Source organism: Chryseobacterium limigenitum, assembly GCF_900114875.1.
Classification (GTDB): Bacteria; Bacteroidota; Bacteroidia; order Flavobacteriales; family Weeksellaceae; genus Chryseobacterium; species Chryseobacterium limigenitum.
The window spans coordinates 57,672-101,570 of the sequence record NZ_FPKW01000016.1 but is presented as its reverse complement, the minus strand read 5'-3'; the positions used below and the strand labels follow the sequence as shown (position 1 = coordinate 101,570).

The 43,899-nt window shown below is 34.9% G+C and carries 41 protein-coding genes (1 of these 41 cut by a window edge); 23 read left to right on the top strand and 18 right to left on the bottom strand.

Features of this window, described 5'->3' with window-relative positions; translation table 11 throughout:
• Positions 1–423: 423 nt before the first annotated feature.
• A complete protein-coding gene (locus BT156_RS16805; RefSeq protein ID WP_072411806.1) occupies positions 424–2,052 on the bottom strand; it encodes an acyl-CoA carboxylase subunit beta in 1,629 nt (542 codons plus the stop codon).
• Positions 2,053–2,464: 412 nt separating this feature from the next.
• Here BT156_RS16805 and BT156_RS16800 point away from each other — a divergent pair, with 412 nt between their 5' ends.
• The 3 genes from BT156_RS16800 to BT156_RS16790 are packed head-to-tail and all read left to right on the top strand — an operon-like array spanning position 2,465 to position 5,191.
• A complete protein-coding gene (locus BT156_RS16800) occupies positions 2,465–3,340 on the top strand; it encodes a DMT family transporter (protein ID WP_072411804.1) in 876 nt (291 codons plus the stop codon).
• Between the two features lie 17 nt (positions 3,341–3,357).
• A complete protein-coding gene (locus BT156_RS16795) occupies positions 3,358–4,440 on the top strand; it encodes a putative type IX sorting system protein PorV2 (RefSeq protein WP_072411802.1) in 1,083 nt (360 codons plus the stop codon).
• 10 nt (positions 4,441–4,450) lie between these two features.
• On the top strand, positions 4,451–5,191 hold the full coding sequence (locus BT156_RS16790) for a hypothetical protein (RefSeq protein ID WP_072411820.1): 741 nt from the start codon (positions 4,451–4,453) through the stop codon (positions 5,189–5,191).
• 88 nt (positions 5,192–5,279) lie between these two features.
• On the opposite strand, the gene BT156_RS16785 is transcribed toward BT156_RS16790, so the two are convergent.
• Positions 5,280–5,849: a fasciclin domain-containing protein gene (locus BT156_RS16785; RefSeq protein WP_072411800.1), complete on the bottom strand. Its 570-nt coding sequence runs from the start codon at positions 5,847–5,849 to the stop codon at positions 5,280–5,282.
• 204 nt (positions 5,850–6,053) lie between these two features.
• Between BT156_RS16785 and BT156_RS16780 the strand changes: the two genes are divergently transcribed.
• Complete coding sequence (locus BT156_RS16780; protein WP_228430173.1) at positions 6,054–6,623, top strand: RNA polymerase sigma factor; 570 nt, start codon at positions 6,054–6,056, stop codon at positions 6,621–6,623.
• A 1-nt stretch (position 6,624) separates the two neighbouring features.
• Complete coding sequence (locus tag BT156_RS16775) at positions 6,625–7,443, top strand: anti-sigma factor (protein ID WP_072411798.1); 819 nt, start codon at positions 6,625–6,627, stop codon at positions 7,441–7,443.
• A 57-nt stretch (positions 7,444–7,500) separates the two neighbouring features.
• On the opposite strand, the gene uvrC is transcribed toward BT156_RS16775, so the two are convergent.
• Both uvrC and BT156_RS16765 read right to left on the bottom strand, forming a co-directional pair.
• On the bottom strand, positions 7,501–9,291 hold the full coding sequence (uvrC, locus tag BT156_RS16770; RefSeq protein WP_072411796.1) for an excinuclease ABC subunit UvrC: 1,791 nt from the start codon (positions 9,289–9,291) through the stop codon (positions 7,501–7,503).
• Positions 9,292–9,350: 59 nt separating this feature from the next.
• Entirely contained in the window at positions 9,351–10,214 is an 864-nt protein-coding gene (locus BT156_RS16765) for a hypothetical protein (protein ID WP_072411794.1), read from the bottom strand.
• Positions 10,215–10,368: 154 nt separating this feature from the next.
• On the opposite strand from BT156_RS16765, the gene BT156_RS16760 reads away from it, so the two are divergent.
• Together BT156_RS16760 and BT156_RS16755 are read left to right on the top strand one after the other, a co-directional pair.
• Positions 10,369–12,039 (top strand): T9SS type A sorting domain-containing protein, encoded by a 1,671-nt coding sequence (locus BT156_RS16760; protein ID WP_072411792.1) that lies wholly within the window; start codon positions 10,369–10,371, stop codon positions 12,037–12,039.
• 243 nt (positions 12,040–12,282) lie between these two features.
• On the top strand, positions 12,283–13,731 hold the full coding sequence (locus BT156_RS16755; protein WP_072411790.1) for an IS1182 family transposase: 1,449 nt from the start codon (positions 12,283–12,285) through the stop codon (positions 13,729–13,731).
• Between the two features lie 227 nt (positions 13,732–13,958).
• Here the strand turns inward: BT156_RS16755 and BT156_RS16750 are convergent, their stop codons facing one another.
• Complete coding sequence (locus tag BT156_RS16750; RefSeq protein ID WP_072411788.1) at positions 13,959–14,723, bottom strand: hypothetical protein; 765 nt, start codon at positions 14,721–14,723, stop codon at positions 13,959–13,961.
• Positions 14,724–14,851: 128 nt separating this feature from the next.
• Between BT156_RS16750 and hutH the strand changes: the two genes are divergently transcribed.
• The 4 genes from hutH (at position 14,852) to BT156_RS16730 (ending at position 19,117) form a co-directional block, all read left to right on the top strand.
• Entirely contained in the window at positions 14,852–16,339 is a 1,488-nt protein-coding gene (hutH, locus tag BT156_RS16745; protein ID WP_072411786.1) for a histidine ammonia-lyase, read from the top strand.
• A 13-nt stretch (positions 16,340–16,352) separates the two neighbouring features.
• The gene (locus BT156_RS16740) at positions 16,353–16,811 is read left to right on the top strand and encodes a DUF2059 domain-containing protein (protein ID WP_072411784.1); all 459 of its coding nucleotides are present in this window, start codon (positions 16,353–16,355) and stop codon (positions 16,809–16,811) included.
• A 229-nt stretch (positions 16,812–17,040) separates the two neighbouring features.
• A complete protein-coding gene (locus tag BT156_RS16735) occupies positions 17,041–17,487 on the top strand; it encodes a GNAT family N-acetyltransferase (protein WP_072411782.1) in 447 nt (148 codons plus the stop codon).
• A gap of 124 nt (positions 17,488–17,611) precedes the next feature.
• Positions 17,612–19,117 carry a S8 family peptidase gene (locus BT156_RS16730; protein WP_072411780.1) on the top strand — a complete coding sequence of 502 codons (1,506 nt, stop codon included), beginning with the start codon at positions 17,612–17,614 and terminating at the stop codon, positions 19,115–19,117.
• 178 nt (positions 19,118–19,295) lie between these two features.
• Here BT156_RS16730 and BT156_RS16725 read toward each other — a convergent pair whose 3' ends face one another.
• The 3 genes from BT156_RS16725 to BT156_RS16715 form a co-directional block, all read right to left on the bottom strand.
• A complete protein-coding gene (locus BT156_RS16725; protein ID WP_072411778.1) occupies positions 19,296–20,465 on the bottom strand; it encodes a carboxypeptidase-like regulatory domain-containing protein in 1,170 nt (389 codons plus the stop codon).
• A 72-nt stretch (positions 20,466–20,537) separates the two neighbouring features.
• Positions 20,538–21,365 carry a 4,5-DOPA-extradiol-dioxygenase gene (gene ygiD, locus BT156_RS16720; RefSeq protein ID WP_072411776.1) on the bottom strand — a complete coding sequence of 276 codons (828 nt, stop codon included), beginning with the start codon at positions 21,363–21,365 and terminating at the stop codon, positions 20,538–20,540.
• Positions 21,366–21,486: 121 nt separating this feature from the next.
• A complete protein-coding gene (locus tag BT156_RS16715; RefSeq protein ID WP_072411774.1) occupies positions 21,487–21,999 on the bottom strand; it encodes a YceI family protein in 513 nt (170 codons plus the stop codon).
• A gap of 611 nt (positions 22,000–22,610) precedes the next feature.
• Between BT156_RS16715 and BT156_RS16710 the strand changes: the two genes are divergently transcribed.
• The 5 genes from BT156_RS16710 to BT156_RS16690 all read left to right on the top strand — a co-directional run bounded on the left by BT156_RS16710 (position 22,611) and on the right by BT156_RS16690 (position 27,768).
• Complete coding sequence (locus BT156_RS16710) at positions 22,611–24,752, top strand: S9 family peptidase (protein WP_072411772.1); 2,142 nt, start codon at positions 22,611–22,613, stop codon at positions 24,750–24,752.
• Positions 24,753–24,916: 164 nt separating this feature from the next.
• Entirely contained in the window at positions 24,917–25,939 is a 1,023-nt protein-coding gene (locus BT156_RS16705; RefSeq protein WP_072411770.1) for an LLM class flavin-dependent oxidoreductase, read from the top strand.
• 112 nt (positions 25,940–26,051) lie between these two features.
• Positions 26,052–26,882 (top strand): hypothetical protein, encoded by an 831-nt coding sequence (locus BT156_RS16700; RefSeq protein WP_072411768.1) that lies wholly within the window; start codon positions 26,052–26,054, stop codon positions 26,880–26,882.
• Between the two features lie 21 nt (positions 26,883–26,903).
• Complete coding sequence (locus BT156_RS16695) at positions 26,904–27,155, top strand: VF530 family protein (protein ID WP_072411766.1); 252 nt, start codon at positions 26,904–26,906, stop codon at positions 27,153–27,155.
• Between the two features lie 112 nt (positions 27,156–27,267).
• Positions 27,268–27,768, top strand: a complete 501-nt coding sequence (locus BT156_RS16690; RefSeq protein ID WP_072411764.1) for an FKBP-type peptidyl-prolyl cis-trans isomerase — start codon at positions 27,268–27,270, stop codon at positions 27,766–27,768.
• A 38-nt stretch (positions 27,769–27,806) separates the two neighbouring features.
• Here BT156_RS16690 and BT156_RS16685 read toward each other — a convergent pair whose 3' ends face one another.
• On the bottom strand, positions 27,807–28,184 hold the full coding sequence (locus BT156_RS16685) for a YchJ family protein (protein WP_072411763.1): 378 nt from the start codon (positions 28,182–28,184) through the stop codon (positions 27,807–27,809).
• A 283-nt stretch (positions 28,185–28,467) separates the two neighbouring features.
• Entirely contained in the window at positions 28,468–30,609 is a 2,142-nt protein-coding gene (locus BT156_RS16680; RefSeq protein WP_072411761.1) for a M3 family metallopeptidase, read from the bottom strand.
• Positions 30,610–30,667: 58 nt separating this feature from the next.
• Between BT156_RS16680 and BT156_RS16675 the strand changes: the two genes are divergently transcribed.
• Positions 30,668–31,483 carry a head GIN domain-containing protein gene (locus BT156_RS16675; RefSeq protein WP_072411816.1) on the top strand — a complete coding sequence of 272 codons (816 nt, stop codon included), beginning with the start codon at positions 30,668–30,670 and terminating at the stop codon, positions 31,481–31,483.
• Positions 31,484–31,486: 3 nt separating this feature from the next.
• Here BT156_RS16675 and BT156_RS16670 read toward each other — a convergent pair whose 3' ends face one another.
• From BT156_RS16670 to BT156_RS16650, 5 genes are all read right to left on the bottom strand, one after another.
• Positions 31,487–33,370: a monovalent cation:proton antiporter-2 (CPA2) family protein gene (locus tag BT156_RS16670; protein ID WP_072411760.1), complete on the bottom strand. Its 1,884-nt coding sequence runs from the start codon at positions 33,368–33,370 to the stop codon at positions 31,487–31,489.
• A gap of 3 nt (positions 33,371–33,373) precedes the next feature.
• On the bottom strand, positions 33,374–33,895 hold the full coding sequence (locus BT156_RS16665) for an NAD(P)H-dependent oxidoreductase (protein ID WP_072411758.1): 522 nt from the start codon (positions 33,893–33,895) through the stop codon (positions 33,374–33,376).
• Between the two features lie 421 nt (positions 33,896–34,316).
• Entirely contained in the window at positions 34,317–35,123 is an 807-nt protein-coding gene (locus tag BT156_RS16660) for a TPM domain-containing protein (RefSeq protein ID WP_072411756.1), read from the bottom strand.
• Positions 35,104–35,532, bottom strand: coding sequence for a TPM domain-containing protein (locus BT156_RS16655; RefSeq protein WP_170857335.1), 429 nt, complete (start codon positions 35,530–35,532; stop codon positions 35,104–35,106). The genes BT156_RS16660 and BT156_RS16655 overlap by 20 nt, the downstream gene beginning before the upstream one ends.
• Positions 35,532–36,140, bottom strand: coding sequence for a LemA family protein (locus BT156_RS16650; RefSeq protein WP_066752292.1), 609 nt, complete (start codon positions 36,138–36,140; stop codon positions 35,532–35,534). The genes BT156_RS16655 and BT156_RS16650 overlap by 1 nt, the downstream gene beginning before the upstream one ends.
• A 76-nt stretch (positions 36,141–36,216) precedes the next feature.
• On the opposite strand from BT156_RS16650, the gene BT156_RS16645 reads away from it, so the two are divergent.
• Both BT156_RS16645 and BT156_RS16640 read left to right on the top strand, forming a co-directional pair.
• Positions 36,217–36,711: a dihydrofolate reductase gene (locus tag BT156_RS16645; RefSeq protein WP_072411752.1), complete on the top strand. Its 495-nt coding sequence runs from the start codon at positions 36,217–36,219 to the stop codon at positions 36,709–36,711.
• Positions 36,712–36,786: 75 nt separating this feature from the next.
• A complete protein-coding gene (locus BT156_RS16640) occupies positions 36,787–37,350 on the top strand; it encodes a hypothetical protein (RefSeq protein WP_072411750.1) in 564 nt (187 codons plus the stop codon).
• A gap of 201 nt (positions 37,351–37,551) precedes the next feature.
• Here BT156_RS16640 and BT156_RS16635 read toward each other — a convergent pair whose 3' ends face one another.
• The 3 genes from BT156_RS16635 to BT156_RS16625 form a co-directional block, all read right to left on the bottom strand.
• Positions 37,552–38,184: a trimeric intracellular cation channel family protein gene (locus tag BT156_RS16635; RefSeq protein ID WP_072411748.1), complete on the bottom strand. Its 633-nt coding sequence runs from the start codon at positions 38,182–38,184 to the stop codon at positions 37,552–37,554.
• 90 nt (positions 38,185–38,274) lie between these two features.
• The gene (coaD, locus tag BT156_RS16630) at positions 38,275–38,748 is read right to left on the bottom strand and encodes a pantetheine-phosphate adenylyltransferase (protein ID WP_072411746.1); all 474 of its coding nucleotides are present in this window, start codon (positions 38,746–38,748) and stop codon (positions 38,275–38,277) included.
• A 73-nt stretch (positions 38,749–38,821) separates the two neighbouring features.
• Positions 38,822–39,814 (bottom strand): D-alanine--D-alanine ligase, encoded by a 993-nt coding sequence (locus tag BT156_RS16625; RefSeq protein ID WP_072411814.1) that lies wholly within the window; start codon positions 39,812–39,814, stop codon positions 38,822–38,824.
• Between the two features lie 156 nt (positions 39,815–39,970).
• Between BT156_RS16625 and BT156_RS16620 the strand changes: the two genes are divergently transcribed.
• The 4 genes from BT156_RS16620 to hemW form a co-directional block, all read left to right on the top strand.
• Positions 39,971–41,050, top strand: coding sequence for a PASTA domain-containing protein (locus tag BT156_RS16620; protein ID WP_072411744.1), 1,080 nt, complete (start codon positions 39,971–39,973; stop codon positions 41,048–41,050).
• Positions 41,051–41,123: 73 nt separating this feature from the next.
• A complete protein-coding gene (locus BT156_RS16615; RefSeq protein WP_139255506.1) occupies positions 41,124–42,197 on the top strand; it encodes an RluA family pseudouridine synthase in 1,074 nt (357 codons plus the stop codon).
• Positions 42,198–42,248: 51 nt separating this feature from the next.
• Positions 42,249–43,199, top strand: a complete 951-nt coding sequence (locus BT156_RS16610) for a PorP/SprF family type IX secretion system membrane protein (protein ID WP_072411741.1) — start codon at positions 42,249–42,251, stop codon at positions 43,197–43,199.
• A 50-nt stretch (positions 43,200–43,249) separates the two neighbouring features.
• Positions 43,250–43,899: the 5' portion of a radical SAM family heme chaperone HemW gene (gene hemW / locus BT156_RS16605; protein ID WP_072411739.1), read on the top strand. The gene runs 475 nt beyond the window's last position; only the first 650 of its 1,125 coding nucleotides appear in the window; the start codon lies at positions 43,250–43,252; its stop codon lies off the right edge, out of view.

The window sequence follows — 43,899 nt, the reverse complement described above, 5'->3', positions numbered from 1 at the left end:
CTATTGGGAGGAGTGAAACGAGCATGTGCTGAGCATGGCGAAGCAATCTCGAATTAAAACTTTTATTTTTTACAAAATCATTCCGCTCTCTTTGTCTTCCTTGTATCTATATCTTACTAACAAGCATTTTTTTAGAATTTATTTAGAAGTCTGCTAGGTAAGCGAGAGATCATTATTCTAAAGCTTAATCTTGTATATAAAAGGGAATTGATCAATAGCAGGACTTCTTAGCCCGGATAGTAGCGGTTACCCCGCAACAAGCATTGGCTATTAGCTTTGGAGTGAGGAGTATGAGCGGATAGCCGGAAACAGCTTCTAAAAAAAATGCTAAAAGTTATTTATTAATATTTAAGCTATCTGCTAATGAAATAAAAAAGCCTCACTTTGAAAGTAAGGCTATATATTTTAATCGAAATCGATTTATCAGACTTGAATAACTCCCAAATTAAATTTTTCTGTAATAGGGGCATTGTTTGCAGCTTCAATACCCATAGAAATCCATTTTCTGGTATCTGTAGGGTTAATGATAGCATCTGTCCAGAGCCTTGCAGCGGCGTAGGTAGACTCAGTTTGTTTTTGATATCTTTTAGAAATCGTATTCAGGATTTCATTGTGTTCTTCTTCGGTAATCTCTTTACCTTGTTTTTTTAATGTAGATTCTTGAATCTGTGCTAACACTTTAGCAGCCTGAGATCCACCCATTACAGCTAGATCAGCCCAAGGCCATGCAACGATTAATCTTGGATCGTAAGCTTTTCCACACATTGCATAATTTCCGGCACCGTAAGAGTTTCCTGTAATAATGGTGAATTTCGGAACTACAGAATTAGCGACAGCATTTACCATTTTTGCTCCGTCTTTAATGATTCCGCCGTGCTCAGATTTTGAACCGACCATGAAACCTGTAACGTCTTGCAAGAATATTAAAGGAATTTTTCTTTGATTGCAGTTTGCTATAAATCTTGTCGCTTTATCAGCCGAATCAGAGTAAATAACTCCACCAAACTGCATTTCTCCTTTTCCACTTTTTACCAATTTTCTCTGATTAGCCACAATTCCTACGGACCAACCATCAACTCTGGCAGTTGCACAGATGATAGTTTTACCATAATCGGGTTTATATTCTTCGTATTCAGAATTATCGACCATACATTTGATAATTTCCAACGTATCATATTGATCTGCTCTGGAAACTGGGACAATTCCGAAAATATTGTCCGGATTTTCTTTTGGCGGGAAACTTTCAATTCTATCGAAGCCTGCTTTTTCGGTACTTCCGATAGATTTCATGATCGTTTTAATTCTATTTAAAGCGTCTTTATCGTCTTTAGCTTTATAGTCTGTAACTCCGGAAATTGAACAGTGTGTAGTTGCTCCTCCAAGTGTTTCGTTATCAATGGTTTCACCAATCGCAGCCTTTACTAAATAGCTTCCTGCCAGGAATATTGAACCTGTTTTATCAACAATCATTGCTTCATCACTCATGATCGGCAAATAAGCTCCACCGGCAACACAACTTCCCATTACTGCTGAAATCTGGATGATTCCCATAGAGCTCATCTTAGCATTATTTCTAAAAATTCTACCAAAATGCTCTTTATCAGGGAAAATTTCGTCCTGCATCGGAAGATAAACGCCTGCAGAATCTACCAAATAAATAATTGGAAGTTTATTTTCCATCGCAATTTCCTGAGCTCTTAAATTTTTCTTTCCGGTAATTGGAAACCAAGCTCCAGCCTTTACTGAAGCATCATTGGCAACAACCAAACACTGTCTTCCGGAAACATAGCCCATCATAACAATAACACCACCGGCAGGGCATCCACCATGTTCAGGATACATTTCGTAACCAGCAAATGCACCAATTTCTATGGAATCTGAATCTTTATCAAGAAGATATTCCACCCTTTCTCTTGCCGTCATTTTTCCTTCATCACGAAGTTTTTGAAGTCGTTTTTCGCCTCCTCCCTTTTTAATTTCAGCAAGTAGTCTATTTATTTCGGATAGTTTTAATCTGTTCTGATCTTCTCTTTTGTTGAATTCAATGTCCATAAAATTTCAAATTTTTCCGTCTAAAGATACTCTTTTTATAAGAATTCTGAATTTAAATAAAACAAGCGTTTAATAGGTTGGTTTTCAGATTTTTGTGAAATATTTAACAAAAAAATGTTTTAAATGTTTGATATTTTTTCTAACTTTACATAAGAGTTATAGGGATAATATTCTCTATGAAATACTCTAAGTTCCTAGTTTATTTTTTTAATAGTTTATTATTTGAAGGCCCTGAAAGTTTAACAGACTTTCAGGGTTTTTTGTTGAGATGAATCTTATTTTTAAAGAAAATTGAAACTGATATTAATATGTAGATAATTTATTAAATTTAATTGAAGTAAATACGTATTTTTTATAAGATTTGTAAAAGCTATTTGTAAATTTGCATGTCAAAATTAAAAGAAGATAGGATATGCATAAATTAGCGCTTTTCAGATTACACTTAATTGTCTTTTTGTGGGGATTCACTGCAATTCTGGGAAAGCTGATTCAGGCTAATGCACAGATTCTTGTATTTTACAGAATGCTTTTTGCTGCGATCTTTTTATATGCTTTTATCAGAGTTTATAAAAAAGAGAGTATAAAAGTTTCTAAGAAAATCTTCTTTCAGTTGGCTGCAATTGGAGTTGCTATGGCTTTACACTGGTATTGCTTCTTTTATTCGATCAAAGTTTCAAACGTTTCAATAGCGTTGAGCTGTTTATCATTATCAACATTATTTGCATCCATTCTGGAGCCGATTATTTTTAAAAGAAAAATAGATGCTTCAGAAGTTATCATGGGAGTGGTGATTGTTTCCTGTATTTTATTAATTTTTAAAACAGAGTTTCAATATAAAGAAGGAATTATTTACGGAGTCTTTTGTGCCATTTTTGGGACGATATTTTCTGTTTTTAATGGAAAAATGTTTGGGAAAACAAGCTCCGGGAACATTATTTTTTATGAAATCTTCTGTGGATGGTTTGTTTTATTGATATTTTATTTATTTAGTGGTCAAATTTTTCAAATGAATGAAATAAGTTATAGCGATATTGCGTTAATATGCTTATTGGCAAGTGTTTTTACTGCTTTCCCGATGTTGGAATCGGTGAATCTGATGAAATATATTTCGCCTTTCACACTAATTTTAACAGTTAATTTAGAACCAGTCTACGGAATTATACTAGCTTTTTTTATCTTTGGAGAATCGGAACATATGAGCCCAATATTTTATATAGCATCAGGTGTTATGATACTGGCAATCATTGCAAACGGATTAATAAAAGCCAGAAAAACAAAAAAACTTTAACTAAGCATCAAACTTATATGATGAAAAAATATTTTTTACTTGCTTCTTTCGTATTATTTGGGACTTCTCAGGCTCAGATTATAAGGAAATATTCCAACGAATTCTTGAATATCGGAGCAGGAGCCAGAGGCCTTGCTATGGGAGGAGCTGTGATTTCCAATCAGGATGATGTATATTCTCCCATGTGGAACCCGGCAGGTTTGATGTCGATTGAAAGAGACTGGCAAGGAGCAGCGATGCACGCAGAATATTTCGAATCGATTGCGAAATATGATTATCTGGCTTACGCAAAAGTTTTGGAAACCGGTGTTTTCGGAGTTTCTGTGGTAAGATTGGGGATTGATAATATCTTGAATACAACTCAGTTGATTGACCCCGAGGGAAATATCGACTATGATAAAATCACTAAATTTTCACAATCCGATTATGCTGCAATCATTTCTTATGCATTTAATCCTGCAGGAAATACGAAACTAGATGTCGGAGTAAATGCTAAAATTGTCTACAGAAATGTGGGTAAATTTGCAAGCGGTTATGGTTTTGGTTTTGATGTAGGTGCAATTTATAAGGCAGACAACGGATGGAAATTTGGAGGAATGCTTCGAGATGCAACAACAACTGTCAATTTTTGGAGTATTAACCAAAAAGAGCTTTCAACGATTGTAAATGGGGAAGAATTTAACCCTGCGCCAACCGATAAAATGGAACTTACAATGCCTAAATTAAATGTAGGCGCAAGTAAAGTTTTTAATATCAACAGCAGTATTTATGTTTTACCTGAAGCTGGTATTAATGTAGATTTTGCTAAAACAGCAGCTCTTGTTTCTACAGATTTTGCAAGTATCACGCCTTACGCCGGAGCTGAAGTGGGCTATCAAAAAATGATCTTTGTGAGATTGGGAGTCAACAGATTTCAAAATATTACAGATATCGAAGATCTTAAAAGAAAGGTGTCTTTCCAGCCAAGTGCGGGTATCGGTATCAAATACAGAGGGCTTACTTTAGATTATGCGATTACAAACTCAGGAATTGGAGGTTCAAATTTCTATTCGAATTTCTTCTCTCTTAAATTGGATATGGGAACGTTTAGAAATGATTAAAATTTTGAAAATGAAAAAACTATCAATATTAACACTTATAATTTGTTCAGTAATTGCTTTCGGACAAAAGGTTTCTGATTATAAATACGTTTTTATCCCTGAGAAGTTTCAGACCTTTAAAAATAGTTTTGACTTAGAAACAGTTTTAGCAAATGCTTTAAAAGGAAAAAAATATGTAATCCTCCAAGGTGATAAATTAAAGTGGCCATCGGAAGCGATGGGGAACTCTTGTAGCATCATTAATGCAGATGTTATTAATGATAAGACGATGTTGAGAAATAGAGTAATTTTAGAATTTAAAGACTGTAATGGTAAAACGGTACTTGAATCGAAAGGCAATTCAACAATCAAAGAGTTTGAAGAAGGTTTTCAAGATGCTTTAAAACAGGCATTAGTTACAGTTCCGGTTTCTAATCCGGTTGCAATTGTGGCTCAAAAAGAAGTTGAAACACCTGTAAATAATACTGTTTCCAGCACTGTTGCAGTATCTACAGAAAGCACAGCGAGTAAATACAGTAACGGGAAATTAGATCTACAGAAAGTACAAATTGATAATAATCAGTTTATTTTGGTCAAACCTAATAGTTCTCTACCATTTGCAACTTTTAAAGCAACAACAAAAAAAGATGTTTTCAGAGTTAAACTGGAAAATGGAGATTCTACCATCGGATATTTTGAAAATGGGAATGTTGTGATAGAAATTCCTCAAACGAATGGAGAATATGCTAAAGAAGTTTTTACGGTAAAATAAAGATTACAGCTTCAAGAAATAAAAAAAGCCCTTACCTGAATTTCAGGTAAGGGCTTTTAATAACAGCTAACTATAAAAACTAAAATTATTAAGGCATTAAAACAGTGTCGATCACATGAATCACACCATTAGACTGATTTACATCAGCTATTGTAATTTTTGCGCTATTTCCTTTAGCGTCAGTTACGTATAAATTTTTTCCTTTTGTCCAGAAAGTAACATCTTCACCTTCTACAGTTTTCATCATACTTTTTCCATTTCCGGCTTTTACCGCAGCCCAAATTTCTTTGGCATTATATTTTCCTGCAAGAACATGGTAAGTAAGGATTTTTGTAAGCATTTCTTTGTTCTCAGGCTTTACCAAAGTTTCCACTGTTCCTTTTGGAAGTTTTGCGAATGCAGCATCCGTAGGAGCCAATACCGTGAAAGGACCTTTTCCCTGTAAAGTTTCAACTAAACCTGCTGCTTTTACAGCTGCTACAAGGGTTTTGTGATCTTTAGAGTTTACAGCATTCTCAATGATGTTTTTTGAAGGATACATTGCTGCTCCACCTACCATTACTGTTTTTTCTTTCATTGCCTGTGCAGTTACATTTCCACTGAAAACAAATGATAAAGCTACCATTCCTAAAACTGCGATTTTTGATCTTGTATTCATTTTTTGATTTTTTAAATTAAATAATATTTGATTTCTTATTCTTACCTAGCATTTACGAGGTGGATTCTGTTTTAGATTTAAAAATTATTCTTTTTGTATAAATTATTTTTTCTGAGTTAATAAAAGGTTGAATTAATTCCAGAATCATTTACGATATAAATTATTTTTTGGTTTTTCTTTATTATACAGTTTATTTTATTACATTTGGATTGTAAAATATTCGTTATTAAAACAAACTATTCGGAGGAAGAACTTATCGTTTTATTGAAAGAGAAAAACGAAGCTGGTTTTCATTATTTGTATGACCATTACTCCGGTGCGCTTTATGGTGTGATATTTCGAATTGTACAATCAAAAGAATATACGGAAGAAGTCATTCAGGATGTTTTTGTTAAAATCTGGAACTCTATTCTTCAGTATGACTCTGCCAAAGGACGATTTTACACCTGGATGATCAATATTGCCAGAAATACGGCAATTGACTACTTAAAATCAAAAGGTTTCCAAAACGAACTTAAAAACCAACCACTCCCTGATTTCGTATATAACAGTGCGGAACTTTCGACAACTAATAAAACATCCGACTTTATCGGGTTTAAAGATGTTCTTGGAGGTTTGGAGACTGATAAGCAGGAGCTTATAGATCTGGCGTATTATCAGGGATATACACAAAATGAGATATCCGAAAAACTGAAGATACCGCTGGGTACTGTTAAAACGAAAATGCGGAACGCATTGATAAAATTAAAGGATTTGTTAAAAGATTATCAATAAATTGAACACTAAGGAATACATATCATCCGGAATTTTAGAATCTTATATTCTAGGTTTTGCTTCTCCCGAGGAAGCAGGGATTTTGGAGTGTGTGATGAAGAACAATGCTGAAGTTAAAGCGGCTTTTGAAGAAGCTCAAAAAACTTTGGAAGATTTGGCAACGGCTCAGGCCGTGACTCCTCCAAATGATTTAAAATCTAAGATTTGGAATAAAATTCAACAGGAACAGATTGTTGAAGAAGCGAAACCTGTAATTTCAGAAGTAAAGCAAGATCTGAAAGTTCACGGAGAAATAAAAGAGATTAATACTCAGAAAAATAACAGCTGGAAAACCTATGCGGTTGCAGCTTCTGTCCTGTTTTTAGTAAGTGTTGCCGGAAATTTATTCTGGATGAATACACAGTCTAAAAACAAAGAAGTTATTACAAAACTTGAAACTGAAAAACAGTCTAAGGATTTGGCGCTTCAAAAAATGCAGCAGAAATGGCAGATGTTGTCAGGAGCAGATATGCAGATGGTTGTTTTAAAAGGGGTAGAAAAACATGCTGATTCCAAAGCAATGGTTTTCTGGGATAAAAAATCTAAAGAAGTCTACTTAAACGCCGACAGCTTGCCAAAAGCTCCGGAGGGAATGCAGTATCAGCTTTGGGCAATTGCAGACGGAAAACCTGTAAGTGCAGGAATGTATACAGAAGATAAAGACAGTAAAATAGCTCTCGCCAACATAAAAAATGCTCAGGCATTTGCCATAACTCTTGAGAAAAAGGGTGGAAGTGCAACTCCGACTATGGAAAATATGTTTGTGATGGGGACAGTTTAATATCCTTATTAAAAGATAATATAAAAAAAGCTCTTGATTCAAGAGCTTTTTTGTTTTTTATGAATTGAAAAATTCCCAAATTACTTTCGCCTTACTTTTTCCAAGAATTTCTTCCAGAGTTTCTAAATTGGACTCTTTTATACGTTTTACCGACTTTAATTTAGATAAAAGTAACTCAATTGTCTTTTCTCCGACTCCCGGAATTTCTTCCAGTTCAGATTTTATGGTAGAATTTGTTCTTCTGGTTCTGTGATGTTTTACCCCAAAACGGTGTGCTTCATCTCGAACTCTCTGAAGGATTTTAAGCGTTTCAGATTTTTTATCAAGATATAAAGGAATCGGGTCTTCGGGGAAGAAGATTTCCTCCAATCTTTTGGCAATTCCGACAATGGTGATTTTTCCGTAAAGTCCTAATAATCTTAAACTTTTTACTGCAGAAGAGAGCTGTCCTTTTCCTCCATCGATTAAAATTAATTGTGGTAAAGCATCGCCTTCGTCCAACAATCTTTTGTATCGACGGTAAATTACTTCTTCCATCGTCGCAAAGTCATTGGCTCCTTCCACTGTTTTTGGATGGAAAATTCTATAGTCTGCTTTGTTTGGTTTTCCGTCTTTAAAAACAACACAGGCAGAAACCGGATTGGTTCCCTGAATATTCGAGTTGTCAAAACCTTCAATATGTCTTGGCTCAACGGGCATTCTCAGCAGTTTTTGCATTTCTGCCATGATTCGGTTGGCATGTCTTTCCGGATCTATAATCTGAACCTGCTTTAGTTTTTCTAAACGATATTCTTTGGCATTTTTCTCGGAAAGTTCAACGATTCGTTTTTTATCGCCCATCTTAGGTACGATCAGCTTCACGTTCGGAATCTCAACAGATAAATGGAAAGGTAGCAGAACTTCTTTTGAATCTGAATCGAATTTCTGACGAATTTCAATCAAAGCTTCTTCCATAATATCCTCGTCCGATTCTTCAAGAATTTTCTTAATTTCTGTCGTGAAACTTTGGATGATATTTCCGTTTCTAATCTTAAAGAAATTCACATAAGCAGCCGTTTCATCACTCGTCATTCCAAACACATCAACATCGTCAATATTGGGGTTGACAACTGTATTTCTTGACTGATAATCTTCAAGAATATCTATTTTTTCTTTAATAAGTTGAGCTTGTTCAAATTGTAGGTTTTCAGCATATTTTACCATCTGATTAACCAGATATTCTTTTGCTTTTCGGAAATCTCCTTTTACAATTCCGCGGATGGCATCTATTTTTTCATCATAATCTTCCTTGCTTTCCAGATCTTCACAAGGTCCTTCGCAATTTTTGATGTGATATTCAAGGCAGACTTTGTATTTTCCTTCTGCAATTTTAGATGGAGCTAAATTTAAATTACAGGTTCTGAGTTTGTAAATATGTTTAATGGTTTCCAGTAAAATCTTTGCAGGACGAACTTTTGCATAGGGTCCGTAATATTCTGAATCGTCTTTGATCTTTGTTCTCGTTAAAAATATTCTGGGGAAATTTTCATTTTTAATGCAGATCCAAGGGTAGGTTTTATCATCCTTCAACATGACATTGTAAAACGGCTGATGTTCTTTTATCAGATTATTTTCCAATAAAAGTGCGTCGTATTCGCTATTTACAATGGTTGTTTCTAATCGCTGGATCTTTCCAACCATTATTCTTGTTCTGTAACCCGGAAGGTTTTTGTTGAAATAGGAGAGAACCCTTTTCTTTAAATTTTTAGCCTTTCCGACATACAATAAATGCTCATTTTTATCATAATAACGATAAACGCCGGGTTCGGAAGGTAAAGTTTTGAGTTGTAATTCTAAAGAAGGATTCATATAACAAAATTACGGAATTTTGCTTTTATCTGTTGTTACTAATATTTTTTTAACCTATTTTAAATTTTAGATAGCAGATCTTTACGTCCGTCGATATAAGATAAATGGTTGTCAAAGCTTACTTCTACGAATAAAATCTTATTTCCTTTTTTAAAAATTTTTAATGAACCATAAACTTTTTCACCCTCAGAAAATACTGAATGGTTGATCAGCCTTTCATCACTTTCAAATAACTGTAGAATTTTACGGTTTTCACCTTTGAAATTTTTCCATTCTTCTAAAGATTTTTTGTCATTTTTTTCAAAAGAATAAACGGTGATCATAGCATTGTCGCTCATCCAAATTTTATCAATGATAGGATTTTGAAGTGAAGTTATTTCATAAAAACCTTTCGGAACATGAATATTAAAGTCGTTTTTCGAATAGGAATAGTTTTCTTGTACTTCCTTATTATCATCTTTCACATTACCATCCAAAGTGTAGAATTTTTTCATTTTGGAAGCCAGCTTTATAACTTTAAACAGCTTTTTATAATCTTGAAAATTAATACTTTTAGCATGTTTTTCAATAATTTTTTGATATTCAGCTATTCTTTCGGAAGGAAGAAATTTTTTATCAATATTGTCAACCTGATTTTTTATGGATGGATCTTTAATTTTCAAATCATTAATAACTCTGGTATCCACAATTTCGGTGGCTTCCAGATTTCTTTTAAGTAAAATTGGATCTTTGATGACAGCCTCAGCCGTAAGATATCTCCCCATCGTTTTATAATTGGTCTGATAGGGAATATGATCAAGATTTTTTACATAACTACCTGCATGAGCCACATCATCCGCTTTCGAACAGCCTTTGAAAACTCGTCCCAAAGCTCCCCAGAATAATAGACTGAATACCAGTATTGTGTTGATGTAAAGTTTCATGATGATTAATTTAAATGTAAAAATACACTTTCTAACTTTTTATGAATTCTAAATGATCTTTTTTACATTTTATTAATCTATAGCGTAAAATTAATAGTACTAACATTTTTTAATATTAAAAATCAGTATTTTTGTTAAAACTAAATATTCTACTATGAAAAGGAATTTCTTGTTAATAATCACTTTGCTTTCATTTGTTTTCTTTAAAACTCAAACCTTAGAATGGGAAAAAACTTTTGGTGGAACTAAAGTCGAAGAGTATGTTAAACATGTAGACAGTCCGGATGGTAATTACGTTTTTACAGGAAGTACACTTAGTAATGATGTTGATATAGCTGTTAATTATGGATTAAAAGATATTTTCTTAACAAAAATAGATACCAACGGAAACTATTTATGGAAAAAAAATATTGGAGGAAATAACGACGATGTTCCGTTAGATATAATAAATTCAAATGACGGAGGTATGATCTTAGTATCTCAATCGAAGTCTACAACTAATTCTTTCATGATCAACCGCGGGAATAATGATTTATGGGTTACAAAGCTAGATGTCAGCGGTAATCCTGTCTGGAATTTACCTATTGCTGGTTCGGGAGATGAATCTGGCGCAAGAATAATCCCGATAACAAACGGGTATATATTGACAGTTAATACCAATTCTAATGATTTCGATTTCACACATGCAACTTCTACGGGGAAAGATGTTTGGATCATCAGACTTGATGAGGCAGGAAATATTGTATGGAAAAAAGCGTTAGAAGGATCGTTGGATGAAACATCAACTACACTAAAGAAAATAGATAATAGCAATTTTCTATTGCTTGTAAACTCAGTTTCTGCAAATGGAGATTATTCTGCCAATACAGTTCCGAATGTTAATAAAGGTTTCTTATTTAAACTTGATATTGATGGAAATATACTTATTAATTCTAAAATAGAATCATCAGATATTCAAAAACCTAATTTCATTAATGATGTAAAAGTTGTTAATGATGGATATTTTATAGGTGGAAGAGAAAGTATCAATCAGGTTGCTCCAGATGGTACTATTCTTACTACTTATTATGATGCTTTATTTGTTAAACTTTCAGGATCAGGAACTATTTTATGGAAAAAAAATTATTCTGTACTCGCGCAATTCAATCAAGTATTTTTTACTGAAGAAACAAGTGATAATAATCCTCTTTTTTTGGGAACTACTTCAAGCTCAGGATATCTCGTACCGTGGATGATTAAAATGGATAATGCTGGAAATACACTAAAATATACTGAAATGTCTTCTCGTCCATATGCGGTAAAGAAATTACCAAACGGGAATTTTGTACTTAATGGTATCGTAATTACAACATCGCCTATAAGTACAGGAAACAATATTTTTACATTATCTTTTATAAATGGCATCGGTACAACTGTTATGAGCAATCATCAATTAAAACTTGGTCAGTTTGCAAATTCAAAAAACACCATTTCGTCGATCACGAATGATGGGAAAGTTATTGGTTTTTGGAATGATGAGCATAATCCAACTAATCGTGTTACTGATGTATGGTTTTTTAAATTTCAGATTCCTGCTAACGTATTGTCTGTTAATAATATATTAGGTAATATGAAAGGTATTTCAGTCTATCCTAATCCTACCAACGATTATATAAAAATCTCAGAAAAGATGGATGAACTGGTCGTGTATGATCTAAGCGGAAGAATGATTCTAAGTGTAGAAAATACAGATACTGTAGATTTACGGGGAGTAAATACCGGTATTTATATTTTAAAAGCTAAAAATAAAAAAGAAACAAGATCTTTCAAAATTGAGAAAAAATAAAAATATTTAGATAAATTAAAAGAGGCTGTCTCAAAAGTGAGGCGGCCTTTTTTCATAAAAAAAGGAAAGCTTTGGCTTTCCTAATTGTGGCAAATTGATTAATTTGCTGTATGTTAAGTACTTCAAAAGTAGTCTTTAAAGATTACAATCCCAAAGAAAATTTGCTATCTCAAGAAAGTGGCAAAAGCAGCCTGAAAAGACTCCTTTTTTGTACATTAAGACTACATTTCAAGAGTAAAGAAGATGTTAATACAGCAGCAAAAAATTCATTTGAGTTCCTATTCAGGGTTGTATGATTTGATTGTTCCGAAAGACAATCTTCTTAGGAAAATTAATGAACTGATTAATTTTTCATTTATCTATGAAGAACTTTTAAACAAATACTGTTTAAATAACGGGTGCAATGCAGAAAGCCCTGTCCGAATGTTTAAATATCTTTTGTTGAAAAGCATTTACACGGTTTCTGATGTGGATGTGGTCGAGCGTTCGCGCTACGATATGTCGTTTAAGTATTTTTTGGAAATGACACCTGAAGAGGACGTTATTAATCCAAGTTCGCTTACAAAATTCAGAAAACTGCGTCTGAAAGACACCGATTTGCTGAGTCTTTTGATCGGTAAAACCGTAACGATTGCGATTGAAAAAGGGATTATCAAATCCAAATCTGTTATTGTAGATGCCACACACACTTTGTCGAGAAGCAACCCTTTTTCCACGATTGAAGTATTGAGGGAACGCTCGAAACTGCTTCGGAAAACCGTTTATCAGTTTGATGAAGCGTTTAAAACCAAGATGCCTTCAAAAAATACGGATAATGATTTGACTAAGGAATTGGATTACTGCAAAGCACTTGAAAAAACAATTGAAAACGAACCCTCTATCAGTGAAATCCCTTCGGTAAAGGAGAAACTAAACCTTTTGAAAGAATTGGTGGAAGACACGGGTGAGGAATTGATTTTTTCTAAAGATATGGATGCCAAAACGGGTCACAAATCTGCTGACAGCTCATTTTTCGGCTACAAAACACATCTTGCGATGAGCGAGGAACGGATCATTACGGCAGCGGTGGTAACCTCGGGAGAAAAAGGTGACGGTCCGGAATTGCCGAAATTACTGCAAATGAGCCAGGATAACGGGATGGAGGTAGATGCCATTATTGGTGACGCGGCTTATAGCGGAAAAGAAAATCTGAAAATTGCAAACGATCAAAATATTAAAATCATCGCCAGACTGAATCCCTCCATTACCCAAGGTTTTAGAAAAGACGAAGACAAGTTTGATTACAACAAAGATGCCGACCGGTTTGTTTGCCCTGCAGGACATTTGGCGATACGCAAAGCCAGACAGGGAAAGAAAAATATTGGTGAAAATCAAGTCGATACGTATTATTTTGATGTTGAAAAGTGCAGGGTTTGTCCACTGAAAGAAGGTTGCTATAAGGATGGTGCAAAAAGTAAAACATATTCTGTTTCCATCAAATCGGAATTACATAAGGATCAAATGTCTTTTCAGGAAAGTGATTATTACAAAGAAAAATCAAAACAACGCTATAAAATCGAAGCCAAAAACAGTGAGCTGAAAAATGTGTACGGCTACCAGAGAGCCACTTCTTACGGCATAGAAAATATGCAGATGCAGGGCGCAATGACTATTTTTGCAGTCAATCTGAAGAGAATCCTGAAATTAGTGTAGAGAAAAGTAATCTCTACAACTCAATTTTCAAAATCACTCGCAATAAGCCTAAAATAACCACTAAAAAAACCAAAAAAATAACTTCCAAAAAAAAGCTTATTACAGATTTTTAAATCTTGTAATAAGCTCTTATTTTCATCCCAAATAAGTCGGGCTATCGTAATATGGAGGGTTTTTCAGTGACCTCTTTTGAGACAGCCTCTTTTTTTATTTTATAATTGAATATATTATCCGTTCGTCATCTGAGTATATTCACTCACAAGGAAGCTGAAATAATCCCATTCAACAGATTTTTTAGGATATTTTTTCATGAATTCTGCATTATCTCCAAATAGGAAATCGTAGTTGTCTTCAAAATCATCTTTGTGAAGCCACATTATTTTATCACCTTTTTTAACGTAATAAGATTTAATAACGCCACCTCCCAACTGAGGAGAGCCCATCACAGAAAATCCACTTGTTTCTTTTGCTCTGGGATCGTAATAGACAGAAATTATATTGTCGAATCCAGGATTGATCACCTGCATTAAGAATTCTTTGTCATCTTTCTTATTTTTAAGAGAAACAGTTTGATTTACAAAATGAATACGCTCATTTGTAGTATTTTTATTTAAGCTTTTTGTTCCAAAATTTCTGATATTTCCCATGTACTTGGCCACTTTTGCATACTTTTCGGCGTTGCTTGGATAAACATACATTTCGTCAATTTGATCTGCATTGAAAGTTGTGCTCTTTTTTGAGATACTGTCTTTGATAGAAACTTCAAAAATCTGTCCTTTCTTAGTATCAATTTTTCCACAGAATCCTTTGTAAGTCGTTCCGTCCTTTAAAATTACGGTAGATGTTTTCTTAGGAGATGGAGTATTGAATCCTTCATTAAAAAGGTACATTTCCATTTTTTTGATGTCTTCTTTTGAGTATTTTACCTTATCCTGGGCAAAAGATGCAACACTTACAAAGCAGAAGGCAAGCAGTAAAGCTTTAAATTTCATAGTTTATTGTTTTTATTTTAGGACGTAAAAGTAATGAAATAAATCACTTGTTTTGAAAAATAAATACTGCCCGAAATTTTACTTTTACAGTTGTCGTTAAAAGTGTAATTTTAAGCAAAATTAAGACAATGATATACGGGATAGATGTTTTCAGTTTTCATGATGTATTGGAAATCTGTAAAAATCCAAAAAAAGCGAAACTTAATAAAGCTTCAAAAGATCAAATTTTAAAATCACAGAAAAACGTTCAGAAAATTGTTGAGTCCGACAGATGTGTGTATGGGATCAATACAGGTTTTGGACCTCTTTGCGATACAAAAATCTCTGCTGACGAAACAGCACAATTACAATATAACTTAATCATTTCTCATGCAGTAGGTGTTGGAAAGCCGATTGATAAAGAATTTTCAAAGATCATGATTATTGCTAAAGTTCATGCATTATCAAAAGGTTTTTCTGGAGTTTCTTTGGAAGTGATTGAGAGATTGATCACGATGTTGGAGAAAGATATCATTCCTGTAGTTCCCGAACAGGGGTCTGTTGGAGCTTCGGGAGATTTGGCGCCTTTGTCACACTTAGTTTTGCCGCTTTTAGGACTTGGACAGGTTTGGGAAGGAGATCAGATTTTTGAAACTGCTGAAATTTTAGAAAAGCATAACCTTGAACCTTTAACTTTAGGTCCAAAAGAGGGATTAGGATTAATTAACGGAACACAGTTTATCTTGGCTCATGCTATCAAAGGGTTAGAGAAATTCGAATACCTGTTGGATCTTGCTGATCTTACTGCAGCAATGAGTCTGGAAGCATACAGAGGCTCCGAAAGTCCTTTCAAAAAGGAACTTCATGACATCAGACCTTTTGAAGGAAGCAAGAAAGTAGCTGCCAGAATGGTGAAATTTCTGAAAGGTTCTGAAAATATGAAAGCTCACGAAGATTGTGAGAGAGTACAGGATCCTTATTCAATGAGATGTGTTCCTCAGGTTCACGGAGCGAGCAGAAATGCTTTTGAGCATCTTAAATTAATGGCGAATACAGAATTAAACTCTGTAACGGATAATCCGATTGTTTTAAGTGCTGAAGAATCTATTTCAGGAGGGAATTTCCACGGACAGTTAATGGCAATGCCTTTAGATTATGCAACACTGGCTGCGGCAGAATTAGGAAATATTTCTGACAGAAGAAGTTACTTATTATTGGAAGGTAAATACGGTTTACCAAGATTGTTAACGGAAAGCTCTGGTTTAAATTCAGGTTTCATGATTCCTCAATATACTTCTGCGGCGTTGGTAACAGAAAATAAAACATTATGTTTCCCGGCTTCTGCAGATTCAATTCCGACAAGTTTAGGGCAGGAAGATCACGTTTCGATGGGGAGTATTTCGGGAAGAAAATTCAATCAGGTTCTAGGAAATCTGGTTAATATTTTATCTGTTGAATTAATGTTTGCAGCGCAAGGATTGGAGTTCAGAAGACCTGCAAAATGTTCAAAAATCATTGAAGAAAACTTTGCAATCATCCGTTCTAAAGTAGCTAAACTTGAAGATGACAGATTGATAGGAAAGGATATGCTAGCGATTGCTGAATTGATTAATGATAGAAAATTTGTTGTGAATTAATATTCGTTTACTGATGAAAAAAGCTTTTTGTTTCGCGATGTTTATGGTTGGAGTATTTGCATATTCACAAACTAAACAAGATAAAGTAAAAGAATTGATTTCTTTAAGTGGTGTTTTTCCTATTTCAAAAGAAGCAGAAAAGGAATTTATTTTTAGTTACAAGAAAAAATATTCTCATGTTCCGGATTCTGCTTGGAAATCTATTGAACAGAAGGTTAATATTGATGAACTTATCAATAAAGTAGTTGATATTTATGCAAATAAGTTTAACGAAAAAGATATTGATCAATTACTTATTTTTTATAAATCAGAAGTGGGGAAAAAGCTTATTCAAAATTCACCGGGGATGATAACTGAAATTCAGGAATCAACCAATAATTGGGGTATGAAAGCTACTCAAACAATTAATAATGATCTGGAAAAAATGGGTTATTTGCAATCTCCTCCACCGCCAATGGCTCCCACTAAATAATATAATGGCTTCCTTGAAAAAGGGAGCTTTTTTGTTTCCCACAGATCTCGCAGATTTACACAGATGTTTATGCATATTTTTATTGATAACATGAAAGAAGTCTGTCTAATATTTTAAGACAAATTCCACTAATATTTTACAAATAATTACACGAAACTAAAACATAAACATCTGTGTAAATCTGTGAGAGTATAAAAAACATTATTTTTGTAAAAGTAAAAACAAAACGATGACAATAACAAAAACAGATTCTTCAAATGTAGACTTTCAAAATCTGGTAAAACTTCTTGATGCAGACTTGGCGATTCGTAACGGCGATGACCATGTATTCTATGATCAATTCAATAAAATTGATATGATCAAGAATTGTATCGTTATTTATGTAGATAACAATCCGGCAGCTTGTGGCGCTTTCAAAAAATTTGAAGATGGTACGGTTGAAATCAAAAGAATGTACACCCATCCGGATTTTAGAAAAAGAGGTTTAGCGGGAACGATCGTAAAAGAATTAGAAAACTGGGCAAAGGAAATCGGTTACAAAAAAGCAGTTCTGGAAAGTTCTTTAGAGCAAAATGAAGCTCTTTCTGTATACGAAAAAAGTGGTTATCAAAGAATTCCGAATTATGGACAATACATCGGAATTGATAAAAGCGTCTGCTATGAGAAAATATTGTAAATCATAGCTTTATGTTATTTTTAGCATACTAAAATTAATGTAAAAATCATGTGAAATTAATTTTTAAAGAACTGTAATTCAAGATAAAGTGATATCTTGTATTGCCAAATAAAAATTAATTTATATGAAAAAAAACGTATTTTATGTGATGTTTCTGCTTTTTGTGGCAGTTTCATGTAACAGAGATGAACTTCAGAATCAGGTAACCGAAACTGAGGTTGCTCAAAAAGATCCTCTCAATGCAAAACAAATTAACGGTAAAATTAATGAATCTATTAAGAGTACCGGAAATTTTTCGTGGACAAAATCGTCCGATCATCTTGTTTGGAGTGCTATTTTTCAAGGAAATAAAGTAGCTTCAATTGGCTTTGGCTCTACAAAAGACGATTTTGACCGAAGCTTGTCTTCAAACAATGAGCAAATTCAAAATGAAATTCTAGCTCTTATTGAGAAATATGAAGGAAAAGAAAAAAGCAGAATTTTACTTAATGCTGACAAATATCTCAATCAGATAGATGTTGCTATTGAAAAACAGGAAACAGTTATTGCTCTTCGTAAAATGAAAAACATTCGTTATCTGGAGCCTGCAGATTATCATTATTTCGAAAACGAAAGTAAATTCAACGGAACCGCGAAATCAAGCGGCAGCTCAGGATGCGGATTTGAATCAACGGCTTTAAATGCTGCCGACTATACAACCGTAACTCCCAACGCGAAAGCACCGTGGTCTTTCTACAAACATAATATCACCAATGCCTGGAGCTACAGTACAGGAGCCGGAGTGACGATTGGCTTGATCGATTCCGGGGTTTCTCCTGAACAAAGTCTGTTGGGAAGCAGTTTTAATAATGGATTATCATCCGGAAGAACAATCAGTAAAGTTGGGGTGCATGTAGATTCTGTCTGGCCATGGGCTACGGGTTACGACGGGCCAAATGATCAGTGTGGACACGGAACAAGCATGGCTTCTGCAATGGCAGCTCCGCGAAATAACCAAGGACAACCAGTGGGAGTAGCTTATAATGCCAATTTAATCGCTTACCGAGCTGCAACGAATGTTGTTTTGGATGGCTATCACGAGCAAAACGGAGTGAAAATAGCTTTCACAGAATTGGCTAATAATAACAGTGTGAAGATCATTTCAATGTCAATGGGACATATTTTTTCTGTAGGTAAAATTGAAGACGGAGTAAAATATGCTTATTCTAAAGGAAAATTAATTTTCTGTGCCGGCGGAACTTCTACAAGCTTCACTACTTTTGTCGGGGTTATTTTCCCTGCCTGGATGCCGGAAACTCAAGCAATCACGGGAGTAAAAGAAAATACTTCCAATCAAAAATGTGATGTTTGCCATTCAGGAGCTGAAATTGATTTTACCTATCAAATGGAGAGAGCTTCAGGAAACAGTGTTCCGGTTCTAAGTTATTATAACGCACAAACCGATTACGTAGGCGGGTCGTCCGTGGCAACCGCTTCTACAGCAGGAATTGCTGCTTTAGTTTGGTCTAAAAATCCATCATGGACGAGAGAGCAGGTCTTGAATAAAATGAGACAGTCTGCAACGTATTATCCAAGCCCGAACTCGGATTACGGATATGGAAATGTTAATGTTTTACAGGCTGTACAGTAAAATTTAAACTGAAAATTTAATTTTAACCACAAAAGGCACAAAAGATTTAGACTTAAATTATTTTTAAGTTTATGAATTCACTGTAAGTTAAGAGCAAATAAGTTTTGAAGACTTTTGATCAACTTGAATTTACCTGAATAAGATCTTTCGCAACTTTTGTGGTTAAATTTTTTATTAATTAATCTCCCAACTGATAATCTAAAGGAAGCATATTTTCAATTTTATTTTTTGAAAAATCTCCTTCAGTGATGAGCAGATCGGGAGTAGTGATGTTTCCGTCTTTTGAAACTTCAAATGTTTCACCTTCGGGATGAAGAAAGGAAGATAAAGTTACAGGTTCTGTAGCTTTAACAAAATCTTTTCCTTTTCGTTCAAAAAAATATTTGGGATAATTAACCTGAAGCATGTCTGCAAAGCTAAAAAGAACTTCTTTATCCGATCTTTTTACATAATCGGAATCTGGAATTTTTGTTTTTGTAATCGCAAGTGCGTAAGGCTTTTCATTGTTTTTTCGTCTCAGAATATCATTGATATCTTCGGGAATATTCATATTTTTTGAATTTTTAATCATCTCCGAAAAATTCTTCAACGTGTTTAATTCTTCTTCCGTGGGATATTTCGGATTGGGAAACTTTACTACTTTATTCACAATAAATCCGTCTTTGGAAACCTTATTGTTATAAACGCTTCGAAAAAAATGGAGTAGACTTCCGTCAAAAGCATTCATCCTGTTAAGCTTCACTTTATCTGAGCTTTTTGTTTCTTTAAAAAAGCTTGTTCCTGTATAATTGACCATTTTAGACTCAAAATCTGCAGAATAATTGATGAGATTGTATTGTATTTCGTAGCCTAAGTTTTTATTTTCGATAATTAAAGTCTGCGGGGCTTTTACTTTAAGAATTTTATTCGTCTTATCGTAGGCAAACTTTAAAGACCGCTGATTTTTAATTCTCACATTTTCTCTGTCAGAACCAATGAATGTGTCAAGAAAATAATAGATATAATTTTTGTAGGCTTCTTCGGTGTAAGGAATAATTCTGACCTCTTCGATCGTATTGGTCTTAATTAAAACAACTCTCAATGTTTTATTAATAACTTCGGAAAGCTTGGTTGTAAAAGTTTCGTAATTTTCCTTTTGGAAAACAAGACTTCCACTGGTTTGTGAGACTAAACTAAGACTAAAACTACCATCTTCTTTTGAAGTAGTGCCGATTTTTGTTCCGTCCAGATAAATATTGACATTGGCAATTTTCTGTTCGGCATCATTCAGAACAGTGCCTTTAATGATTTGGGCAAATGAACTATAAAGAGGTAGTAAAAATAGAAATAGTAATATCGTTTTTTTCATGGTAAAACAATATTACTATATTTATAGTGATAAAAAAAGTTTTTATTAAATATTCAATAAGTAAAAAATAATTTAACCGATTCTCACGCTTGTCATACTCAGCGAACCGCCAATTAGTTCATCATTAAATAAAGCTAAATTTTCTGCCTTATCTTTCAATCCTAAAGTATAGATTAATGGTAAATAATGATCCGGAGTCGGAACAGCATACTGTAAAAATGTTCCCTGTTTCTGATAATCAATTATAGGTTGAAAATTACCATCCACAAGCCAGTTGTTGGTTTTCTCTCTTGCTTCGATCGCCCAGTCCCAGCCGGCTCCAACAGTATCAATGTTTTTCCAGTCGATCAATCTTAAATTATGAACAATATTTCCGCTTCCGATAATTAAAATTCCTTTTTCACGAAGCTTATTTAATCTTTTTGCTAAATCAAAATGATATTGCGGAGGTTTTGTATAATCGATACTCAACTGAATCACAGGAATATCCGCGTCAGGATACATATGTTTGATCACGGACCATGCGCCATGATCCAGTCCCCAATTATGATCTTGTTCAACCAAAATAGGAGCTAAAAGTTCGGCTGTTTCTTTCGCCAGTTCAGGACTTCCGAGGGCGGGATATTCTACATCAAACAACGCTTTTGGAAAACCTCCAAAGTCGTGAATCGTTCTCGGCATATCCATTGCCGTCACAAAAGTTCCCGGAGTAAACCAATGGGCAGAAATACACAAAATAGCATTCGGTTTCGGAATTTCCGTTGCCGCTTTTCTGAAACCCTGTACAAACTGATTTTCTTCAATAGCATTCATCGGCGAACCGTGCCCAAGAAATAAAACAGGCATTCTTTGTGTACTTTGAAAATTGTCACTGATGTTTTGTAGATCGTTGAGGTTCATAATGTCATATTAAAAAAGAAAAAGGTTCAAGGTTTTTAGAAAATCCCTGAACCTTTATGATTAAATTTTTTTGGATGTTTTTGGTTAATTTATCCCGTTGGGCTCCCAAAAATCCGTTTTATTATGCTTGTTTTACAAACTGTAAATCTCCTGCTAATTTTACATCTTCGCTTACCATTACACCGCCAGCTTCAAGAGCAGCATTCCAGTTTAATCCGAAGTCTTTTCTGTTGATTTTTCCTTCAAAAGAGAAACCTGCTTTAGTACTTCCCCATGGGTCAACATTGATTCCGTTAAAATCTACCTCAAGAGTGATAGGTTTTGTAATACCGTTAATCGTTAAATTTCCAGTTACAGCACCATTCAACGCCTGAGAATCGAAAGTAATTGTAGGATTAGCCTCTGCATTGAAAAACTCTGCAGATTTAAGGTGATTATCTCTGTCTGCATTATGAGTTGAAACAGAATCAGTCTGAATCGTTGCAGTCGTTTTAGCGTTCGTGAAAGTATCATCATCAGCATCAATTTCTGCAGTGAAGTTGGTGAAGTTACCTTTAATGTTAGAGATCATCATGTGTTTTACTTTAAAAGTAATTTCACTATGCGTTGGGTCTAGGTTCCATTTTGTTGCCATTGTAATATGTTTTTATTGTTATTTATACTGCAAATTTAGGATAAGGTACAGGTACAAATCATTGACGTAAGATAAGAAATGAATAGCGTAACAATTTTAACTTCAAATTAACATTACAACTTGTCATTTCGACGAAGGAAAAATCTATTATACTCAATAATATAACTTCCTGTCTCCATCTTCCAACTTCTTTCTTTAGAAGCAATTTCCCGCTTTCCACTATATCTTTTTTGTTACGGCCTCCGCTTCGCTCCGGCCGCAACAAAAAAGGATGCCGTTCCAATCGGGGCTAGGGTATTGGTCGTCATCATTACTATTTGTCTTTGCGAGGAGCGTAGCGACGAAGCAATCTCAAACCATCAAAATATTGATAAGAAATCACCATGCAGTTTGTCATTTCGTAGTAATCTCAACAATCATTATTACAAAATAAATATAGATTCCACGCTCCACTTCGTTCTGCTCTAAATGACAAAAACTCCGAACAACCTCTGCTGACAAAGTGGCAAAAAACCAAAAACTAACAACCATCAACCAAAAACTATTAAATCTTTAACATTTCTTAACGGTTAACTTTTATTTCTTATTTTTGATGGATTCAATTTTATACAATGAAATTACATAGATTTTCTTTATTGATGGTAGTTTTGGGCGGATCGGTTTTTGCCCAGACTCAGAAATTCACGATGGCGGAGGCTGTAAACGGGTTGAGAACGAACTTAGCGGTGAAAAATATCTCGCAGTTTTCATGGTCTGGAGATGGTAAATCTTACATTCAGGCAGTGAAAGGCGGATATTTGATCACAGATCTAAAAACCGCAAAACAGGATACTTTGGTTTCTTTGACGCAGTTGAACAGAAGTTTTTCGGATAATAAACTAAAAGCAGTTCCGCAGATCAAATTTATCAGCAAATCCCAAGGATATTTCAATGCTAACGGTCAAATGATCTGGGTTGATAAATCCGGAAGCGACTGGAAAGTAAAAAGCTCAACATCTTTAGATGAAAATGCTGCGAATGTAAAAGTATTTAATGATAATCAGACTTTTGCCTACACAGTAAAGAATAATTTATTTGTCAATAAAAACGGAAAAGTAATCGCAGTAACGAATGATTCTGACGAAAATATTCTCAACGGTGCTGCCAATGTTCACAGAAACGAATTCGGTATCGATACAGGAATTTTCCCGGCTCCAAATTCAGAAAGCGTAGCATTCTACAGAATGGATCAGACGATGGTTGCAGATTATCCTGTGATCGATTGGTCTGTGACTCCGGCTGTAAATCACAACATCAAATATCCTATGGCGGGACAAAAGTCTCATGAAGTTACATTGGGGGTTTATAATATTAAAAATCAATCAACGACTTTCCTGAAAGTTGAAGGTGAAAAAGATCAATATTTAACAGCAATTACCTGGAGCCCGGATTCAAAATATATTTTTATAGGCGTTCTGAACAGAGGTCAGAATCACATGAAAATGAATCAGTATGATGCTGCTACAGGAGATTTAGTAAAAACTTTATTTGAAGAATCAGACAGTAAATATGTTGAACCACAACATCCGCTAACTTTCTTTCCGAATTCTAATACAGACTTCATCTGGCAGAGTCAGAGAACAGGATATAATCATTTATTCCACTATAGTTTGGAAAAAGGATTGGTTGCTCAGATCACAAAAGGTGATTGGCTGGTAACGGACATTTTAGGTTTTAATGAAAAGAAAAAGGAAATTTATTTCACTTCTACGAAAGAAACTCCTTTGGAAAAACATTTATACAGAATTAATTGGACCAACTTTAAGCTACAGAGATTAGACAACGCGGAAGGCGTTCACACAGGAGTTTTAAGCAGTGATGGAAATTATCTGTATGATGTTTACAGCAATGCCAACACACCAAAAGTTGCGAATATCATCAATACCAATACATTAAAATCCGACAATATTCTTACAGCTGAAAATACATTAAAAAATTATCAGAGACCTGAAATTAAAAATGTAAACTTAAAAGCTGATGACGGTACACCTTTATACGGTAAAATCATCCTTCCAACGAATTTTGATCCGAACAAAAAATATCCTGTAATTGTTTATCTGTACAACGGACCGCACTTACAATTGATAACGAATACTTTCCCTGCCTCAGGAAACCTTTGGTACGAGTATATGGCTCAAAACGGATACATCATTTTCACAATGGACGGAAGAGGTTCTGCTAACCGTGGAATGAAATTCGAACAGGCAGTTTTCAGAAACTTGGGAACAACCGAGATGAATGACCAGATGAAAGGGGTAGATTATCTAAAATCTCTTCCTTATGTTGATTCAGAAAGATTGGGGATTCATGGATGGAGCTTCGGTGGATTTATGACGACAAGTTTCATGACTCGTCATCCTGAAGTTTTCAAAGTAGGTGTTGCAGGAGGTCCGGTGATCGACTGGAGCATGTACGAGATCATGTACGGTGAAAGATATATGGATACGCCACAGGAAAATCCACAAGGATATGCAGCGGCTAATTTATTGGATAAAGTTCAGAACTTAAAAGGTAAATTATTGATGATCCACGGTGCGCAGGATGATGTGGTGGTTTGGCAGCATTCTATCAAATTCATTAAATCTGCGGTTGATAATGGTGTTCAGCTAGATTATTTCGTTTATCCGGGACATCCACACAATGTGATCGGAAAAGACAGAGTGCATCTGATGCAGAAAGTGACAGATTATTTTGATCAGAATTTGAAAAAGTAATATTTAAATCCAGCCGATGAGGCTGGATTTTTTGTTTGAATATATTTAAAAATAATCTGGGAAACCGAATTCTTAAGGCAAAAGAACAATGACCGTTCTTACCATCGATCAATGTTTTTGAATATTGATAACCGTAATTTTGTCCTATCTAAAAATCAAAAAATATGGAATTAGGAATAGGAATGTTTGGCGACTTATCTTTTGACCAGACAACCGGAAAATATAGAGATGCAGGCGTAAAGATCCGTGAAATTCTTGAACAGGTAAAAGCAATGGATGAGGTGGGAATTGATGTTTTCGCAATGGGAGAGCATCATCGTCCTGATTATGCGGTTTCATCACCTGAAATTGTTTTGGCTGCGGCGGCAAGTATCACAAAAAATATCAAATTGGCGAGTGGGGTAACGGTTTTAAGTTCATCCGAACCTGTAAAAGTATATGAAGACTTTTCAACATTAGATTTAATATCAGATGGAAGAGCAGAAATATTCGTAGGAAGAGGAAGTTTTATAGAATCTTTTCCTTTGTATGGGTATTCTTTAAATGATTACGAACAGCTTTTTGATGAAAAATTAGAATTATTATTAAAAATAAATTCAGAAGAAAACGTTTCGTGGTCCGGACAGCTTCGTGCGCCGATGCAAAATCAAACCGTTTATCCAAGAGCAAAAAATGATGGCAAATTGTCGATCTGGAGAGCTGTTGGCGGAACACCACAATCGGTTTTAAGCGCTGCACAATTGGGAATGCCTTTGGTGGTTGCTATTATTGGCGGAATGCCGATCCAGTTTAAAAATTTAATCGAATTTTATAAACAGGAATATCAAAAAGCAGGTCATGACGTATCTAAAATGCAGGTCGCAATTCACTCGCACACTTTTGTAAGTGATGATCAAAATGTTATAGACGGATATTTTAATAACTATAAATCGCAGATGGATAGAATCGGAGCTTCAAGAGGTTGGGCACCTTACACAAAAATGCAGTACGATGGAGGAAGAAACAGAGATGGCGCTTTATTCATCGGAAGTCCGGCTGAAGTAGCAGATAAAATCGCGTACATGAAAGAAATTTTCGGAATTACAAGATTTATCGGGCATATGGATGTTGGTGATCCTGCTCATGACGTGATGATGAAATCTATTGAATTGTTTGGTGAAAAAGTAAAGCCTATTGTTCAAAATTAATAAAATAAAACCTCCGTTGAAATTTTCAACGGAGGTTTTTCTTGAATTAAATATAAAAAGTTTAAAGAATATTGAGAATATTAATGCTACTTTTGGTTGAAACAAATTTGATATGAAAAATTTATGGGTCGTTTTCTTTGCTTTAATCGGAACAATAATAAATGCTCAGGATTTAAAAAAAACAGCAAAAGAAATACAGGAAGAAGGTATTGAATTGTATCGAAGTGAAATGGCGAGCTGGTACGGAACTGATGTTCTGAAAGCAAATTATGATAAGATGGAAAACATAAAAGGATATTTTTCCTACATTGATGGCGGAGTCCCAAAATGTATTTTCTTTTCTGAAAACAGTAAAGTTTTAGCTACAGTTGCATTTCCTGCCAATTATAATCCGAGAGATGCAAAGATAGATATGAATGAAAGAGATTTTACATCAAAAGAATTAGATTACTTCACGATCAGACAGAATGCCAACGAAAAAGTGAAAACTGATACTATTTTTCAAGAGTACAATAACACAAGTATTAATTTAATTCCTATCATTGATAAAAACAACGTAAAGAAAGTGTATGCCGTTACAGGTCCTTCGGTGGATAATATCGTTATTTTTGGGAACGATTATCTCATTAGTTTTAATGATAAAAATGAAGTGAAAAATATAGAAAAGCTACATAAAGGAATTATTGTTCAGGCTATGAAAGAGGAAAAATTGGAAAATGCAATTTCCGGACTTCATTCGCATGTTTTGGAAAATCAGCAGGCGATAACTCCCACTGATATCTGTACATTAATGCTTTACTATAAATTTACAAATTGGAATGATTATTTTGTGATTTCTAAAGATTTTGTAAGCATCTGGAGCAATAAAACTAATAATCTGGTGATTATAAAAGAAAAAGACGTTAAAAAAATGGCCGGAAGTGTTGAAAACTCTGAAAAATAATAAAAATTAAGAATAGAAAATATGCACGAAAAAGCAAAAGATCCTTTACACGGGAAAAGACTCGATGCTATTCTTGAAGAACTGGTAGAATATTACGGCGGATTTGAGAAATTGGGACAACAGATCAATATCAAATGTTTCACAGATAATCCGAGCATCAGTTCTTCTCTTAAGTTTTTAAGAAAAACAGATTGGGCAAGAGCTAAAGTTGAAAGCCTGTATCTTTATGTATTAAGACAGAAAAAAAAGAATGAACCAAAAAGTGAAAACTAAAAACAGTATGTTTGAGATTCTTCTTTAAAGGTATTTCCTCGGTCAATAATTTCAAAAATAGTATATTTGTGCCGTTAATCGTGAAAGAAAATCACGAAAAAAAAGAAAAAATATGACAATTGAAAACAATCATGTTGTAGCTGTAAAGTATATACTTCACACTATCGAAGAGGATGGAAATAAAATTCTTGTAGAAGAAACAACAAACGAAAATCCACTTACATTCTTATACGGTATGGGAATGATGATTCCTAAATTTGAACAAAATATCCTTGGTTTGAAAGCTGGTGATAAAGCCGCTTTTGTAATTCAGCCGGAAGAAGCTTACGGTGAAAAACAACCGGATGCTATTGCTCAATTGCCAATAGATATGTTTAAAGAAGCTGGAATTCCTCCTGTAGGAGTTATTTTGCCATTATCTGATAATGAAGGGAATAATTTCCAGGCATTTGTAGTAGAGGTAACACCAGAATTTGTTGTAGCAGACCTTAACCATCCAATGGCTGGGAAAGTGTTAGATTTCCAGGTAGAAATTTTAAATACACGTCCTGCGACAGAAGAAGAATTGTCACACGGTCACGCCCACGGAGTCGACGGAACAGAAGCTCACTAAAACATAATATAAATGTCCGATTTTTTATCGGACATTTTTTATTCTAAAAATTCTCCACTTACATAAAACCAACGGTTTTGTATCATTTTGAATTTTGATAATTCATGATGAATCTGCTTTTGACCGTCTTTGTCAGTATAAAAAGCTTTAAATTCAACTTTGCTGATAGAAGGTTTGTCAACAATCTCCAGTTGTGTCCATTCATTAATCTCTCCCCATTCCTGCAAGTCTTTTGTATTATGAAATTGTCTTTTGCCAGGAGATGTTGTTTCCATCAAATATTTTCCATTCGGAATGGCAAATGCCGAAAATCTTGAACGCATCAAAGCCTCAGCTGTTGGTACATTTTTTTCTCCCGTATGATAAGGTTTACAACATTCTTCGTAGGTTTTTCCTGAGCAACAGGGACAGTTCATTTTTTCTAATTTTAATTTTCAAAATACAAATTTACACGAATATATTTTACAAATAATACAGATCTCATATCAATAGAAGCGGACTTTAACCCGTTTAAATAAAATATTAATTCCAAATTGGCTTTAGACAAAACGTATACAGGAATATTTCTCCCACAGATGATTGCTCATAATCTTTTTAATAATAATTAAATACAACACAAACATCTGTGAAAATCTGTGGAAAAAAAACATTTACCATTTAAAAACAAAAAAGCATCCAAAAAATGAATGCTTTTAAAATTTATTTAATAAAACCTCTGTTTCTCAATAAAGGTTTAATATCCGGATCATGTCCTGTGAAATCTCTGAACGCCTGATTCAGGTCAACGGAATTACCTACAGAAAGAATATATTTTCTGAAACGGTCTCCATTTTCTCTTGTCAGTCCTCCGTTCTTTGAAATCCATTCCCATGCATCATTATCTAAAGTTTCGGACCATAAATAAGCATAATATCCGGCTGAATATCCACCTCCCCAAATGTGTGCAAAATAAGGCGTATGATATCTTGGAGGAACGGTTGCTAATGTAAATCCGTGTTTTATTAATGATTGTTTTTCAAAATCTAAAACAGGGATTAACTCACTTTCACTGGTCACAGTATGCCAATCCATATCAAGTTCAGCAGCAGAAACTAATTCTGTTGTCATATATCCTTGATTAAATGTTCCCGCTTTTTTTATTTTATCAACTAAAGCCTGTGGAATAGGTTGTTTTGTTTCGTAATGAAGAGCATAATTCTTTAAAACAGTCGGATCTAAAGCCCAGTGTTCATTAATTTGAGACGGAAATTCCACAAAATCTCTCGGTACGTTTGTTCCTGAAAGCGAAGGGTATTTCTGACTTGCAAACATTCCGTGGATCGAGTGACCAAATTCATGGAAAATAGTAGAAACATCATCAAAACTAATTAATGAAGGTTTTCCCGGAGCAGGTTTCTGATAATTATAACAGTTGACAATAACAGGTTTTGTTCCTAATAAATAAGACTGCTCAACAAAGTTACTCATCCAGGCCCCTCCGTTTTTAGAATCTCTGGTGTAGAAATCCAGATAATAGATCGCAATAGATTTTCCATCATGATCAAAAACTTCGTATGTTACTACATCAGGATGATAAACCGGAAGATCTGTTCTCTTTTTGAACGTCAGTCCATAGAATTTTTCAGCAGCGAAGAAAACTCCTTTTTCCAAAACGGTTGTGATTTCAAAATAAGGTTTGATTTGGTTTTCATCTAAATCGAATTTAGCTTTTCTTACCTGTTCAGCATAAAAATTCCAGTCCCAAGGCTCAACGTTGAAACCTCCTTTTTGCTGATCGATAAGATCTTGGATATCTTTCGCTTCACGTTTTGCTGTTTCTACCGCAGGAGTTGCGATTTGGTTCATTAAGTTGGTGGCAGCTTCAGGCGTTTTTGCCATCTGATCTTGCAATTTCCATTCTGCAAAGCTTTTCTTACCTAAAATCTGAGCTTTTTTAAGTCTTAATTTTGCTAATTTTTCAATAGTTTCTCTGGTATCGTTTCCGTCACCTTTTTCAGCTCTTAGCCAAGAAGCTTTGAACAGTTTTTCTCTCGTTGCTCTGTTGGTAAGGTTTTGTAACAAAGGCTGCTGCGTTGTATTTTGTAAAGCCAAAAGATATTGACCCGGTTTTCCGGCAGTTTTTGCATCGGTTGCAGCAGCTGCGATTTCGTCAGCAGAAAGTCCGTCAAGATCTTTTGCATCAGAAAAGAAAACACCGCCAACTTTTCTAGCTTCCAATAATTTATTTGAATATTGAGTCGAAAGCGAAGCTAACTCTTGGTTTACCTGCTTCAATTTTTCTTTATCCGCAGAAGAAAGATTCGCTCCTGCAATTTCAAAATTCTGTTTGTAATATTGTACTAATCTTTTGCTTTCAGGATCTAAACCATCTTCTTTGATGGATTTTATTCTTTTATAAAGATTATCATTCAGATACATTTTATCAGAATGTGCTGCAAAAATTGGAGCATATTCTTCGTCTAAAGCCTGTAAAGTCGGGTTTGTATTCGCACTTGTAAGGTTTGAAAATACAATAACAGTTCTTTTCAGCACTTCACCGCTTTTTTCTAAAGCGACGATGGTATTTTCAAAAGTCGGAGCTTCAGGATTGTTGGCGATTTTTAAGATTTCGGCGTCATGCTGTTTTAATCCAAAATCAAAAGCCGGTTTAAAATGTTCATTTTTAATTTTGTCAAATTCTGGAGCTTCATATTGAAGTTTGCTTTTTTTCATAAAAGGATTTGATGAAAGAGAAGCGTCCGGTACAGGAATTTCCTGTTGATTATCGGTTTTTTTCATTGTAGTACAAGAGTAATTAAATGCTAATGCAGAAATTAATAATACCGATGTAATATTTTTCATAAATTAGTTGTTATTAAAGTATAAAGATATTAAAAACTTAATGTATAAAACGGTAAACATGAAATCAACAACTATTTTTATTTTTTCGGCCTTCGTCTTATTATCCTCATGTAATGATAAGCATGAGAGAAACAGAGAAGACAAAAGCAATTGGGTAGATAAGGTAACCAATAAAGATCATGGCCCGGGCAAGGAAAAACAATATACAGGTGATTTTGATGAAATCGAAGTTTCTCAGGCTATCAGCGCCGAAATTATAAAATCTGAAACAGAAAGAGTAGTGGTTTATGCACCTGCCAACATTATTGATGAAATATTAATTGATAAAATCGGAAGCAAAGTACATATTCATTACAAATCCGGAATCAGAGTGATGAACGGACATAATGTTAAAGCTAAAATCTACGTCAAAGATTTTTCTAAACTGATTGCTAATTCTGCAGCAAGTATTACGGTAAATGATAAATTTACGCAAGAAAAAACAGACATCGAAGTATCTAGCGCAGCAAGTGTTACAGGAGATTTAGAAGCTAATAAATTTGAAATTTCCGCAGACAGCAGCAGTAGTTTTGACGGAAAAATATGGGCAGTTGATTTAGATGTAGAAGCATCTTCAGCAGCAAGTATCAATATTTCAGGAAAGGCTAAAAATGTTGACCTCAGTTCCTCTTCGGGAAGCAGTCTTTCTGCGAAAGATCTTATTGCAGACAATCTTAAAGTTGATGCTTCAAGCGGAGCAAGCGTTGAGGTAGGCGCAACATCAAGCATAGACGCAGAAGCTTCATCAGGAGGAAGTGTAAACGTTTACAAAAAAGGAAATGTTACAGACATCAAAAAAGATGAAAGCAGTGGCGGAAGCGTTACTATTCAATAAAAATTAAACAAGAGGTTCTTCATCTTCATCATCTGTGGATGAGGAGCCTTCCCAGTTTTTATTATCAAAATTAAGATTATCAAAAGCCAATAATTCCTCCTCACGCTGGAGGATTTCTTTTGTGGTAAAAAGAAGAATTTCATCATCGTCTTTTGCTTTTGCTAACCTTCTGATAGATGCTTTATCTATTGCCATGAATCTCTGCCCCAGACGTCTTGCGGCATATTTTCTCATTCCTGTTTCGTGAAGGACATCAACGGCCATATCAACGGCAGTTCCCAATGTTTCACGATAAATATTATCAATCCCGTTATTGAGATAAGTGTAGGCATCAATTCTGTTTTTTGCCCGGACAAAAATTTTCACATCCGGATAGTGCTCACGCACGAGATCTGCAATGAATTTATTATCATCAGCATCATCAAGACATAGAACCAAAACTTCGGCTTCTTCAATTCCGGCGGCTCTTAGAGTCGGAATTCTTGTAGCATCACCATAATATACTTTAAAACCGTAGCTTCTCAACAGCTTCACACGGTCAGAATCTCTGTCCAAAACAGTTGCCGTAACTTTATTGGCCTTCAATAATCGACCGACGGTACTTCCGAAATGCCCAAAACCAACAATGATGATCTTTTTTTGAGTAATATCATTGTCAAGAATATTAAAAGCATTTTCTTCTTCAGGAATTTCTTTAATGAATTTCGGAGTGATTAGCTTATCATTAATAATTAAAAGGAAAGGTGTGATACACATCGTAATTGCAGTAACAGCCATCATTTGAGCGTTGAGTTCCGGGCTTAAAAGATATAGATTTGAAGCATAATTAATTAATACAAAGGCAAATTCTCCAACCTGAGAAAGCGCAAAAGCATAAAATAAAGTTTGAGGAGTATCAATCTTGAAAAATTTTCCGATCGCGTATAAAACAAAAAACTTCACCGCTAAAACCGCAAAGACCGTACTGAAAATGAAAAGTGGATCTTGCTGGATAATATTAAAATTCATCGTAGAGCCCACACTTACAAAGAAGACGGCAAGCAATAACCCTTTGAAAGGATCGATCTGAGCCTCCAATTCATGGCGGAATTCACTATTGGCCAGCATTACTCCTGCAAGGAAGGCGCCCAGTGCGGGAGATAATCCGATCGCCACCATCAATTCTGAAACACCAATTACTAAAAATAGGGAAGAAGCGGTCAATAATTCCGTCATTCCAGATTTTGAAACATACCTTAAAAATGGGACGAAAACATATCTACCCAATAAAATCAAAATTACAACGCCCAGAATCACCGTTCCGGCCTGTAGCCATTCCGGTAGTTTCTGAATTAAGATCTGGACTTCGTTATCGTTGTGCCTTGCTTTATAATTGGCAATAATAGGTAAAATTGCCAAAATTGGAATCACCGCAATATCCTGAAATAGCAGAGTGGAAAATGATGCTTCACCCGCCAAGGTTTTTAGGTTATTTTTTTCCTGTAAAGTCTGTAAAACAATGGCTGTTGAAGATAGTGCAAAACATATCGCAATGGAGATTGCTTGATCAATTCTCCAGCCTACACTTATGAAAACTAGAAATAATAATGAGATTGTAAGTAACATTTGCGTGAGCCCCAAACCTACTATTTTCTTTCGCATTTCCCAGAACTTTCTGGGTTCCAGCTCCAATCCGACCAAGAATAAAAGCATGATCACGCCGAATTCACTGGCGTGCATGATGTCATTAACGTCTTTTCCGGTCAATCTGAGAACATATGGGCCAATAATGATTCCTCCAAAAATATAGCCGATCACAGAACTTAACCCCAATTTCCTAGCGAGCGGAACCATAATGATGGCAACGCCAAGGAAAATTAATGTGTTCATCGCTAAGCTGGATTCCATATTTTATTGGTTCAGAAGTTCTACAAATTCTTTTTTATGTAAAATGATTTCTTTTTTTGAAAGTTTATTGGCTTCATAAACGATCTTGATATTTTTGATATTGGCTTTAAAAACATTTAAGGAAACGATCAGTCCGCTGATGAGTTCATCAATGGTATATTTGTAAGTTCCTGTTTTGGTAAAAGATCTTTCTTTTCCGCCTGTAGTGACAAGGATATAAACTTCTTTACCTTCCAGCGGATTGTTTTCACCCTCTTTCAGCCAGTCGCGGTCAAAAACTTCATCAATCCATAGTCTCAATAATGGCGGCATTCCAAACCAGATGATGGGAAACTGAAAGATAAACCGGTCATAATTTTTTAATCGTTTTCTTTCTCTGAAAGCCGCAATATGAAAGTCTGGATATTCTTCGTAAAGATCTCTAAGGGTAAAATGTTGGTGACGGACATAGAAATTGATGAGCTCCACATTCGAGTTTGAGTGCTCTAAATAAGGGTGCGCAAAAACTACCAACGTCTTCTTCATAAAACCTGTTTTCAGTAAATATAATGAAAAAATATTGAATAAAAGACGTTTTTATAGTGGTTTTATTAACTTTTCGATATGTAAAATTGAATTTAATGTTAAATAAGATAAAGAAATGTCTCGTTTTTAGAATTTTAAATAAAAACTGGCTAAAAATTTAACAAATCATTTTAACTGTTAAGATTTTGATTAGGAAGTTAAGAATGTTAAGACATTGTTCTGTTGTTAACAATGAGAAATAGCGCGAGCGAAGCGAGCGTCAAAGCAAATAGTATTAGCGATGTCATGTTGAGCTTGTTTGATTTAATCATAAAAAAATCAGCCAAATAATGACTGATTTGATATTTTGTTTAAAACTGAATTTAAAAACTAAGTCTAGATCCCTCCGGAATGACAAACAAAGTGAATAAAAAATCAATGCTTACCATCCACCCGAAGCGCCTCCGCCTCCGAAACTTCCGCCACCGCCGAAGCCTCCAAAACCGCCTCCTCCGCCGGAACTTCCACCACCAAAGCCACCGCCACCGAAACTTCCCGGGAAAGGAAAGAATCCGCCTGGATAATTGCTGCGACCTCTTCTGGAGAGAATTACATCATCATCGTCATTGTTTCCTCCTCTTCCGCCACCTTTATTTCCGAATAAAATAGCGAGAATAATAAAGATAACAAATGCAATGAGCAGTATTTTTAAAGTACTTCCGCTTCCTCCACTTTCTGGAGCAGCAGGTTTAAATTTCCCCTGTACAGCTTCCATAATAGCTGAGGTGCCACGATTGATACCTTCATACCATTGTCCCTGTTTGAAATTGGGAGTAACGATATAATCTAAGATCTGTCCGGCAACTGATGCTGTTAAATATTGCTCAACCGCTCTTCCTTGTTGAATAGACATGGTATGATCTTCTGTTGCAATTAAGAAAACGACACCATTGTCAACGCCTTTTTTTCCGATTCCCCATTTTTCGCCAAACATTGTTGCCAGAAAATTCACATCTTCTCCTTTTGTGGAACGGATAATAATGACTTCGATCTCCGTTGAGGTAGAATCTGCAAACTTAATCAGTTTGTTATTAAGCTCATCTTTTTCCTGTTGTGTTAATAAATTAGCTTCATCAAAAACAGGGTACAAAACCGCCGGCTTTGCAGGAATAGCATATTGTGCCGATACAAAACTGTAAAAGCAAATCAATAAAAATGAAAATACTATTTTAAGAGAACGTAATCTCATTAGAAAGTTGGTTGGGGTTTTCTCCTTTTACAGGAAAATGTTTTTTTAATTCAAGACCTGTTTCCAGAATAGCACTTTTTAATGCCTTATGATAATTTCCTTTGGCAAATTCAGACGTAATATAATCATGCAGATGATCCCAAAAGGATTGATATACTTTATCATGAATTCCAACATCACCAATGATGGTAAGATATTTTTTTTCAAAATTGACATGAAAAAGCACAGCGTTTCTTTCGGCAGTTTTATTCTGACAAAGCTTTTTGAAAACTTCAAATGCCGTTTTTGCATTCTGATCTTCGGTTGTAGAGTCTATATGCACTCTAATCTCGCCTGTAGAATGTTCTTCTGCTGATTGAATAGCTTCCACGAGGGAAGCTATCTGCTGATCTGTTAAGAAATTACTCATTATTCTTTGAATGCATCTGGTGCTTTTTGAGCCCCCGCTTCCGCTTTGAAGTAAGGTTTTTCTTTAAAGTTGGTGAAATTCGCCAAAATATTATTTGGGAAAGTTTTAATTGAAGTATTGTAATCCTGCGCCGATTCATTGTAATAAACCGTTTCGGATCTGATACTGTTTTCAATTGCAGTATATTCTCTTTGGAAATTGATATATTGTTGATCTGCCTTTAAGTTGGGATAAGACTCCACAACAGCCATCAATCTGCTTAATGATCCGGATAATTCTCCTTGTGCTGCTTGGAATTTAGCCATATCAGCTTCTGTCATATTCGTAGGATCGATGTTGATAGAAGTCGCTTTAGAACGTGCTTCAACAACTTTGGTTAACGTTTCCTGTTCAAATTTTGAATACGATTTTACTGTTCTTTCCAAATTAGGGATAAGATTAGCTCTTTTCTGGTACACAGTTTCCACGTTAGACCATTTTGTATTTACCGTTTGTTCTTTGGTAACGAAGTTATTATACCCGCTCTTTCCCCAAAAGAATAGAACAGCAACAATAATAAGAAGAGCAATACCGATCGTTCCGGCGCTCAGGCAACCTTTATTTTTCATAGTTTAATTTTTTTAAATATTTTTTGTGCTAACCAAATATACAAATTATGTGCTAATTTTGCAGAAAATTATTTTAATGACAACAATTGTGGTGGCAATGGGAGAGAAGAATGAGATTGGTTTTAATAATCAGTTGCTTTGGCATCTTCCAAAAGATTTAAAACATTTTAAGGATCTTACATCGGAGCATCCAATTATTATGGGAAGAAAAACATATGAAAGTATCGGGAAACCTCTTCCTAATCGTACTAATATTGTTATTTCAAAAAAGAAAAACTGGTTTGAAGAAGGAATTTTAATCGTCGGAAGTATTAAAGAAGCCGTAAAATTCGCTAAAAAAATCGATGAAAATGTTTTCATTATCGGTGGCGGAAATATTTATGAGCAAACGATGGATTTGGCAGATAAATTAGAAGTTACTTTGGTGAAAGCCGATCTGGATGCGGATACCTATTTCCCTAAAATTGATGCTAAGGTCTGGAAAAAAACAGAAGAGGTATTTCATGAAAAAGATGAAAAAAATCAGTATGATTTCTATTTTCAGACATTTGAGAGAATTAAGACTGAATAGTTCTCGAAATTCTAGGCTCTAACTTCTAGCTTCTAACCTCTAAATTATTTATCTTTGCACTTCTAAATTTTAATAATGAATAAATACATAAAATTCGTAGTCGCGGCTATCATTATCGCAGCGGGAGTTTATCTAATGACGAATAGAAATATAGGCTGGGGAATTGTTTTGGTTGTTCTTTCTGCTGTACCTATTTTTCTTTTCTTTAAAAATGAATATATCCTTTTGGCATTCTGGCAATTAAGAAAACAGAATATGCAAAAAGCAGCAAATTATTTAACCGGTATCACCAATTACCAAAGTCAGCTTCACAAATCTCAATATGGATATTTCCATTATCTGCAAGGTTTGACATTGGCTCAGGATCATCCTACGAAAGTGGAACCTCTAATGAAAAAAGCGTTGGAATATGGTTTAAATATGAAGCACGACAGAGCAATGGCGACATTAAATCTTGCTGCGGGAGCGATTTCTAAAGGAAGAAGACAGGAAGGTCAAAAACTATTGGAAGAAGCAAAAAGATTAGACACTGCAGGAATGATGACGGATCAGATCAAAATGATGAAAGATCAGTTGAAAATGCCAACAATGCAGAAGCATATCCACAATCCTCATATGAGACAAAGAGGGAAGTTCTAGTTTAGAATTTGCTTATAAATATAAATGCATTTGATTTTTTTCAAGTGCATTTTTTATTTTGAATAATTAGATTTTAATATGTTTCGTGATATCACTAATACTATCTGCTTTGACGCTCGCTTCGCTCGCGCTTTTCTTTTATTATGGGAAACGAATTCTTAATATTCTTCACTTCTTAATTAAAATCTTAATGGTTTGAATCTACATTTCCGAACTATGATCATGCCCATAGAATTTTGGGATCTGCCAGTGATATTTTACAGCCAATGTTCTTATGGAAACAATTAATAAGATCGTAAAGATTTGAATGATTGTGTAAGAAAGTGTAGTGAATTTTGTTAAAAATAAAAATGCAGAACCCCCAACGATACAAGCTGTAGCATAAATTTCTTTTCTAAAAATTAATGGAATTCTATTCAGTAGAATGTCCCGGATTATCCCGCCGAAACAGCCGGTAATTGTTCCAAGTCCGATACATATTAAAGGATGAATATCTGCATTCAAACCTTTCTGAACACCGATTATGGTAAACAGTCCCAATCCGAAACTGTCAAAAATAAATAAAGTAACCTTAAAGTTTTTCTCCAAAGATTTAAATATCATTGAAAAAATACTTGTAATGATAATCACGGCACAGGTCAAAAGATCGTGCATCCAGAAAACCGGAATGTCCAATAATAAATCTCTCACAGTTCCGCCTCCGACTGAAGTCACGAAGGCAATAATAAGTACGCCGAACGGGTCAAGACGTTTTTGCATCGCTGCAAAACTTCCCGACATCGAAAAGGAAATCGTTCCGAGTACTTCTATGGCAAAATTGAACTGTTCGTGCATATAATATGGGTGATAAATGATAATTAATGAATGATTTCTTCATAAGCAAATTTTCTACCATTGTATCAATTATCATTTATCGCTTATCAATTATTTTACTTTTTTCGGAACCCTTACCGCTTCGGGAACTAACAATTCATACTCGCCGCTGTGATTGATAATTTCTCTCACAATACTGCTGCTGATGAAAGATTTTCCTGATGAAGTTAATAAAAACACGGTTTCCAATTTTTTATGAGCCAAAGTTCTGTTGGTGTGAGCGATTGCTTTTTCGAATTCAAAATCTGCGGGATTTCTTAATCCTCGAAGAATGTACTGAGCATTTTTTTCGAAGCAAAAGTCAACCGTCAGGCCTTCAAAATAATCTACTTCAACGTTTGGAAATTCGGCAACGGAGTTTTGGATGAATTCCATTCTTTTTTCCAACGGAAACATGTATTTCTTTTGAGAATTTTGTCCGATGGCAATGATCAATTTATCAAAAAGCGGAGCCGCTCTTTCTATAATATCATAGTGTCCTAAAGTAATTGGGTCAAAAGATCCCGGAAAAACAGCAATTTTCATGTCTTAAAGAGTTTTGAATAATTGGTATTTGGTTTTTAGTAGTTTCCAAACACTAAAAGCCAAATACGCAACACTAATTTCTAAATTTATTTAAAGCCTTTTCAACTTCATTTCCGCAAAGATCTTTGATAGAAATTCCGTAGATTTTTGCCTGTTGAGGAAGAATACTTGCCGGAGAAAATCCTGGGTTTGTATTCATTTCCAACATATAGGGAATACCGTCCATCAAAATAAACTCACTGCGCGAAAAACCGCTCATTCCTAGAGAATCGTAAGCTCTTTTTGAAATTTCTTCGACTCTTTTTGTTGTTTCGGCATCAATTCTTGCAGGGGTAATTTCTTCGGAAGCACCTTCATATTTTGCTTCATAATCGAAGAATTCATTTTGAGGAACAATTTCTGTAATTCCCAGAACGATGGTTTCACCTTTAAAATCAATAACGCCTACCGAAACTTCCATTCCGTCTAGGAAACTTTCAATTAAAATTTCATCATCTTCTTTAAAGGCAATTTCTGTCGCTGCAATTAATTCAGACTTTTCTTTCACTTTAGAAATTCCTAAAGAAGAACCTGATTGATTAGGCTTAACAAAAACAGGAAGTCCCAATTCATCAATGATTTTATCTACATTAATATCTTCACCTTTTCTTAAATAAACACTCTTCGCAGAAGGAATCCCATATTTAGACAATACCGCCAAAGTATCTTTTTTATTAAATGTTAAAGCACTCTGGTAAAAATCACAACCCGTGTAGGTTTGCCCGATGGCATCCCAATACGCTTGTAAAATTCCATTTTCGCCCGGAGTTCCGTGGATAATATTAAAGCAAACATCAAATTTTAGCTGCTCATTATTATCTAATGTCACGGAGAAGTCACCTTTGTTGATGGCATATTTTTTATCATTTTCACCTAAAAAATACCACTCATCTCTAAGAATGACCACTTTATGTACATCATAGAGGTCTCTGTCTAAAGAATCATAAATTAATTGACCGCTTTTCAGGGAAACAACATATTCGTCGGAATAGCCTCCCATAACTACGGCAACAGTTTTTTTGCTCATAACCATATAGTATCAATTAGGGCAAATTTAATGATTTTATACAATGCAATAAGGGAAATTCGGAAAATTTGAAACCAAAAATGAATTGTGTTAAATAAAAAGGACTTTCTAAAATTATTAATTATATTTGCCGTTATAATTAAAGTCTTTTTAAGTATGCTTAAATCACTTTTCAATTGGAAAGTTTTACTGAACTTATTAGTAGCCATCGCAGTTTTTGTTGGGTTGGTGTGGCTTACGTTTCGTTGGTTAGAGTACCATACGAAACACGGTCAGGAAACGCCGGTTCCGAATGTAGTTAATAAATCTGTATACGATGCTGTTAAGATATTAGAGGATGCAGGTTTAGAATATTCTGTAGACAGTGCTACGTATGATCCTAAATATAGAGCTTTTCAGGTTCTTAAAATGTCTCCGTTTGCAGGCTCTCATGTAAAAGACGGCAGAGCAATTGAATTGAGAGTAAATCCTAGAACTTGGGCACCTGTTGCGATTCCGGATGTTATTAATAAATATTCCGGACTAGCCTTCCAGAGAATAACTCAGGTTGGGTTAAAGGTTGGAGATACTATTTTTGAACCAAGTATTCAAAAAGATGCTATTCTTCGAGTGCTATTCAAAGGAAATGCAGTAAAACCCGGAACATTGATTCCTAGATTCTCAACGATTGATGTTGTCGTAGGTTCAGGACCTATGAGAAATATCTCAATACCAAATGTTGTAGGATTAACTGTGAAAGAGGCAAGAGGAGTTATTGCGAGAAGTATGTTTGAAGTTGGTCTTGTAGAGCATGAAGACGGAAGTAAAGACGAATCTGATATTATTTATTATCAGGATCCTGCTTCGGGAGATGTCAGGGATCAGGGTATGCAGATGGATCTCTGGGCGAGTAAGAAAACTCCGGCTGAATTAAGTGCTAAAATAGAACAGTTAAATTCGATATACCGTATGAAGGTTGATACATCATTACCTCCTGTACGTTACGAAGAAGTTCCAAATTATCAGTCAGCTCCGGAACCTGTACCTGTTGCTCCGGCACCAGTACAAAGAACGGAACCTGCGAAGGCAGAACCTAAGCCGGCAACTACAAAACCTGCCGTTTCTGCAACTGAAAATAGGGCAAAAGCTTCCGCAGGTTCTAGTGCGAATACAGGAAGTAATAATAAAACACAGGCTACAGGCACAGCGCAGCAACCTGCTCAAAAGCCGAAAGCTAAAAAGGTAGTCGTAGAATAATACCTACTTATTATAAAAATTAAGGCTTCAACTTTCATAATGTTGAGGCCTTTTGTGTAAAAAAATAAAAATAATGACAGAAGATAACGAAGATTTTTTAGATGAAGAATTATTAGATTCCAACAGTATCGATTCTATTGATATTGATGAGGAAAATAGCGGGCTATATGAACATCTTAATATCACTGTTGATAAAAAGCAAGAACCATTAAGAATAGATAAGTTTTTATTAATTTATCGTCAGAATTCTTCACGAAATAAAATATCACAAACCTGCAGAGCCGGAAATGTTGTGGTAAACGGATTACCCGTAAAACAAAACTATCGTGTAAAACCCGGAGATCAGGTTTCAGTATTGCTGGCACATCCTCCAAGATTAAATGTTATTGTTCCGCAAAATATTCCTATTAATATTGTTTATGAGGATGACGATCTTGTGGTTGTAGATAAAAACCCCGGAATGGTTGTTCACCCCGGATTCGGAAACTGGGACGGAACATTAGTAAACGCTCTTGCCTACCATTTTGAACAGAATAATGAAAAATCTGATCTCGACAGAGTCGGGCTGGTTCATAGAATTGATAAAGATACTTCAGGATTATTGGTTATTGCTAAAAATGAATATGCTTTAAGTTTCCTTGCCAAACAATTTTTTGAAAGAAAAACCAAAAGATTATACTGGGCTTTTGTGTGGGGAAATGTGAAAGATGACGAAGGAACAATAACCGGACATATTGGAAGACATCCTAAAAATAGAATGCAAATGCACACCTATGTAGACGGAAGCCACGGAAAACACGCTGTAACCCATTATAAAGTCCTTGAAAGATTTAAGTATATGACTTGGGTGGAATGTAAATTAGAGACGGGAAGAACCCATCAGATAAGAGCGCACTTCAAACATATTGGTCATACACTCTTTAATGACGAAAGATATGAAGGTCATACGCCTCTGAGAGGAGTTAACCTGCCTAAGTATAAGCATTTTATAAAAAACGTATTCGAGGTTTTGCCCAGACATGCGCTTCATGCCCACACTTTAGGATTTATACATCCAACTACCAAAAAGGAATTGTATTTTGAGAGCCCAATGCCCCAAGATATGACGGATGCTGTAAAAAAATGGAGAAATTATTTAGAAAACTAAAAATATATTGAGAATTTTTTTATATTTGTTGAATTGAAATCAAGATTTGTTATGAGAAAACTATATGCTATGGTGTGTTTGGCTCTTTTGTCAAATGCATATAAAGCACAAGAAACATTACCATACTATCAACAATATCTTTTGGATGGTGAGTTCCTGTTCAACCCTGCACAATACGGTAAAACGGACTATGTTCAGCTTAATCTTAACTACCAACAACAATTTTCAAAGTTTAGCGAGTCTCCAAACGTACAGTCTGTGGGGATCAACGCTAACGTCTTTGATAGAGTAGGTGCTGGTATTTCTGTTTTTAGAGATAGTAATGGACCTATCTCGGCTGGGGGTATTACAGCTGGTGCTTCATATTTCATTCCTCTTAGCAGTGAAGGAGACAGAAAAGATCAATTCTCTTTCGGTACAAGCGTAAGCTTTTATAATATGAATTTTGATTACTCAAAGATTAATACTGAAGATGCGTCTGATCCTTTATTACAGGGTAGTGAGAGTAATATCTTTATGGCTTATGCCAACTTTGGGGTAGCGGCTACGTATCACAATATCTTTGCAGGTGTTTCTGTGAATGATATCGCGTTAACAAATGACGAGTCTATCATTAACGGTCGTGAGCCTTCTCCTATCAAATTCTTCTTAAACTTAGGATATGACTGGCATTTTGCAGATAACATGTATGTAACACCATCTGCATTAATCAACCTTAATACAAACTCTACAAGAACAATTGATTATAACTTGATGGCAACGTTCTTCAACGATATCAATGCATTCTCTTTTGGAGTTAACTATAGATCTGTTCAGAATAGATTCGATAGCCAACAATTAAGTATTTCTCCAATCGTTAAAGTAAGATTTAACAAATTTATGATCGGAGCAAGTTACAATCTTGGATTATCTGATATTCAGCAATATGGAGGGAATAGCTTCATGATTGGTCTGGGTTATAACTTTGATAACTTCATTAATCATAGAGGTTATAGATATTAATCAATTTAATTTAAATAAATTTGAGCTCTGATTTTTTCAGAGCTTTTTTTATGATTTATATTCACATTCCGTTCTGTAAGCAAAAATGCAGCTATTGCAACTTTCATTTTTCAACATCTTTAAATTTTAAGGATGAAATGATTGCTGCGATGAAGAAAGAGATCTTTTTACGAAAAGATGAACTTCAGAATAAAAATCTGCACTCCCTTTATTTTGGTGGTGGGACGCCTTCTATTCTCTCTGTTGATGAGATCAATTCTATTATTGATGAGGTTTTAAAGCATTTCAGCTTTGAAAAAGATATTGAAATCACCTTGGAAGCCAACCCCGACGATTTAGATAAAAGCTTTGTAAGAGAACTTTCAAAATCACATATTAATAGATTGTCGATCGGAACTCAAAGCTTTTTTGAGGAAGATTTAAAACTGATGAATCGCGCACATAATGCTTCCGAAGCAGAAAGTTCTATCAAAAGAGCGCAGGATTTTGGCTTTGAAAATTTAAGTATTGATCTTATTTACGGTTCACCGACCTCCAATCTTGCCATCTGGAAAGAAAATTTAAACAAAACAATCGCCTTAGAAGTTCCCCATATTTCTTCTTATGCACTAACAGTTGAGCCAAAAACTGCTTTGGAAAACTGGATCTCGAAAGGAAAAGTTGCTAATCCGAAGGAAGAAGAGCAGAATGAAGAGTTTTA

Bases quoted from the DNA above. Each gene is read 5' to 3' on its own strand.
- BT156_RS16805 (WP_072411806.1), bottom strand. From the start codon at position 2,052: ATGGACATTGAATTCAACAAAAGAGAAGATCAGAACAGATTAAAACTA.
- BT156_RS16800 (WP_072411804.1), top strand. From the start codon at position 2,465: ATGCATAAATTAGCGCTTTTCAGATTACACTTAATTGTCTTTTTGTGG.
- BT156_RS16795 (WP_072411802.1), top strand. From the start codon at position 3,358: ATGATGAAAAAATATTTTTTACTTGCTTCTTTCGTATTATTTGGGACT.
- BT156_RS16790 (WP_072411820.1), top strand. From the start codon at position 4,451: ATGAAAAAACTATCAATATTAACACTTATAATTTGTTCAGTAATTGCT.
- BT156_RS16785 (WP_072411800.1), bottom strand. From the start codon at position 5,849: ATGAATACAAGATCAAAAATCGCAGTTTTAGGAATGGTAGCTTTATCA.
- uvrC (WP_072411796.1), bottom strand. From the start codon at position 9,291: ATGAATCCTTCTTTAGAATTACAACTCAAAACTTTACCTTCCGAACCC.
- BT156_RS16765 (WP_072411794.1), bottom strand. From the start codon at position 10,214: ATGAAACTTTACATCAACACAATACTGGTATTCAGTCTATTATTCTGG.
- BT156_RS16760 (WP_072411792.1), top strand. From the start codon at position 10,369: ATGAAAAGGAATTTCTTGTTAATAATCACTTTGCTTTCATTTGTTTTC.
- BT156_RS16755 (WP_072411790.1), top strand. From the start codon at position 12,283: ATGTTAATACAGCAGCAAAAAATTCATTTGAGTTCCTATTCAGGGTTG.
- BT156_RS16750 (WP_072411788.1), bottom strand. From the start codon at position 14,723: ATGAAATTTAAAGCTTTACTGCTTGCCTTCTGCTTTGTAAGTGTTGCA.
- hutH (WP_072411786.1), top strand. From the start codon at position 14,852: ATGATATACGGGATAGATGTTTTCAGTTTTCATGATGTATTGGAAATC.
- BT156_RS16740 (WP_072411784.1), top strand. From the start codon at position 16,353: ATGAAAAAAGCTTTTTGTTTCGCGATGTTTATGGTTGGAGTATTTGCA.
- BT156_RS16735 (WP_072411782.1), top strand. From the start codon at position 17,041: ATGACAATAACAAAAACAGATTCTTCAAATGTAGACTTTCAAAATCTG.
- BT156_RS16730 (WP_072411780.1), top strand. From the start codon at position 17,612: ATGAAAAAAAACGTATTTTATGTGATGTTTCTGCTTTTTGTGGCAGTT.
- BT156_RS16725 (WP_072411778.1), bottom strand. From the start codon at position 20,465: ATGAAAAAAACGATATTACTATTTCTATTTTTACTACCTCTTTATAGT.
- ygiD (WP_072411776.1), bottom strand. From the start codon at position 21,365: ATGAACCTCAACGATCTACAAAACATCAGTGACAATTTTCAAAGTACA.
- BT156_RS16715 (WP_072411774.1), bottom strand. From the start codon at position 21,999: ATGGCAACAAAATGGAACCTAGACCCAACGCATAGTGAAATTACTTTT.
- BT156_RS16710 (WP_072411772.1), top strand. From the start codon at position 22,611: ATGAAATTACATAGATTTTCTTTATTGATGGTAGTTTTGGGCGGATCG.
- BT156_RS16705 (WP_072411770.1), top strand. From the start codon at position 24,917: ATGGAATTAGGAATAGGAATGTTTGGCGACTTATCTTTTGACCAGACA.
- BT156_RS16700 (WP_072411768.1), top strand. From the start codon at position 26,052: ATGAAAAATTTATGGGTCGTTTTCTTTGCTTTAATCGGAACAATAATA.
- BT156_RS16695 (WP_072411766.1), top strand. From the start codon at position 26,904: ATGCACGAAAAAGCAAAAGATCCTTTACACGGGAAAAGACTCGATGCT.
- BT156_RS16690 (WP_072411764.1), top strand. From the start codon at position 27,268: ATGACAATTGAAAACAATCATGTTGTAGCTGTAAAGTATATACTTCAC.
- BT156_RS16685 (WP_072411763.1), bottom strand. From the start codon at position 28,184: ATGAACTGTCCCTGTTGCTCAGGAAAAACCTACGAAGAATGTTGTAAA.
- BT156_RS16680 (WP_072411761.1), bottom strand. From the start codon at position 30,609: ATGAAAAATATTACATCGGTATTATTAATTTCTGCATTAGCATTTAAT.
- BT156_RS16675 (WP_072411816.1), top strand. From the start codon at position 30,668: ATGAAATCAACAACTATTTTTATTTTTTCGGCCTTCGTCTTATTATCC.
- BT156_RS16670 (WP_072411760.1), bottom strand. From the start codon at position 33,370: ATGGAATCCAGCTTAGCGATGAACACATTAATTTTCCTTGGCGTTGCC.
- BT156_RS16665 (WP_072411758.1), bottom strand. From the start codon at position 33,895: ATGAAGAAGACGTTGGTAGTTTTTGCGCACCCTTATTTAGAGCACTCA.
- BT156_RS16660 (WP_072411756.1), bottom strand. From the start codon at position 35,123: ATGAGATTACGTTCTCTTAAAATAGTATTTTCATTTTTATTGATTTGC.
- BT156_RS16655 (WP_170857335.1), bottom strand. From the start codon at position 35,532: ATGAGTAATTTCTTAACAGATCAGCAGATAGCTTCCCTCGTGGAAGCT.
- BT156_RS16650 (WP_066752292.1), bottom strand. From the start codon at position 36,140: ATGAAAAATAAAGGTTGCCTGAGCGCCGGAACGATCGGTATTGCTCTT.
- BT156_RS16645 (WP_072411752.1), top strand. From the start codon at position 36,217: ATGACAACAATTGTGGTGGCAATGGGAGAGAAGAATGAGATTGGTTTT.
- BT156_RS16640 (WP_072411750.1), top strand. From the start codon at position 36,787: ATGAATAAATACATAAAATTCGTAGTCGCGGCTATCATTATCGCAGCG.
- BT156_RS16635 (WP_072411748.1), bottom strand. From the start codon at position 38,184: ATGCACGAACAGTTCAATTTTGCCATAGAAGTACTCGGAACGATTTCC.
- coaD (WP_072411746.1), bottom strand. From the start codon at position 38,748: ATGAAAATTGCTGTTTTTCCGGGATCTTTTGACCCAATTACTTTAGGA.
- BT156_RS16625 (WP_072411814.1), bottom strand. From the start codon at position 39,814: ATGAGCAAAAAAACTGTTGCCGTAGTTATGGGAGGCTATTCCGACGAA.
- BT156_RS16620 (WP_072411744.1), top strand. From the start codon at position 39,971: ATGCTTAAATCACTTTTCAATTGGAAAGTTTTACTGAACTTATTAGTA.
- BT156_RS16615 (WP_139255506.1), top strand. From the start codon at position 41,124: ATGACAGAAGATAACGAAGATTTTTTAGATGAAGAATTATTAGATTCC.
- BT156_RS16610 (WP_072411741.1), top strand. From the start codon at position 42,249: ATGAGAAAACTATATGCTATGGTGTGTTTGGCTCTTTTGTCAAATGCA.